The 57,671-nt window shown below is 39.9% G+C and carries 51 protein-coding genes (2 of these 51 cut by a window edge); 17 read left to right on the forward strand and 34 right to left on the reverse strand.

What is annotated here, in order from left to right; translation table 11 throughout:
• Positions 1-57: the 3' end of a cation:proton antiporter gene (locus J1N10_RS10270; RefSeq protein ID WP_262326612.1), read on the forward strand. It extends 1,134 nt beyond the left edge of the window; only the last 57 of its 1,191 coding nucleotides appear in the window; its start codon lies beyond the left edge, outside the window; its stop codon occupies positions 55-57.
• Between the two features lie 236 nt (positions 58-293).
• Entirely contained in the window at positions 294-2,081 is a 1,788-nt protein-coding gene (gene lepA / locus J1N10_RS10275) for a translation elongation factor 4 (RefSeq protein ID WP_262326613.1), read from the forward strand.
• A gap of 213 nt (positions 2,082-2,294) precedes the next feature.
• Here lepA and aspA read toward each other — a convergent pair whose 3' ends face one another.
• From aspA to J1N10_RS10305, 6 genes are all read right to left on the reverse strand, one after another.
• Positions 2,295-3,701 (reverse strand): aspartate ammonia-lyase, encoded by a 1,407-nt coding sequence (gene aspA / locus J1N10_RS10280; RefSeq protein WP_262326614.1) that lies wholly within the window; start codon positions 3,699-3,701, stop codon positions 2,295-2,297.
• A gap of 365 nt (positions 3,702-4,066) precedes the next feature.
• Positions 4,067-5,518 carry an alpha-L-fucosidase gene (locus J1N10_RS10285; RefSeq protein ID WP_262326615.1) on the reverse strand — a complete coding sequence of 484 codons (1,452 nt, stop codon included), beginning with the start codon at positions 5,516-5,518 and terminating at the stop codon, positions 4,067-4,069.
• 107 nt (positions 5,519-5,625) lie between these two features.
• On the reverse strand, positions 5,626-7,536 hold the full coding sequence (locus J1N10_RS10290) for a SusD/RagB family nutrient-binding outer membrane lipoprotein (protein WP_262326616.1): 1,911 nt from the start codon (positions 7,534-7,536) through the stop codon (positions 5,626-5,628).
• Positions 7,537-7,540: 4 nt separating this feature from the next.
• Positions 7,541-10,870 (reverse strand): SusC/RagA family TonB-linked outer membrane protein, encoded by a 3,330-nt coding sequence (locus J1N10_RS10295; RefSeq protein ID WP_262326617.1) that lies wholly within the window; start codon positions 10,868-10,870, stop codon positions 7,541-7,543.
• A 127-nt stretch (positions 10,871-10,997) separates the two neighbouring features.
• The gene (locus J1N10_RS10300) at positions 10,998-12,161 is read right to left on the reverse strand and encodes a FecR family protein (protein ID WP_262326618.1); all 1,164 of its coding nucleotides are present in this window, start codon (positions 12,159-12,161) and stop codon (positions 10,998-11,000) included.
• Positions 12,162-12,238: 77 nt separating this feature from the next.
• Entirely contained in the window at positions 12,239-12,826 is a 588-nt protein-coding gene (locus tag J1N10_RS10305) for an RNA polymerase sigma-70 factor (protein WP_262326619.1), read from the reverse strand.
• A gap of 559 nt (positions 12,827-13,385) precedes the next feature.
• Here J1N10_RS10305 and J1N10_RS10310 point away from each other — a divergent pair.
• Together J1N10_RS10310 and J1N10_RS10315 are read left to right on the forward strand one after the other, a co-directional pair.
• Positions 13,386-15,023, forward strand: coding sequence for an alkaline phosphatase (locus tag J1N10_RS10310; RefSeq protein ID WP_262326620.1), 1,638 nt, complete (start codon positions 13,386-13,388; stop codon positions 15,021-15,023).
• 84 nt (positions 15,024-15,107) lie between these two features.
• Positions 15,108-16,241 carry a YibE/F family protein gene (locus J1N10_RS10315; protein WP_262326621.1) on the forward strand — a complete coding sequence of 378 codons (1,134 nt, stop codon included), beginning with the start codon at positions 15,108-15,110 and terminating at the stop codon, positions 16,239-16,241.
• A gap of 76 nt (positions 16,242-16,317) precedes the next feature.
• On the opposite strand, the gene pdxA is transcribed toward J1N10_RS10315, so the two are convergent.
• The 9 genes from pdxA to J1N10_RS10360 all read right to left on the reverse strand — a co-directional run bounded on the left by pdxA (position 16,318) and on the right by J1N10_RS10360 (position 25,440).
• Positions 16,318-17,382, reverse strand: coding sequence for a 4-hydroxythreonine-4-phosphate dehydrogenase PdxA (pdxA, locus tag J1N10_RS10320; RefSeq protein WP_262326622.1), 1,065 nt, complete (start codon positions 17,380-17,382; stop codon positions 16,318-16,320).
• A 123-nt stretch (positions 17,383-17,505) separates the two neighbouring features.
• Positions 17,506-18,939, reverse strand: coding sequence for a leucyl aminopeptidase family protein (locus tag J1N10_RS10325; protein WP_262326623.1), 1,434 nt, complete (start codon positions 18,937-18,939; stop codon positions 17,506-17,508).
• 11 nt (positions 18,940-18,950) lie between these two features.
• A complete protein-coding gene (locus J1N10_RS10330; RefSeq protein WP_262326624.1) occupies positions 18,951-19,355 on the reverse strand; it encodes a hypothetical protein in 405 nt (134 codons plus the stop codon).
• Positions 19,356-19,358: 3 nt separating this feature from the next.
• Positions 19,359-20,345 (reverse strand): DUF4837 family protein, encoded by a 987-nt coding sequence (locus J1N10_RS10335; protein WP_262326625.1) that lies wholly within the window; start codon positions 20,343-20,345, stop codon positions 19,359-19,361.
• A 15-nt stretch (positions 20,346-20,360) separates the two neighbouring features.
• Positions 20,361-21,569 carry a lytic transglycosylase domain-containing protein gene (locus J1N10_RS10340; RefSeq protein ID WP_262326626.1) on the reverse strand — a complete coding sequence of 403 codons (1,209 nt, stop codon included), beginning with the start codon at positions 21,567-21,569 and terminating at the stop codon, positions 20,361-20,363.
• A gap of 105 nt (positions 21,570-21,674) precedes the next feature.
• Positions 21,675-21,887 carry a Sec-independent protein translocase subunit TatA/TatB gene (locus tag J1N10_RS10345; protein ID WP_262326627.1) on the reverse strand — a complete coding sequence of 71 codons (213 nt, stop codon included), beginning with the start codon at positions 21,885-21,887 and terminating at the stop codon, positions 21,675-21,677.
• Between the two features lie 39 nt (positions 21,888-21,926).
• A complete protein-coding gene (rseP, locus tag J1N10_RS10350) occupies positions 21,927-23,246 on the reverse strand; it encodes an RIP metalloprotease RseP (protein ID WP_262326628.1) in 1,320 nt (439 codons plus the stop codon).
• Positions 23,247-23,371: 125 nt separating this feature from the next.
• A complete protein-coding gene (locus J1N10_RS10355; RefSeq protein WP_262326629.1) occupies positions 23,372-24,529 on the reverse strand; it encodes a 1-deoxy-D-xylulose-5-phosphate reductoisomerase in 1,158 nt (385 codons plus the stop codon).
• Positions 24,530-24,558: 29 nt separating this feature from the next.
• A complete protein-coding gene (locus J1N10_RS10360; protein ID WP_262326630.1) occupies positions 24,559-25,440 on the reverse strand; it encodes a M23 family metallopeptidase in 882 nt (293 codons plus the stop codon).
• A gap of 236 nt (positions 25,441-25,676) precedes the next feature.
• Here J1N10_RS10360 and J1N10_RS10365 point away from each other — a divergent pair, with 236 nt between their 5' ends.
• From J1N10_RS10365 to J1N10_RS10380, 4 genes are all read left to right on the forward strand, one after another.
• Positions 25,677-25,829 carry a hypothetical protein gene (locus J1N10_RS10365; RefSeq protein WP_262326631.1) on the forward strand — a complete coding sequence of 51 codons (153 nt, stop codon included), beginning with the start codon at positions 25,677-25,679 and terminating at the stop codon, positions 25,827-25,829.
• A 12-nt stretch (positions 25,830-25,841) separates the two neighbouring features.
• On the forward strand, positions 25,842-26,057 hold the full coding sequence (locus J1N10_RS10370; protein WP_262326632.1) for a hypothetical protein: 216 nt from the start codon (positions 25,842-25,844) through the stop codon (positions 26,055-26,057).
• A gap of 301 nt (positions 26,058-26,358) precedes the next feature.
• Complete coding sequence (gene ggt / locus J1N10_RS10375; protein WP_262326633.1) at positions 26,359-28,047, forward strand: gamma-glutamyltransferase; 1,689 nt, start codon at positions 26,359-26,361, stop codon at positions 28,045-28,047.
• A gap of 151 nt (positions 28,048-28,198) precedes the next feature.
• Positions 28,199-29,584: a sensor histidine kinase gene (locus J1N10_RS10380; protein WP_262326634.1), complete on the forward strand. Its 1,386-nt coding sequence runs from the start codon at positions 28,199-28,201 to the stop codon at positions 29,582-29,584.
• 1 nt (position 29,585) lies between these two features.
• Here the strand turns inward: J1N10_RS10380 and J1N10_RS10385 are convergent, their stop codons facing one another.
• The 3 genes from J1N10_RS10385 to J1N10_RS10395 form a co-directional block, all read right to left on the reverse strand.
• Positions 29,586-30,803 (reverse strand): alanine dehydrogenase, encoded by a 1,218-nt coding sequence (locus J1N10_RS10385; protein WP_262326635.1) that lies wholly within the window; start codon positions 30,801-30,803, stop codon positions 29,586-29,588.
• A 63-nt stretch (positions 30,804-30,866) separates the two neighbouring features.
• A complete protein-coding gene (tsaE, locus tag J1N10_RS10390) occupies positions 30,867-31,295 on the reverse strand; it encodes a tRNA (adenosine(37)-N6)-threonylcarbamoyltransferase complex ATPase subunit type 1 TsaE (protein ID WP_262326636.1) in 429 nt (142 codons plus the stop codon).
• A gap of 62 nt (positions 31,296-31,357) precedes the next feature.
• Positions 31,358-31,780: a hypothetical protein gene (locus J1N10_RS10395; protein WP_262326637.1), complete on the reverse strand. Its 423-nt coding sequence runs from the start codon at positions 31,778-31,780 to the stop codon at positions 31,358-31,360.
• Positions 31,781-31,941: 161 nt separating this feature from the next.
• Between J1N10_RS10395 and J1N10_RS10400 the strand changes: the two genes are divergently transcribed.
• The 3 genes from J1N10_RS10400 (at position 31,942) to bla (ending at position 34,022) form a co-directional block, all read left to right on the forward strand.
• Positions 31,942-32,517 carry a hypothetical protein gene (locus tag J1N10_RS10400; protein ID WP_262326638.1) on the forward strand — a complete coding sequence of 192 codons (576 nt, stop codon included), beginning with the start codon at positions 31,942-31,944 and terminating at the stop codon, positions 32,515-32,517.
• A 36-nt stretch (positions 32,518-32,553) separates the two neighbouring features.
• The gene (locus J1N10_RS10405) at positions 32,554-33,150 is read left to right on the forward strand and encodes a porin family protein (protein WP_262326639.1); all 597 of its coding nucleotides are present in this window, start codon (positions 32,554-32,556) and stop codon (positions 33,148-33,150) included.
• A gap of 116 nt (positions 33,151-33,266) precedes the next feature.
• Positions 33,267-34,022: a subclass B1 metallo-beta-lactamase gene (gene bla, locus J1N10_RS10410; protein ID WP_262326640.1), complete on the forward strand. Its 756-nt coding sequence runs from the start codon at positions 33,267-33,269 to the stop codon at positions 34,020-34,022.
• A gap of 67 nt (positions 34,023-34,089) precedes the next feature.
• Here bla and J1N10_RS10415 read toward each other — a convergent pair whose 3' ends face one another.
• The 11 genes from J1N10_RS10415 to holB all read right to left on the reverse strand — a co-directional run bounded on the left by J1N10_RS10415 (position 34,090) and on the right by holB (position 47,603).
• The gene (locus J1N10_RS10415) at positions 34,090-34,332 is read right to left on the reverse strand and encodes a NifU family protein (protein WP_410053442.1); all 243 of its coding nucleotides are present in this window, start codon (positions 34,330-34,332) and stop codon (positions 34,090-34,092) included.
• 7 nt (positions 34,333-34,339) lie between these two features.
• Positions 34,340-35,446, reverse strand: a complete 1,107-nt coding sequence (locus tag J1N10_RS10420; RefSeq protein WP_262326641.1) for an Mrp/NBP35 family ATP-binding protein — start codon at positions 35,444-35,446, stop codon at positions 34,340-34,342.
• A gap of 280 nt (positions 35,447-35,726) precedes the next feature.
• A complete protein-coding gene (locus J1N10_RS10425) occupies positions 35,727-37,850 on the reverse strand; it encodes an efflux RND transporter periplasmic adaptor subunit (protein WP_262326642.1) in 2,124 nt (707 codons plus the stop codon).
• A 41-nt stretch (positions 37,851-37,891) separates the two neighbouring features.
• A complete protein-coding gene (locus tag J1N10_RS10430) occupies positions 37,892-39,124 on the reverse strand; it encodes a TolC family protein (protein WP_262326643.1) in 1,233 nt (410 codons plus the stop codon).
• Between the two features lie 3 nt (positions 39,125-39,127).
• Complete coding sequence (locus J1N10_RS10435) at positions 39,128-42,931, reverse strand: efflux RND transporter permease subunit (RefSeq protein WP_262326644.1); 3,804 nt, start codon at positions 42,929-42,931, stop codon at positions 39,128-39,130.
• A 97-nt stretch (positions 42,932-43,028) separates the two neighbouring features.
• Positions 43,029-43,409 carry an HYC_CC_PP family protein gene (locus J1N10_RS10440; RefSeq protein WP_262326645.1) on the reverse strand — a complete coding sequence of 127 codons (381 nt, stop codon included), beginning with the start codon at positions 43,407-43,409 and terminating at the stop codon, positions 43,029-43,031.
• Between the two features lie 139 nt (positions 43,410-43,548).
• A complete protein-coding gene (locus J1N10_RS10445; protein WP_262326646.1) occupies positions 43,549-43,890 on the reverse strand; it encodes an MGMT family protein in 342 nt (113 codons plus the stop codon).
• Positions 43,890-44,678 (reverse strand): tRNA (guanosine(46)-N7)-methyltransferase TrmB, encoded by a 789-nt coding sequence (gene trmB, locus J1N10_RS10450; RefSeq protein ID WP_262326647.1) that lies wholly within the window; start codon positions 44,676-44,678, stop codon positions 43,890-43,892. Before trmB ends, J1N10_RS10445 begins: the two co-directional genes overlap by 1 nt.
• Positions 44,679-44,680: 2 nt before the next feature.
• The gene (locus J1N10_RS10455; protein WP_262326648.1) at positions 44,681-45,175 is read right to left on the reverse strand and encodes a gliding motility lipoprotein GldH; all 495 of its coding nucleotides are present in this window, start codon (positions 45,173-45,175) and stop codon (positions 44,681-44,683) included.
• Entirely contained in the window at positions 45,153-46,442 is a 1,290-nt protein-coding gene (locus J1N10_RS10460) for a PSP1 domain-containing protein (RefSeq protein WP_262326649.1), read from the reverse strand. Before J1N10_RS10460 ends, J1N10_RS10455 begins: the two co-directional genes overlap by 23 nt.
• Positions 46,443-46,481: 39 nt before the next feature.
• Entirely contained in the window at positions 46,482-47,603 is a 1,122-nt protein-coding gene (gene holB / locus J1N10_RS10465) for a DNA polymerase III subunit delta' (protein ID WP_262326650.1), read from the reverse strand.
• 201 nt (positions 47,604-47,804) lie between these two features.
• Between holB and J1N10_RS10470 the strand changes: the two genes are divergently transcribed.
• The 3 genes from J1N10_RS10470 to J1N10_RS10480 all read left to right on the forward strand — a co-directional run bounded on the left by J1N10_RS10470 (position 47,805) and on the right by J1N10_RS10480 (position 50,353).
• The gene (locus tag J1N10_RS10470) at positions 47,805-48,584 is read left to right on the forward strand and encodes a radical SAM protein (RefSeq protein WP_262326651.1); all 780 of its coding nucleotides are present in this window, start codon (positions 47,805-47,807) and stop codon (positions 48,582-48,584) included.
• A 41-nt stretch (positions 48,585-48,625) separates the two neighbouring features.
• Complete coding sequence (locus tag J1N10_RS10475; RefSeq protein WP_262326652.1) at positions 48,626-49,705, forward strand: glycosyltransferase; 1,080 nt, start codon at positions 48,626-48,628, stop codon at positions 49,703-49,705.
• Between the two features lie 195 nt (positions 49,706-49,900).
• The gene (locus tag J1N10_RS10480; RefSeq protein WP_262326653.1) at positions 49,901-50,353 is read left to right on the forward strand and encodes a hypothetical protein; all 453 of its coding nucleotides are present in this window, start codon (positions 49,901-49,903) and stop codon (positions 50,351-50,353) included.
• Between the two features lie 105 nt (positions 50,354-50,458).
• On the opposite strand, the gene J1N10_RS10485 is transcribed toward J1N10_RS10480, so the two are convergent.
• Positions 50,459-51,346, reverse strand: a complete 888-nt coding sequence (locus J1N10_RS10485; protein ID WP_262326654.1) for a hypothetical protein — start codon at positions 51,344-51,346, stop codon at positions 50,459-50,461.
• Between the two features lie 272 nt (positions 51,347-51,618).
• On the opposite strand from J1N10_RS10485, the gene J1N10_RS10490 reads away from it, so the two are divergent.
• The 3 genes from J1N10_RS10490 to J1N10_RS10500 are packed head-to-tail and all read left to right on the forward strand — an operon-like array spanning position 51,619 to position 54,620.
• Entirely contained in the window at positions 51,619-53,442 is a 1,824-nt protein-coding gene (locus J1N10_RS10490; protein WP_262326655.1) for an Ig-like domain-containing protein, read from the forward strand.
• On the forward strand, positions 53,442-53,753 hold the full coding sequence (locus J1N10_RS10495; protein WP_262326656.1) for an MTH1187 family thiamine-binding protein: 312 nt from the start codon (positions 53,442-53,444) through the stop codon (positions 53,751-53,753). The genes J1N10_RS10490 and J1N10_RS10495 overlap by 1 nt, the downstream gene beginning before the upstream one ends.
• A gap of 54 nt (positions 53,754-53,807) precedes the next feature.
• Positions 53,808-54,620 (forward strand): DUF3108 domain-containing protein, encoded by an 813-nt coding sequence (locus J1N10_RS10500; protein WP_262326657.1) that lies wholly within the window; start codon positions 53,808-53,810, stop codon positions 54,618-54,620.
• Here the strand turns inward: J1N10_RS10500 and J1N10_RS10505 are convergent.
• The 4 genes from J1N10_RS10505 to rnr all read right to left on the reverse strand — a co-directional run.
• Positions 54,607-55,419, reverse strand: a complete 813-nt coding sequence (locus J1N10_RS10505; protein WP_262326658.1) for an HAD family hydrolase — start codon at positions 55,417-55,419, stop codon at positions 54,607-54,609. The two genes, J1N10_RS10500 and J1N10_RS10505, sit on opposite strands and share 14 nt — an antisense overlap.
• An 80-nt stretch (positions 55,420-55,499) precedes the next feature.
• Positions 55,500-56,417: a homoserine O-acetyltransferase MetA gene (gene metA / locus J1N10_RS10510; RefSeq protein ID WP_262326659.1), complete on the reverse strand. Its 918-nt coding sequence runs from the start codon at positions 56,415-56,417 to the stop codon at positions 55,500-55,502.
• Positions 56,418-56,456: 39 nt separating this feature from the next.
• Positions 56,457-57,068, reverse strand: a complete 612-nt coding sequence (locus J1N10_RS10515; RefSeq protein ID WP_262326660.1) for a TetR/AcrR family transcriptional regulator — start codon at positions 57,066-57,068, stop codon at positions 56,457-56,459.
• A 142-nt stretch (positions 57,069-57,210) separates the two neighbouring features.
• Positions 57,211-57,671, reverse strand: the end of a protein-coding gene (gene rnr / locus J1N10_RS10520; RefSeq protein WP_262326661.1) for a ribonuclease R. It continues 1,699 nt past the right edge of the window; only the last 461 of its 2,160 coding nucleotides appear in the window; its start codon lies off the right edge, out of view — the gene reads right to left on this strand; its stop codon occupies positions 57,211-57,213.

Below are 57,671 nucleotides of genomic sequence, written 5' to 3' on the forward strand. Positions count from 1 at the left end.
TTTGCCCACGGTATATCAGCAAACCCGATGGCTAAGGCATTTTTAAAATCGAACTAAGCCCTCAACTGTAAATATACCATTTATCTGTGTGCTGAACTCTAAGAAAAGGTCGAAAACGATGCCCTGCAAATTGGTGGATACATGAAACTTATTGAATTAGTCATAGGCAATAATTATCCCCCTCTGCATCTCAGTGTTTATCTTTCTCACCTATTCCCAGATTTTAATTAATTGAGTATCTTTGCAGTCCTTGTTAACAGATTGACAAGCTAATTGATTGAAAGTAATTGTAGATGAAGAATATACGTAATTTTTGCATTATTGCTCATATCGACCATGGAAAGAGCACCTTGGCTGACAGACTATTGGGACATACTGGAACTGTAACCGGTAAGGATGCCCAAGCCCAAGTACTCGACGATATGGATTTGGAGCGCGAGCGTGGAATTACCATTAAAAGTCACGCCATCCAGATGGATTATGAGTTTGAGGGTGAAAAATATGTCTTGAACCTGATTGACACACCTGGACACGTGGATTTCTCGTACGAAGTATCGCGTTCGATTGCAGCCTGTGAGGGCGCACTTTTAATTGTTGATGCCACACAAGGTATTCAGGCTCAAACAATCTCAAATCTATACCAGGCCATTGAAAATGACTTGACCATTATTCCGGTGTTGAATAAAATGGACCTTCCCAATGCCATGCCGGAAGAAGTAGAGGACCAGATTATTGATTTAATTGGTTGTGACCGTGAAGAAATTATCCGTGCCAGTGGCAAAACAGGCGAAGGTGTTGATGATATCTTAGCAGCTTTAATTGATCGTGTTCCTTCACCAGAAGGTGATAAAGATGCACCCCTGCAATGTCTGATTTTTGACTCGGTATTTAATTCTTTCCGTGGCATCATTGCTTACTTTAAAGTGGTGAATGGAAGTATTAAAAAAGGCGATCACGTCAAATTCTTCAATACTGAAAAAGACTATTATGCCGACGAAGTTGGTGTATTGCGCCTTGATATGGAGCCTCGAAAGGAGCTTAAGACAGGTGATGTTGGTTACATTATTTCCGGTATTAAAACCAGTAAAGAAGTTAAAGTAGGTGATACGATTACCCATGTTAAGGGTGGTTGCTCAACTGCTATTGGTGGTTTTGAGGAAGTAAAACCTATGGTATTTGCCGGTGTTTATCCGATTGATGCTGAAGATTATGAAGATTTGCGTGCTGCCATGGAAAAACTGCAGTTGAACGATGCTTCGTTAACTTACGAACCTGAGTCATCAGCTGCACTTGGCTTTGGTTTCCGATGTGGTTTTCTTGGCCTGTTACACATGGAGATTATTCAGGAACGATTGGATCGTGAGTTTGACATGGCGGTGATTACCACCGTACCTAACGTGCCTTATATAGCACACACAAAGAAGGGTGAAACCATTAACGTGCATACGCCATCTGAATTACCTGAACCAACGGTATTGGATGTTGTAGAGGAACCTTACATCCGGGCTTCGGTTATTACCAAATCGGAGTACATCGGTCAGATTATGACGCTTTGTCTTGGTAAGCGCGGCACACTAATGAAACAGCATTACCTAACGTCCGACCGTGTAGACCTGGAGTTTGAATTACCACTGGCTGAGATTGTATTTGACTTCTACGATAAGTTAAAGAGTATCTCGAAAGGTTATGCGTCGTTTGACTATCATCCTATAGAATTCAGAGCTGCAAAGTTAGTTCGATTAGATATTTTATTAAACGGTGAGAGTGTGGATGCTTTATCATCTTTAATTCACTTTGACAATGCGCAGGTATTTGGCCGCCGCATGTGTGAGAAGCTGAAAGAACTGATACCACGTCAGCAATTTGATATTGCTATTCAGGCAGCTGTTGGAGCGAAAGTTATTGCCCGCGAAACAGTAAAAGCGGTGCGTAAAGATGTAACAGCTAAATGTTATGGTGGTGATATCTCGCGTAAGCGTAAATTGTTGGAAAAACAGAAAAAAGGTAAGAAACGTATGAAACAGGTTGGTAATGTTGAAGTACCACAAAAAGCTTTCTTAGCGGTTCTTAAACTAGACTAGTATAAATTGATCCCTGTTGGGATGTTGGAAATAACTCGGGCCCGTCAGACTTTTGTTTGATGGGCTTTTTTTGACTGTTAGATATTGCTCAAACGGATGTCATCTTTTAATTACAAAATATTTATAAAGATGACATCCATCGTTAATTCACTTTAATACAAAAAAGCGGATGCTATTACTAACATCCGCTCTCAGTTAACTAATCAAATTAACCTATTGGCATGTTCGTTTGGCCGGGCCAATCATATTTTCCGGCTTTAATATTTCTTTTAACTGTTCTTCAGAAAGAATGCCTTCCTCCAACACAATCTCGTAAACACCTTTTCCTGTTTTCAACGCTTCTTTAGCAATGCGCGTGCTGTTTTTGTAACCAATATGGGGATTAAGAGCCGTTACAATACCAATACTCTTTAACACCATATTCTCGCACACATCTTCGTTGGCTGTGATACCATCCACACATTTGGTACGAAGCGTATCCATTCCGCGCATTAAAAACTGCATTGATTCCAGAATACTGTGGCACAATACCGGCTCCATCACGTTTAACTGCAACTGGCCAGCTTCGGCAGCAAAAGTCACCGTTAAATCGTTACCAATGACTTTAAAACAAATTTGGTTCATCACCTCAGGGATAACCGGATTAACTTTACCCGGCATAATAGATGAGCCAGGCTGCATCGGTGGCAAGTTTATCTCATTTAAACCGGCTCGTGGACCCGATGACAATAAGCGTAAGTCATTACAAATTTTCGAAATCTTAACAGCCATTCGCTTCAAGGCCGATGAGTAAATGACGTATGAACCTGTATCTGGTGTTGCCTCCACTAAATCGCTGGCTAAAACGATTGGATAACCAGTAATTTCGCAAAGGTGCTTCACGCATGCTTCTGAATAACCTTCAACCGAGTTAATACCAGTACCAATAGCTGTAGCTCCCATATTCACTTCGCGGAATAAATTGGCATTTTGTGTCAAACGCTCAATTTCCTCAGTAAGTGTTATAGCAAAAGCACAGAACTCCTGACCTAGAGTCATCGGCACGGCATCCTGCAATTGCGTGCGGCCCATCTTAATAACATCGGCAAACTCGGTGCCTTTCTTTTTGAATGCGTTAACAAGTAGCTGCAGGTGCTCAATTAAGATGTAGTTCTTCTTAATAAGCGACAATTTGATGGCCGTTGGATAAGCATCATTGGTTGATTGCGACAAGTTGACGATGTCGTTAGGTGAGCAATGCTCATACTGACCTTTTTCATACCCCATCAGTTCCAAGGCACGATTGGCAATCACCTCATTGGCATTCATGTTAACACTTGTGCCGGCACCGCCCTGAATCATATCAATCGGAAATTCGTTATCAAACTTACCTTCCATCACCTCTTTACAGGCTTGCACAACGGCATTTTTAACTTTGTTATCCACCAATCCCAAATCATGGTTGGCTTTAATAGCTGCCATTTTAACCACGCCAAGCGCCCAGATAAAATGACGATAATGGCTCAAACGAGCAGTAGATATATTAAAATTTTCAACCGCACGTTGAGTTTGTACACCATAGTATGCATTAACGGGTACTTGCAATTCTCCTATTAAATCGCTTTCAATACGTGTTGCCATAATTGATAGTTTTTAGTTATGTCAGTTGCAAATGTTGATGTTTTATAACTGGTAAAACATGTCATTCGTCATCAAAAAAAAGTGGGGTAAGAGTGCCAAAAATCAGTTTATCAGCACGCCTACCCCACTTTGGGGAAAGTCAATAAATAATCATTGTTTTTTGATTGAAAATTATCCAATCACGAAAATCCAATTACAATCTGTAAGTTTTGACTTTCACTGAATTTAAAAGATTTTAATCCATTTTATGTCGCACAACATAATAAATTGCTTACAAATTAATTATTCCGATAGCGTATTAGGTAGATAGTTTATTAGGATATACTTTTATTCTATATGCATTATCAATCCTTACATCGCACATCTTATAGATTTCTATTTTCAGCATCTTTAGCGGCTTGCGATTTACCATATGCTTTGCCCGCCATTTTCTCCACTTCTGAAATTTCAAAAGCAACAGCATATTGCGCCGTTCCTTTCTTCTTTGGTATATCAACCAAGGTAGCATTGCCCTGGCGACTAAAAGCAACTGTTTTGCCTGTTGCCACATCTTTAATTGTTGCCCTTTTAGCCACTAAACACCCAGGCAACATGGCCTTATCTGGCATCTCTCCATCCTCTAACAGCACAATTGCATATACTTTACTATTGTCTTTACTGCGTGTATAACGCACATTGGCCTCGGCAAATGGAGCTATAGCTCTGGTAGCATATATAGCTTCACTGTTCAACTTAATCCACTGTCCTAGATTGCGCACTGCCTCTACCTCTTTTTTATTAAACCAGCCTTGCGGCGAAGCGCCCAGATTCAATAATAGGTTACCTCCCTTTGAAACGATATCAATAAACTTATGTGTTAGCTGTCGTCCTGATTTTACATTGGTCTCATTACTATCTTCAAAACGATATGAGAAGCAACAGTTAACGGTCATACAAGTCTCCCAGGGAATTGGGTTTGACTCAGATGGAATATGTTGTTCCGGTGTACGATAATTCTCCCAGCGTCCGCCTACCCAGCGGTCAACCACCAAAATACCTGGCTGCTTCTCACGACACATCTGCCCCACTTCATCCATTTTCATATCTTGCCCCTGGTTGTTTTTATCAGCCCAGGCACCATCTAACCACAAAATATCAACATTGCCATAATCGGTCATCAGCTCTTCCACCTGGTTATAGAAAAAATCGGTAAAATTCCTCCACCAGTCGGGATGTCGTTCAATTTTATAGTTGACATTACGACCAGGTGAGTCGAACGATGGCGACCAATAGTAAGGATGATGCCAGTCTGGTTTAGAAATATAGGCTCCAATCATCATATTTTTAGCTCGCATAGCCTCAAACAATGAACCTGTGATATCGGCATATTTGGCATTGGCATATGGAAACTTCGGATTGGTGATTTTGTATTCCGTTTGTTTCGAGTCCCACATGGTGAAACCATCGTGATGCTTGGTGGTAAATACAAAATACTTAGCCCCCATTTCTTCAGCAAGTTCGGCCCATTGATCAGGGTTAAATCCGGTTGGATTGAATTGTAACGGCAACTCATTAAAATAATGCTCCCTGAATTTTCTAATATCGGCATGTGGAGTTAACCAATCCACATCTTCCGAAACCACGGGCCACGATTCACATAAACCATCAACCGAATAAGCTCCCCAATGCACAAAAAATCCCAACTTAAGATCTTGCCATTCATCCAGCTTTTCTAACACTGCCGGGTCGTTTTCTACAACATACTCTTTACCGCTCCATTGCGAAAAACCAATGGTAGCCAGTAGTGAAAATGCTGTCGTAAAGATAAATTTCTTCATATGAGTTTTATTAAACGAATTATAAAGATAAAAAAAAGGTACCCCCAACTGGCATTAAAAATACCAGGTTAAGGATACCTTTCATATTTTAAGTTACTAAACGAGTGTTAGTTTACTTTTTTAGAGTACCACTGGTAGGTTGTAACAAAGTGTACACCATTACCTACCTGACCATGTTCTTTAATCTGGTTTTGAATAGCACTTTCAACATGCTCTGTATTGTTTGAACGCTCTCTTTCAGGATAGTTGATACGGCGAGGTCTCCAACCTTCAGTGTCACCACCATTATGGAATGGCTGCTCGCTAAAATCAGCTGTTGGAATCACTTGTCCTAATACCATGTTTTCAATCTCAACATCAGCTGCATTATAAACCGGCATTTCCATCTTCTCTGTTCCAGGATAAGAACGACCAGTTGATGCATAACCAGGCTGCAGCTCAACATTTGTTCTGTTCCAGATAGCAAAAGCTTCGTAACCGCCTTGTGCTGTCATGCATGACTTCCAACGCTCTCTCCAGATAGTTTGGTAATCAATAGTACCAGACAAAATTGTGTTGATATAATCTGCTGATAAATCATCATACGAGATTTTTTCACCTTCAGTGACCGATTGCTTAGCAATGTATTCCCCTACAGAAGGAGCATCGAAGTATGTTGGATATTTCTCTAATGATAATTCAATTGCTTTTTCAAGGTTGGCATTAACTGTGCTTGGAACATTCCATCCGCGCATAGCTGCTTCTGCCAAAATATAGTATGACTCGTCGCCACTATATAAGAACAATGGAGCCGTGCGTTTACCTAAAGTCTCAGGGTTAACAATAGTCATAGTATGAAATTGGTTGTATTTAACTGATTCCTCCTCATTAATAAACCAATTACCAAATACTCTTTCTTCTTCACCAGCTTCATTTTTCTTAACCATTAAACCACGAACAGAAAAAGACTCTGTTCCTCCTCCTCTAAGCGGATTAAAAGTAACCGGCTTAAATGGTTCTCCCGGACGAGCTGCTTCTTCGAATGCATCAAAATCTTCCTGACCTGTCCAGGCACCAAAGCTACTTCCCTGATGAACAGCCTGTGAAGCCACATAGAAGATACGTGGGTCGCGGTTTTGCTGTGCCTGACGAAGCCATTCTTCACCAACAAACACATAACCACCACTTCCGCTAATTAAACTGGCAGCACCGTTAACAATCATACCCCAGTCACCACCTATATCACCAGTTGGGATAAGGGCAGCATCTGTTGTTTCGTTACTGGTAATATATCCGGCTGCATGATTAGCAGCTTCTTCAACAGTTGATTTAGCCCAAGCTTCATCACCATTAACACCACGTAAACCCATACGCAAGATTAAAGAGTTGGCTAATTTTGCCCAAGCTTCCTTACGCTCTGTATCATCGGCAATACCACCATAAATAATATCGTTAGATACTCTGAATGGCTTTGTCGAAGTTGACATTAAGGTGTTTCGTGCATCCTTTAAAACTTCAACGCCTTGCTTGTAAATATCTTCCTGGCTATCATAAGCTGGATAAAAAACTTTATTGTGGTAACCAATACCTGCCTCGTTAAATGGCACGTCACCATACAAATCTGTTACACGCTGAAATGAGAACTGCAAAGCAATATTAGCAATAGCCAGTTTTGCTTCGTTTTCGCCAGTAGCATCATCAGACAGCAACTCACGTAGGTGCACTCCATGTTTAATGGCGTCGGCATACATCTCCACCATTTTCGCTTCATTATATCCATCAGCCGTTCCGCTAAACGCCTGTCCTGTACGATAACCACACTGAAATAAACCAGAAAGTGGCCCTGCTAAAATTAATGCACCACGGTGCTCTTCGTGTGGAGAACCGTTGTAACGCATCCAAATACGTGTTAATAAGTAACCTTCTTCCATATCAGTTACCTTATTAGGATCCGTATTTATATTCTCAAAATCGTCTGTACAAGCTGTGCCAAATAAAGTCAGCACCGCTAAAAACATCCAAAATATATTATATTTCATTGTATTAGAATTTAATATTCAAGTTAAAACCAAAGTTACGTGGCAAGGATAGGCTACCGCGCTCAACACCAGCACCTCCGTTTGCAATTGAGAAAGTAGCCTGAGGATCAATGTTATCAGTTGCTTTCCAAACATATCCCAAGTTACGAGCGAAAACACCAACTGAAGCTCCGCGCATAAAATTCACTTTCTCAAACATTTTGGCTGGGAATGAATAGTTCAGATTAATTTCCTGCACTGCCAGGTACGAAGCGTCGTAAATAAACTGTTCGTTGATGCTGGCAATTTCCCCGAATAATTCCATTGGCGTAGAGGTAGTACCTAAACCTTCCAACTCAGCTGGGTACCAAACTTCTCCTTCGGTATACTGATCGCGCTGAAGCGTTGCTTTGTGCTTACCATTAGAATAAGCAGATGCTTCAGTGCTAGAATATAGTTCTCCACCAAATTTACCATCTAGCACAAAAGTCGCTCTCCAGTTTTTGTACGAGAAAGAGTTAATCCAGCCTAACATTGTTTTGTGGTAGGCATTACCCAATACATGTCTTTCGTCAGTACGTCTTGGACGGCTATTTTCATCTAAGGCGATAGTACCATCTTCATTTCTCATGTACTTATAACCCATAATCTGGCCGTATGCTTCACCCGGGCGCGCTACAATATTCACACTTGATGTTTCAAACAAGCTTAACTGAGGAACACCTTCGGTTAGGCTTAACACCTCATTTTTATTATAAGCATAATTCAGACGTGTATTCCAGCTAAAGTCAGCAGTACGAATCGGATCGGCATATAAGCTGATTTCAACACCGGCATTTTGAATAGCACCAGCGTTAATAATAGCATTGTGGAAACCAGAAGTGGCAGATGTGCTTACTTTTACAATCTGATTATTAGCTCTTGAGCGATACCATGCCGCATCCAAACCTAAACGGTTGTTAAAGAATTTCAAATCAACACCAAGTTCAACTGATTCGTTCATCGATGGTTTCAATTCTTTATTCGGAATGGTTCCGCCATCAATATGACCGTTAGCAGCATCTCCGCCATAACCCGGAATTTTGTTTGAGTTAATCTTATAGTTTAAAGCTAACATATATGGGTCGGTATCTGAACCTACCTCAGCCCATGAAGCTCTGAACTTACCAAACGTAAACCACGATGGCATGTTTATTAACTCAGAGAAAACAAACGATGAACTTACCGAAGGATAGAAATATGAGTTATTGTCCTCTGGCAAAGTTGATGACCAGTCGTTACGGGCAGAAAAGTCTAAATACAAATATGTACCATAACGGAACTGAGCGGTACCAAATACTGAATTAATTTTCTTCTTAGCGTAATTCGGCTCAATGGTACGATCGGCACCAAAACCTACACGTTGCATTGCCGGATCAGTAAAGTTCTCTTCGAACGTATTGATTTGATCAAACTCTTTAACCATAGTAGCTGCACCACCGTTAACAGTCATACCCCAGCCATCAAAGTCTTTGTTGAACGTTAATAAACCGTCAATATTGGTTTCTGTGTCGCGAGAATTACCTAACATGACACGACCTCGTGTGTAATAAGGTGTACCAATTGGCCATAACGAATTGTTCTTGAAGATGGTTAAGTCGTTACCATAACGAACCATAGCGCTTAAATTGTCGTTGAAGTTGTACTTCGCCTGCCCCATACTTAACACACGCTCTTTTTCGTATTTGTGCTTAATCTCGTTCAAGCTCCAGTAGATGTTACTGTCTCTGTTACCAAAACCAACAGGTAATCCTGTTTCAGCATCTTTATAGTCTTTTAAATCATCAAGCGGCACGTTATTAGGAACACCAACCAGGCTCACAGAAAATGGGCTGGCACCAATCATCTGATTTGATGACTCTTCATTAATGTACGATAACTTAGCTGTTAACTCTAATTTACCATCCCAGGCTTTTGTGTTTCCATTTAAGGTTATGATGTTACGATCATAACTGGTATTGGGCACCATACCTGTGTTATTCAGGTTACTGTACGACATACGCATTGTTGATGTCTCAGTATTGTGGTTCACTGCAATGTTATTACTTAACGTCACCCCTAAATCATAGAAGTTGTTTTCGTTGTCGTAAAACTTATACTCACGCTCATCACCACGGTAGTTGGTATACTTCTGTCCATTGTACTTCGCTCCCCACATAGCAGTGTTATCTTTCGCTTCCTGCTGGTTAGTAGGCATGTTGCCAAATGTACCCTGTCCGTAAACATCCTGCCAGTCGGTGTAAATACGAGCCTGGTCAATGGTTGTTGTTGATACAAAATCAATGGTTGTACCTTCGGCACCTTTACCTGATTTTGTAGTAATCATTACCACACCGTTAATCGCACGTGAACCATAAAGAGCCGTTGCAGCCGCACCTTTTAGTACAGAGATATTTTCAATATCATCGGCAGCAATACCCGACATACCGTTACCAGAGTCAATACCACCGTGGTCTTTACTATCACCGTTTGAGAATTGTGTGTTTGAGATAGGCACACCATCTACTACATATAAAGGTTCGTTTGAACCATCAGCAATGGCGGTACCACGAATAATAACAGAAGTTGAACTACCAGGTCCTTGTGCGGTAGAGCTTACCTGCACACCTGACAGACGACCAGATAATGCCGACATAGCATTCGATGGCTTAGCTGTTTCAAAAGCTTCATCACCAACCTCAGCCACTGAGTAACCCAATGCTTTCTTTTCACGTTTGATACCTAAAGCAGTCACAACAACTTCGTCCATGTTCATAACATCTTCTAACAAAGTAACATTGTAAGATGAACCTTCAGCCACAACCACTTCCTGAGTTGCAAAACCAATAAATGAATAAACAATTACACTGTTAGCTGACACCTCAAGTGAGAACTGACCATCTAAATTAGTGATAGTACCAACTGTGGTTCCTTTAACCGTAACATTTACTCCCGGTATACCCATTCCGAACTGATCAACAACCGTACCCGACACTTTAACTTTCTCTGGTTGTGCAACAGCAGTTACTTTTGCTTCTTCAGCCACAATCACTACCTGATTGTCGTACACTTTAAAATTGGCGTTTTCAAGTACCTCATTTAGCACCTCTTCAACACTCTCGTTTTTTGCATTAACCGAAACCAACTGATTGATATCCAACGTTGATTCATTGTACACAAACACCATGTTACTCTGTGCTTCAATAGCACTTAAACATTCTTTAAGAGATACCTCTTTTAATTTCAAATTAACCTTTTGTTCTTTCAATCGGCTTGATGCAAAGGCATCATTCGAACCAAGAATCATGATTAAACAAGCCAAAATGCCTGTCTTCATCAAATTTCTTGTTCTAACCGAGAAGAAGGATTTCCATTTCCCAGTGAAATTCATAAATTAGTAATTTAATTAAATGATTAAAAAAAGCTTTGAAGGGTGTGTTTTTGACCGAGCGCACCCTTTTTATTTATTCTTCTATATAAAACTCTATGTGATTATTATTCATTTTATAATTAACGCCTGTTAAATCGCATAAAGCCTGACAAACCTGTTCGATATCTTCGTCAAGCAAAAGCTTACCACTTAACTGCATTGGCATTACCTGCAACTCCTTGCAAACAGTAATCTCACAATTGTAAAATTGCTCCATTTGCTTCGCTAGCATTCTGATCGTATTTCTATCTAAACTCAAATAACCGTCTTTCCAACTGGTGTAAATGACGGTATTAACCTGCTTTACCTGAAGTGTATTGTTAATAACATGATAATTACACTTTTGACCAGGTTTTAAAATGGTTTGTTGTTTATTAAAAGTCGAGTTTCGTTCAACCTGCAATGAGCCCTCCACTAAAACTGCTGACTGAGCATTGCTATTTTTATAAGAACGAATATTAAACGATGTCCCTAAGACAGTATAAGTTATTTTATCGGTCAACACTTTAAAAGGCTTTGTCTTATTAGGAGTTACATCAAAATAGCCCTCTCCAACCAACATTACCTCACGTTTCTCGGCTGCATTAAAATGAATGGGAAAAATCAGCTGACTTCCGGCATTTAACCAAACTTGTGTACCATCGGCCAATGTCAGCTGTGCCGTTCTTCCATAAGGCACTTGTATGGTATTTAAATCCGCCTCAACCTTTTCAACCTTTTCAACACACATCTTATTGCCTTGCTTAAAACGGATACCTTGCTCATCGGCTGAAAGAGAGGCGTGCTGCTCGCTTATCGAAAAAAATTGTCCATCAGCTAACTCTAATGTTGTTTCTGTAACCTCTCCGGGATGTTCAATTTGTAAAACTGCATACTTATCTGTGCTTTTATTAAGAGACTGAAACGACAAACCAACAACTATTGAAATAGCAGCCGCAATTGAGCTTAAAGTTATTATCAGGCGTTTGTTATTCGACTGTTTATTGGTAATATTATATTTATCTACAAATCGATTCCAGTCATCATCGGCACTCGACACATTTTTAACTTCAGCCTCTTTTTTATAAGTATTAAACAAACGTTTGTTATCCTGGCTTTCATTAAGCCATTTATCCAACACCGTTATCTCATCGACCAAAGCATCTCCTGCCACATATTTCTCAATCAGCGACCTGTATTTTTGATTTATCTCTCCCATTTTTGCATCTTTCACTATTACTACACGCACTAATTCAAATCCCCACACTTTTTTTAAGAAAAAAATATCAAATGCTACTATGGAAGTAATGCCAAAACAAAAATGGCTGTTTTCAAATGCTTCAATTTTGTTTGCAAGGTCTTATTGGCCAAGGTAATGTGTCGCTCCACACCTTTAGAACTAATATTTAACTGTTGAGCAATCTCGTTGTGCGCATGTCCTTCAATTTTCGACAACTTATACACTTCTTTGCGCTTAACCGGTAGGTCTTCGATAGCTTTAAGAATCTCCGAAAAGACATAAAAATGGTCAGTATCTACATTGTGCAAATCAAAATCCAATCTGTAGACCCTATCAATGGCTTCATAATTTTTAGCAAAAGCTATGAACTTTTCGTGTACTTTATCGTGATTAAGTTGGTTTAAGCACTGGTTTCTGATGGAGCGATACAATAAACCAACAACCGACTGTTCGGTATCAATCGAACTATGTTTATCCCATAGTTTAAAAAAAGCATCCTGCACAATATCCTCAGCCACATCCGATTGACAAACAAACAAACTGGCATAATTACACAGACGTTTAAAATACGCTTTATAAAAAACCTGAAAAGCATCAATATCTCCTGCTTTAACCTTTCGGACTATTTCCTTTTCGTGGTTCATACGACTTAGATTATATGGCAAAATGTTAGCTATGGATTTACGATCGACGAAAGTAATTTTAATGCCATATTGCTACAATGGACAAATGTTCAGCTAGGTAAACAAATGTATACACCCCTTACATCAACCTGTTTATCTGCACATTACATTTAACGCCGTATTCGGGTAATTGCGCAAAAACATGAATGGTAGTATGACATACATCATGAAAACACCAAACAGTGTTACATAATACATGAATTAACTTAAGTAGGAAACGGGAAATATTATTACCAAAATGTTAATTCAAGCAAGCAATTACCATTTTACTAAAAAAGCATGCAGAATACTTTATTAAAAGCGTTTAGGTAAAGTATTGTCGTTTAAAATAGATCAAAACATTGATTACCCCATTAATTAAGTATTAATATATCTTATTTATAAGAATATCGCCTTAAATATTTGACAGTATGGTCCGTTCTACTTTGCGATTGATTAATATTAGCAACTGACATTTGCAGCACATTATTGACGATAGTCATTGAATAATGTCGATATAATCTAATCAAAAATGTTAAAAATGAAAGCTTTATCAAATTTTAAAAGTGCTGCAATTTCATTTGCAATCATGGCTTCTATTGCCATTGTTTATACCTCATGTGGTGAGGATGAAAAAATCGTTGAAGTAGAAGTAGAAAAAGAGGTGGAAAAAATTGTTGAGAAAGAAATCGACCCGAGAACAGATTACAAAACACCTAAGTATGTCTTCTTTTTCATTGGTGATGGAATGGCCAACGTACAGCTTAATGCTGCCGAAGCGGCTTTAAACAGTTCTGACTTTGGATTAAAATCAGTAGGCGTTGGTGCTTTAAACATGCAAGAGTTCAAAGTATCAGGTATGCAAACAACTCATGCCGAAGACCAGTATATAACCGATTCGGCAGCGGCTGCAACCGCTTTAGCAACAGGAAAAAAGACTACGGTTGGTACTATTTCGGTGAATGCCGATGATTCGGAAGATTTTAAGACCATGGCGGAAATGGCTAAAGAGCAAGGCATAAAAGTAGGCATTATTTCAAGTGTGAGCATTGACCATGCCACACCTGCCAGTTTCTATGCACACACATCAAGCAGAAACAATTACTACACAATTGGACAAGACCTTGCTAAAAGTAATTTCGATTATTTTGGTGGTGGCGGTGTTCGTTGGAACAAGTATGATTCTGATGGTGAGACTTCCGGTTTGGCTGAAGATGTTAACTTATTTTTAAACGCTCTGAGCTCAAATGCTTATACATATGTCGATACAAAATCAGAATTTGAGGCATTAACTTCTGAGAGCGGTAAAGTTTTTGCCACCCTTGAAACGTTTAAAACCGATGTAAGCTCCAACTCAGCAGCTCTTCCATACGAGATTGATCGTCCTGCAGACCAGCTTTCATTGGCCGACTTCACAAAAAAAGGAATCGAAGTTTTAGATAACGAAGATGGTTTCTTTATGATGGTTGAAGGTGGAAAAATTGACTGGGCTTGTCACGCCAACGACGCTGTTGCCTCTGCAATGGATGTGATTGCCTTTGACAAAGCTGTTGGCCACGCCATTGATTTCTATAACGAGCACCCTGATGAAACCTTAATTATCGTTACTGGCGACCACGAAACAGGAGGATTAACCTTAGGTTATGGTGGAACAAAGTACTCTACAGCGTTTACGTTGCTTAACTACCAAAAAATGTCGTACGATGCGTATTACAATAATATTGTTAAGAGTTGGGATCCTGCCACCATTACTTTTGATGAAGCCCTTGCTTCAGCCAAAGAATACTTTGGCCTTGGCGATGCTGACAAAACAGAGCTATTGACCAATACTCAAAATGGTGAAGTCACTGTTTCGTTGCAATTATCAACTTATGAAGAAGAAAGACTCCGCGAAGCTTTTAACTTGACAATTGACATTATGAATGGCTCAGTTAACTACTGGGAAGCCTGTGATGGATATGATATTGATGTATTTGGCGGAAACAGTTACAATCCTTTCGTGGTAACTGTTACGCATATCCTTAATGAAAAAGCAGGACTTGACTGGACCAGTTACTCACACACGGCTGTTCCGGTGCCCGTTCTAGCAATGGGACAAGGCGAGTATGTTTTTACCGGTTATTATGACAATACCGATATTGCCAAGAAAATTATTGAAGTAGCAGGTTACAATAAGTAATTTATAACACGAATAATATGCCACAAACTGCATGTAAAAAATTTACATGCAGTTTTTTCACTAATCATTTCTTATTATTAGCCAATGTCGACTCACAACAAACGCTATTCAAACATAGCCTTTACATTAATAATCCTGATTTCAACCATTCTATTATCAGTTCTTCCTACAGGTTTTGAAAACCCGATTCTTCTCAGAAATAAAGAGCATGTTAAATCAACTGTTATTAAAACAAACAATGATGACCTGAACAACTATGGTGTTGTTACTGTCGGCACCCAAGACTTACAACTCGTTCTTGAAAGTGGCGACTTTAAAGGGGATACAGTGGATGCTCACAATGTGCTTTTGGGACAAAAGAAATTAGATAAAATATTTGCCAAAGGAGACAAGGTATTAACGATTGTTCAAACAAGCGATACAGGAGATAAAGTCATCAGTGCACGAGCCGATGACCACTACCGCATTCATATAGAATGGATTTTATTGGCCTTATTCGCTTTGTTTTTAGTTGGCTTTGCCGGCATCACTGGCTTTAAAGCTCTGTTATCATTCTTGTTTACTGCCTTGGCTCTTTGGAAAATCCTTATCCCACTTTTATTAAAAGGCTTTTCTCCTATTATTGCTTCATTTGGAATTGTCATTTTAACAACAACTGTTATTATTATTCTAATAAACGGATTTTCGAAGAAAGGTATAGTAGCACTCAGTGGTTCAATTACCGGAGTTGGCATTACCACACTGCTGGCATTAGTTTTTGGTCACTTTTTTAAGATACCAGGTACCGTTCAGGAATTTTCTGAAACCTTGCTTTACACCGGAAATACCCACTTGAACCTCTCTGATATTTTTATCTCCTGCATTTTTATTGCCGCTGCAGGCGCTGTAATGGATGTAGCTATGGATATAGCAGCAGCGCAACACGAGGTATTAGACAACCATCCAACCATTAACACGAAAGAACTAATTAAATCGGGCTTTAACGTGGCTTATCCGGTAATAGGCACCATGACCACAACCCTACTTTTTGCCTACTCAGGAAGTTTCATGTTCGTATTTATGGTGTTTATGGCCAAAGGCACTCCCATGATAAGCATCTTTAATACTAATTACATTGCGGCTGAAGTATTACATACCTTGGTTGGTAGTTTTGGATTGGTATTAGTAGCACCTATTACTGCAATAATTGGTGGTGTTATGTATGTAAAAAACAGATAATTAATACTAAGTACATTAAAATAAAAATCCCCTTGAGAACTCAAGAGGATTAATCGTTTAATATTATTTGACACAATTAGTCTTTTTGCTCCAACTCATTTATATCATAGCTTTTAAGCGGATTCTTCGACAGCTCAATATTCATCTTGCGGTTGCGACAAACATCAACAGCCAGGTAAACAGCCTCTTTGAACGAATCGGCATTCGCTTTGTCTTGTCCTGCAATATCAAAAGCTGTTCCATGGTCGGGCGATGTACGTATAAAGGGTAAACCGGCTGTAAAATTCACTCCCTTTGAGAAGGTCAGTGTTTTAAAAGGAGCCAAGCCCTGGTCGTGATACATGGCCAAAATTGCATCGAAATTACGGAACTGATCGCTACCAAATAGTCCATCGGCAGGATATGGTCCCAATGCCATAATGCCTTCTTCTTTAGCTTTATTGAGCGTTGGAATTATAATTTCCTGCTCTTCATTTCCGATCACACCACCATCGCCTGCATGCGGATTTAAACCTAATACGGCAATGCGTGGCTTACGAACAGAAAAATCCTGCTGAAGCGTTTTATTTAATGTACGCAACTTCTTTAATATACTTTCTTCTGTAATATTTGCGGCTACATCTTTTATTGGTACATGACCAGCCACCACACCAACTTTCATGTGCTCTGATACCATTAGCATCAACGCTTCACCTTCACCTGCAACCTGGTGTAAATATTCGGTATGACCTGGGAAGTTAAATGACTCTGATTGAATATTTTCTTTGTTAATAGGTGCTGTTACTAACACATCAATCTTACCATCTTTCAAATCATTCACAGCTTTTTCCAAAGCTTTAAAAGCAGAATCACCTCCAATAGTGGTTGACTTACCCAGTTCAACACGAATATTGTCATCCAGACAGTTAATAATGTTAACTCGCTTATTGTGGGCATCATCAACACTATTAATACTGTTCAAACTGAAATTTGGAATATTCAATGCCTTACGATGATAAGCCGCTACTTTTGACGAACCATAGATAACCGGAATGAAAGAATCAAAAATCCTGGCATCTGATAAAGTCTTAAAAATAACCTCGTAACCAATACCGTTTATATCGCCGTGGGTGATGCCCACTTTTATTTTATTTTCGCTCATAAGTACTGTTTTTCTGATTTTACAAACTGTAAATCAGTAATTGTGCACTAAAATTAGTAATAGTTAATTAGTTTTTAGGCAGTAGACAGCAGTTTTATTGAATTAATGCTTCAACTAACTGAACTAGCACTTGCTTTTCAAAAACTCATACAACATTCGAACACCAACACCGGAAGCTCCAGCTCCCCGATAACTATCTTCTTTCTTCACAAAAGCCGGCCCTGCAATATCTAAGTGAATCCATGGACTTTCAACAAAATGACTTAAGAACTTACCAGCTGTAATAGCACCAGCTTCACGCCCACCAAGGTTTTTAATGTCAGCAATATCCGATTTAATCAGCTCACCATATTCGTCCCAGAATGGAAATTGCACAACGCGCTCATACACGCAATCACCAGCATCCTGCAGTTGTTTAAACACCTCATCTGAAGCCGATCCCATACCAACCGTTGCATATTGCCCCAAAGCCATAACAGCGCTTCCTGTCAATGTTGCTAAGTCAATGACTAACTCCGGTTCATACTTTTTCGAGTACGATAGTGCATCAGCTAAAATCAGTCGCCCTTCTGCATCAGTATTCAACACTTCAACCGTTTTTCCATTGTGCATGGTTAAAATATCACCCGGAACAATGGCATTACCTCCTGGTCGATTATCAGTTGCCGGAATTAACCCAATCACATGAACGGGTAATTTGTTAGAAGCAACAGCCACCAACGAACCAACAACAGATGCTGCACCGCCCATATCGGCTTTCATATCATCCAAACTTCCCGGAGGTGTTTTAAGGTTGATACCTCCAGTATCAAAAACAACCCCTTTACCAACTAACACGACTGGTTTTTCATTAGTGGCCTTTTCAGGTTTCCACTCCAGTATATGAAACGCAGGCGGATCAACACTTCCCTTATTGACACCAAGAAGGCCGCCGAACTTAAGTGTTTCGAGTTTTGACTTATTAAAGATTTCAACATCAAAACCATGAACAGCCCCCAGTTCGGTGATGCGGTCAGAAAGTTCTTCTACGTTTAATGTCGACACCGGTTCATTAACCAGGTTACGGCTTACGAAAACCGCATTACTCAACAAACGCAGCTCATCAAGGTTGGCTTGATTCAGCACCGATGAAGCCACCCAAATCGTTAGCTCTTGTGCTTCGTCTTTATTATCTGTCTTATACTTACCAAAGCTATAAGATGACAAAGCCAAGCCTTCTGTTAAAGCTAAAGTAAGGGCTTTATCTCCAACTAAGTCATAAATACAAACACCTGTTTGCTTGTCTTTTTTCAGTCCGCCATAAATGCTTGAACCATCTTTTCGCAAAGCTTCGTAGCCTTTGTTATTTAACTCATCATCGGCAACAATGCGCACATAATACACAATGTTGTAGTTCTGAATTGTAATTAATTTTTCTTCGGCTTCTACCTTAGCTTCCACATAGGCTAAAGCATCGTTATTAAATCCAAAATCTTTAAGTAAAGCTGTGTCTTTAACGAGGAATATATTTCTTACGCCTTCGGGGCGTTCACCCGTGTGTTTTATCGATAATTGCATAATGGTATGTATTATTCAGTCAGCTCGGGCGAATCGGTAGATTCACTTTGCCCCTGAGCTTTAAAATATTCTCTAATCATTACTTTTTTCATCTCTCGATGAATAATCAATTCAGTCAGTGCATCTTCGTAAGTAGCATCACCCATATCCTTTTGGTAAACAGCCACCTGCGACTCTGTCACATCAATGCGGTATAAAAAATTAAGAAACTGTGAATAATGTTCGCCCATAATGTGAACGATATGCACGCGCATCTGCTTAAATACCTCATCGTAAAAGTGCTCGACATTACCAGAAAAGGTCACTTCAAAACCAAACTCAGCAAAGTCTTTGGTTATCTGAGCAGCCGCTTTTCTGATTAAATCATCGCGGCTACAGGCTTGACGCAATGCCTGACTGTTTAGTTCGGGAAGCATCTGTTATTTGAAGTTTAAAGTGTACATCAAGGCTTCCATCTGACGAATTTTGTCTCGCTTATCCGGTTTCTCAGGCGAATAAACAAAACCATCAGTAATCACCACACGATTGTTCTTTTTATCATGATGTGCCTGAAGAATAAACGGACCACCCATCATATCGTTTTGAACTTTCCAAAGTCCACGTAATTCAACTACTTCCTTATTATTGATGCTTGCTTTTTTATAGATAACAGGGAAATGATGTTCGGTTGTCATAAACGAACCTGCTGATGGCCCTGGCACGTTTTTATTTAAAATAGAGTCGCGCTTATTCAGTAAATACTCTTTTGAGAAAGTACCATCGCCCACATATGGAAACTCATATACAAACATGCCCTGAAAACCCCAGTCAGCATCTTCCTGCATCCAGATAAAGGAATCCAACGATTTTTTATTGTTTAAACTTGTTGGCACATTTAAGCGAACACTAAAAGTTGAGTCAACACGCTTTACTAACTCATCACTTGGATATTTTTTATAGGAAGCAATAAAACGATCTCGCTCTGCCTTGTTAAAAAAGCTAAGAATTTTCAACTGGTGCTCATCAACCAGTCGTTTTAATGTAGCGGTATCTTTAGCAGTGATGCCCACAACTGCTTGCGGACGTGCCCACCGGTCTTTATAATATTTTACAGCATCTTCTTTAACATTGGATTTAACTGTAACCACCACCACATTACGAATTGTTTTCATAAAATTGGTAAACGAACGATGTGGTGCAACACTCATCTTAAAATGCGGCTCTTCCTGGGGCAAACCCAAATAAGTCTCTCTTAATAAATTCTGTAATTCAACACCTCCGGGCGATGTTTTAATTTTATCATCCATTACCACCAGCATTTCGCCGGCTTTACCGCCTACATTAGGTTTATGACTTGATTTTTTATCTTTACAAGCATAGCCTGCAATGACCACCATTATCAGAAGAACATATTTTGAATATCTCATATCAGATTGATTTTATTATTGATAAAGTTGTTTGATCCGATTATCGCTATAGTAGTTATTTAAATATAAAACAGCTTTATAAGTTGTTGGTTCGTGCGCCACAAAAAAGTATTTCTCCTCCTTTTTAGGTCGCCAGACTATTAAACGCTGATTAATATACAAATTTCGATTGGGAAGGTTATTCCAATAGATAATGTCACTTATACGGCACTCGTTGTCAATGGCAATTTTATGAAAAAACTCTCCTTTTCTCACCTGATGCACAAAACTTTCACGATCTGTTTTGTCCCCTATAGGCATAGCCTTACTTATTGGCGGATTTTCTGCTTCAAGTTCATGAACCGCTCTCACAAAATGGATGACCCCCTTTTTAGGCAAAAACAAACAAACCGGCTCATCATATACCGGAATATAGTTTTTGGTGTAGGATGGATTTAGCCACTCCACCACTTCAAGAGGCGTTTGGGCTGCCTGATGTATTTGCTCGAAACTTAAAGACTTATGAATATATACTGTATCAACCTCTTTAAATGTCAATGGCGCCGGATTAAGAGTCACATCATGACGCTGGTAATTATTCATCACATAATTAACCGCAATAAAAGCCGGCACATAACTCTGCACTGCTTTGGGCAGATAGGGCTGTAATTCCCAAAAATTGGTTTTACCTCCGGAACGTTCAATGGCTTTTTGCACCACACCAATACCACCATTGTAAGCCGCTAATGCCAATTGCCAGTCATTCAGGTTACGATACAAATATTTCAAATAACGACAAGCAGCTTCAGTGCTTTTAACCGGGTCGCAACGTTCATCAACATAGTTATCCACTTTTAAGTCAAACATGCGCGAAGCATGGTAAAGGAATTGCCAAAGCCCCATAGCCCCCGAACTAGACTTCGCTCTTGGCTCCAAAGCAGACTCCACTATGGCAAGGTATTTTAATTCCATTGGCAAATCATACTTTGCTAAGTACTCTTCAAACAAAGGAAAATAATAATCCGCACGCCCAATAATATTCGATAAGTGCTCGCGTCGCTTAACAGTGTATACGTCAATATAAGCCTGAACTTTGGCATTGTAATCCAACTTTACTACTGTTGCCTTATCCAACTCTTTTAATCGGTTCTCGTACATCCAATCCGGATAATGCGGATAATCACTATCTACAAGCACTGTTGCACTCAGCACGTTACACATCATTACCATGCCTAATATCAGCATTATTCGCATTTTATCTAACCGTTTTTTTTGAACACTTTGAATATACCAAAGGCCAATCCTCAATGAGGGTCGGCCTTCGTCTTACTATTTTAATTTAAGTAATACCTACTTAGAAGAGTCGTCGATGGCCTCATCTTTATCTCCATCCGACTTTTTATCTCCTTCGTTACGTGCCTTTTTAAATTCTTTCATGCCCTGACCAAGCCCTTTCATTAACTCAGGAATCTTACGTCCTCCAAAAAGAAGAACTAAAGCCAATATGATAAGAATCATTTCCGGTCCGCCCGGCAGTGCCCATAATAATACGTAACTAGTCATATCTTAATTATTTAGTATATACAAATTTAATAAACTCGCTTATTTAAAGAAAGCTTTAAAGATATCATTTCCATTGGCAAATACCAGAAGGCCAAGTAAAAGAATCATACCTGTAATCTGTGCATATTCCATAAACTTATCACCCGGCTTGCGTCCTGTAACCATCTCATATAATAAGAATAAAACGTGACCGCCGTCAAGAGCCGGAATTGGCAATATATTCATAAATGCCAAAATCATTGAAATAAGTGCTGTGTTGGACCAGAAAACATACCAGTTCCAGGTCGAAGGGAATAATTTGCCCATGGCACCAAAGCCACCAACCTGTTTAGCACCTTCTTTGGTAAAGATCAAGCGCAATTGCTTTACATAGCCTACTAAAATATCCAATCCCTTAGCTATTCCTTTCGGACAAGCTTCCCAGAAACCATATTTATGACGCTGGATATCGACATAATTATCAGCTGTCACCAAATAGAAGCCAATCTTGCCTGACTTTGGAACCGTCAAACTTAAGCTGGTTGGCGCCCCATCGCGATAAACACCCAAAGAAATTTCTTTTTCAATATTAGCCGATAAAGAAGCAGTAAACTCATTAAAGAAAGCGGCGCTCTCACCATTTATGCTTACAATACTATCACCGGGTAATAATCCGGCTTCATCAGCATTGGAGCCTTTCATGGTTTCCTGCACCACCACAGGATATCTAACATCAGCAAAACCACGTACTTCTTCTGAGATCATCCGCTGATCATAACCTTCCGGAATTGAAAGATAGATGGTTTCTGTTCCACGCTGAACCGTTAACTTTTGAGCATTTTCCAGTAAAATAAAGCGGGCAATATCACCACTTTCTTCTACCACATGCTCATCAACTTTTAATACGATATCACCATCTTGCAATCCAATTTCTTTGGCTACTTCATGATAATACAAGCCGTGTTTAGCCGATTGAACAGGAATGTAGCTTTCGCCCCAGGTATACAACACCATCCAGTAGATAAAGAAGGCTGTGATAAAATTAACCAACACACCTCCAATCATAATCATCAAACGTTGCCAGGCTGGCTTTGAACGAAATTCCCAGGGCTGTGCAGGTTGAGCCATGGCTTCTTTGTCCATCGACTCATCAATCATACCCGATATTTTCACATAGCCACCTAAAGGCAACCAACCAATACCATATTCTGTTTCGCCTTTTTTATATTTAAATAGTGTAAACCATGGGTTGAAAAACAAGTAAAATTTCTCCACCCGTGTTTTGAATAGCCGAGCAAAAAAGAAGTGACCAAATTCGTGCAATATTACCAGTATTGATAAGCTAAGCAACAACTGCACTGTTTTAATAAAAATCTCCATTAATTGTTAGTTTTCTTATTTAAGCAACAAATATATTCTTTTCGGGCTAATAAAAGATTGATATTTCATGCTATACTCATAATAACACTCAATAAACGCTTTACCCCTAAATTTGTTAAACAGTTTTATTTATTCTTAATAATTTCTTCGGCAATGGCACGTGCCTCTGCATTACTCTGTATGTAATCATCCAGCGATGGCTTTTCCATCGTTGATGCACGCATCATCGTTTTTTCAATCACATCCGACATCTCTACAAAACCAATTTTTTGTTTGAGAAAACCATCGACTGCTATTTCGTTAGCTGCATTTAATACGCAAGGCATATTTCCACCTTTTTTCATGGCCTGATAAGCTAAATCGAGATTTCGAAATACTTTCACATCGGCTTTCTCAAAGGTCAACTCCGGATAATCCATAAAGTTAAAACGAGGAAAATCCGATTTATAACGCTGTGGAAATGTCATGGCATACTGAATGGGCAAACGCATATCGGGCAAACCCAATTGCGCTTTAATAGAGCCATCTTCAAACTGAACTAATGAATGTACGATGGATTGCGGATGCACCACCACTTCAATAGCATCGGGCTGAACATTAAATAACCAGCGCGCTTCAATAGCCTCCAGTCCTTTATTCATCATCGATGCACTATCAATGGTAATCTTATCTCCCATCGACCAGTTAGGATGATTCAACGCCTGGCAACGCGTGACTTTTCTTAAGAAATCAACCTTTTTACCACGGAAGGGTCCACCGGATGCCGTTAATAAAATTTTCTCAATCGGATTGTGAAACTCACCTGCTAAACATTGAAAAATAGCTGAGTGCTCTGAATCAACAGGCAAAATACTAACCTTATTTTCTAAAGCTAATTGTGTGATTATATCACCTGCTACCACCAACGTTTCTTTATTGGCTAAAGCAATCTGTTTACCTGCTTTGATAGCATTAATAGTAGGCAACAAACCCGAAAAACCAACCATTGCTGTTAGCACCACATCAATAGTACTTATCTGCACCACTTGCGCAATGGCTTCTTCACCGGCATAGACCTTAACATCTGTATCAGCCAAGGCATCACTCAACTGTTGGTACTTCTCTTTATTACCAATAACAACAGTATTAGGATTGTATTTCTTAGCCTGTTCAATTAATAAATCGATGTTATTATTGGCGGTTAACACCTCAACTTCAAACTCCCCGGCATGAGCATCAACCACCTCCAAGGCCTGTGTACCTATCGAACCGGTTGATCCCAGTATTGCTATTCTTTTCGACATGAAATTGTTTCTGTTGTGAATTTTTATCGCTACTTAAACGACATGTATTGCTCTGCATCTAAAGGCACACCATTGTACCATAACTCGAAATGTAAATGTGGTCCGGTGGTTAACTCACCTGAATTACCAACATTCGCAATGGCCTCACCAGCCTGAACCTTATCTCCCATGCTCTTTAGTAGGCTTTCGTTGTGCTTATAAACTGATATAAGATTATTCGAATGCTGTATTTGAATAACATAACCCGTTTCAACCGTCCATCCAGCAAACACTACTGTTCCGTCAAGCACAGCACTTACACGACTTCCGGGTTTGGCAACAATATCAACACCATAATGCCCTTGCGTTTCACCAAACTTACTGACCACAACCCCTTTAAGCGGCGTGAACAGAAAGCTATGCTCCAGCTCAAACTTGGTACTTTTATCATCGAAAACAGCCAAATTAAACTTTTCTTCCTTTTCGACTTGCTCTCGAAATAGAGAATCCTCTTCCGATTTCTTAAAAACAACAGCATTGTTTGAACCTTCCCCTTCAGCGTCTTCAACATCCTCAGGCAAAGCCCCTTCTGGCACTTCCCCTGCTACTATGGCGCGTATATCACGAAAGAAACGATCGCGACGCTCTATCTCCAATATTAAGCTATCAACGCGCTGTGAATTTTGTATAATGGAACGACGCTGCTGGCCATCCGGATAACCTGGTATGTATTCGCGCAGCCCCGTAAATGCTATTAAAAATATAACCATCACTACCAACACAACCAAACCAACACCCACTATAGTAAATACGTTTAAACGTGACAAACGCATGCCAAATACTTCTTCGTACGTTTGCTCATTAAAGATGGCTAACCTGTATTTATGTCTTAGTTTTTGAACTAGTTTATTGCCTTTTTCTTCTTTCGCCATTAGCTTAAATTTCAATTGAAGCAAAGGTAAAAAAAGTCATTAGAATACCTTATAAAGAGCCACAGAAGTCCACGACTTTTTGAACTCCTGAACCTATCGAATCCCAGGTCTTATTCTTGATAAAAATCGGAACTCAAAAGCACAACACAAAACATCACCTAACTCACTCATACAACGAACTTTTGGTACAATATTAATGAAAATCAAGGCCATTCGTCAACAAAAAACAGTATTTCATGGAAGGTGTTTTTATTCATATGACCGAAAATGCATTTAAGCCTGAAAAACACACCATTAATGGAATTGACAATAAATCCTTTGGTGTCTTTCTATTACACGCCTACTTTTATACCGTCAACAACACCCGGACGACAAAGGAAAGAAACTAATAGGAAAGAGTTATGATTATTAAATTAATTACTGCATTTGGTGAGATTCGTACGCACAATAAAGTAGCCGGGATTGAATTTCCTCGTAAAAACGAACTACAAGTCGTTTTTAAAGACACATTTGCCGATTTACTGATTCCCATATCACCATCAATGGACGAACAGTTACTGGTTAGTATTTTTTACGATTATCTTAATCGGCCAGAAAGTAGACTGGCAATAGCATAATTAAATCATTAAGCTGCTTAAATTTTGTTTGGTGAGTTGTTTGGGATGAATTAGTTTCTCAGACAAAACAAAGGTGATGCGAAATGAAATTTGTGAATTCGAATAATTACAAAAACGGCATAAACAATAGCATGGCTATTTAAAGAATTTTGTAACGGCTTGCGGGACTAATTCCCAAAATTAAACCGAAGCCATCCTACAGAAGACAGAAATATAACCTAAAAACTGCAGCGACTATTCCTTTTGAATAATTTCTGCAGTTTTTTTGTACTTTTATCAATACTTATCACCAAACAACCTAATGATGAAAACATTAACTACACTAAGTTTTCTTGCTTTTTTTAGCCTATCCGTTTTATCACAAGATAGAATTACCGGTTTCAACCATGCAACACGCAGTGAGGTAATCGCTCAAAATGGTATGGCCTGTACAAGCCAGCCACTGGCTACACAAGTGGCAATTGATATTTTAAAAAATGGCGGCAATGCCATTGATGCGGCCATTGCTGCCAATGCCACACTTGGCCTAATGGAACCAACAGGTTGCGGCATTGGTGGTGACCTTTTTGCCATTGTTTGGCATGCCGAAAGCAAAAAGCTATACGGACTAAATGCCAGCGGCCGTTCACCTCAATCGCTCAACATCGACCATTTTAAGGAAAATAACTTAACCAAAATTCCATCCTACGGCCCCCTTCCTGTAAGCGTTCCTGGTTGCGTTGATGGATGGTTTGAACTACATAATCGCTTTGGTCAACTTAAAATGAAGGAGGTTTTAGAACCCGCAATTAATTATGCCGAAAACGGCTTCCCGCTTAGCGAACTGATTGCGTATTACTGGCAACGGTCGGTCCAATTCCATGGTAAATATCCAAATGTTATCGATACTTATACAACAGATAGTATAGCTCCGGCAAAAGGTGATATTTTTAAGAATCCCTATCTGGCTGAAACCTATCGGCTAATAGCCAAACATGGACGTGACTATTTCTATAAAGGTGAGATAGCACACACCATCACCCGGTTTATTGAGGAACAAGGCGGCTTCCTTAGAATGGAAGATATGGCTCAACACTATTCACAATGGGTTCAACCAGTGTCGGTAGACTACAGAGGTTACGACATATGGGAACTTCCACCAAATGGTCAAGGCATTACAGCTCTTCAAATGCTGAATATCCTGAAAGGCTATGAATTTAGCAAAGATGAATTTGGTACTGCCCGTCATCTTCACTTAGTTACAGAAACTAAAAAATTAGCCTTTGAAGATAGAGCGAAATATTATGCCGATATGGACATGCAGGATGTTCCGGTTAAAGAATTACTCTCCAATAAATATGCAGATGAAAGACGTCAACTAATCGACGAAAATAAAGCAGGTAAATACGAGGCCGGTTCAATTAGCCGTGGCGAAACGATTTATTTAACTGTTGCCGACAAATGGGGCAATATGATATCGCTTATTCAAAGTAATTATCGCGGAATGGGTTCTGGAATGGTACCACCAAAATTGGGCTTTATGTTACAAAATCGGGCCGAATTATTCTCACTAAACCCCAAAGATGCTAATGCATTAGAGCCAGGTAAGCGACCGTTTCACACCATTATTCCGGCATTTGTAACAAAGGATAATCAACCTGTAATGAGCTTTGGTGTTATGGGAGGCGACTTTCAACCTCAGGGGCACGTACAAGTTATTATGAACTTACTTGATTTTGGCATGAATCTGCAGGAAGCTGGTGACGCTCCTCGTTTCAGCCACTCCGGTTCTTCAGAACCAACTGGCGCTAAAGCAAAAGACCGAGGCCAGATAAACATTGAATCAGGCTTCACCACTCCAACCATATTACAACTTAACAGTATGGGACACAAAGTTGGCTATAGTCCGGGTGGCTACGGTGGTTATCAGGCCATATGGTTTGATAAAGAGCGTGGCATATACATTGGCGCTTCCGAGAGTCGAAAAGATGGTATGGCAGCTGGTTATTAATACTTTTGGCTCTTAAAATACTTAATTGTTTGTTATTTCTTTAATGTGGCAGAATATGGCTTCAAACTATAAAAGTCGACCATTTGTCAAAAAAAGTTTAATGCCTACTTCTTTTTAAGTATTTTAAAATTCTCATAACTACAAGGATTATATGAATTGGAAAAACCTCTTCAAAAAAAATAGCTCAATACTTAGTCGGTTCAAAAAGGTAGAACCAACTATTTATGATATTGTAACACCCGTTAATCGCCATATAGGGCAACAATATTTCGAAGCTGAGGCTCTTCAGCTTTGCAATCTTATTGAAGCCGACTATGTTATAATTGGAAGATATTCGGCCGCCGACAACACTGTTGAATCAATCGCGTTTTCTGATGGCAAAAAGAACTTACCTAACATCAGTTACAGTATTGAAAACACACCATGTGACAATGTCATCGGAAAAAACACATGTCGCATAACATCCGGAGCCTGGGAGAAATTTCCACAAGGCAGCTTTCTGTCTGAGCAAAAAATCGAAGGGTATATTGGCATACCTCTCTTCAATTCTGGCTATCAGCCCAATGGGATTTTTATTGCTCTATTTAGAAATAAAATAAAGGAAGTTGAAGTCATTGAATCTTTGGTCTATCTATTCACTCCACGCATGAGTAGCGAAATAGAGCACAAAAAAGCCAAAGAAGAACTCAACATAAGAAATAAAGAACTAGAAATAACACACTTAGAACTCAAGAAGAAAAATAAAGAGTTAGACATCTCGTTACAAAAATTGAACGAAGCCCAAAAGAAATCAGAAGAAAACGATCATTTGAAATCAACTTTCCTGGCCAACCTTAGCCACGAAATACGAACTCCAATGAATGTTATTCTAGGTTTCTCGGAGTTACTTCGCACCGAATCATTAAGCACGGAAGAAAAAGAGGAATATATCGGTATTATCAACCTTAATGGCTTACAGTTACTAAAGGTTATGGACAACCTGATTGATATTTCGAAACTTCAAACCAGGCTTATACAAGAAGGCCCAAAGCTCTTCAACCTTAACGAATTGCTTGAAAACATGCTCAAACATTACATGAGAGAGGTAAAACTGATGCAAAAACCGCTTCAACTGTACCTTGAGAAGGGATTGGAAGAGCACGACGATCAAATAGTTACAGACCAGCAAGGATTGTTAAAAGTACTTAACCATTTGCTTGACAACGCTGTTAAGTTTACGATGGAGGGCTGGATAAAATTTGGCTACACTATAGTAGATGACCGTTTACTATTCTTTGTAAAAGATACGGGTATTGGCATCCCTGAGGGAAAAGAAGAAATTATCTTTGATATGTTTAGGCAAGTCTCCACCAGACATACTCGCGAGTTTGGAGGCAATGGCCTTGGTCTTGCTATTTCTAAAAAATACATTGACACACTTGGTGGCGAAATTTGGATAGAAAAATCTTACAAAGGTGGTGCGCACTTCTGTTTCACCATTCCATTTGAGAAAACCAGAAAAATCAACAGCACAGTTCCTAAAACAAGCTTAATGTAATTTAAAAGGCTGCCATAAGTAAGCCAATATCTTTGTATGGAATATTAAATTGACGACCAATATGGCTATTGGTCAATATACCTTTGTACAAATACATACCATTGCTTAAGCCCACATCCTCTTTAATAAGATGGTGAACACCACCGGCTTCTCCAAGCCTGAGAATTATAGGTGCAAATATATTACTCAAAGCAATAGAAGACGTGCGCGAAACTCGTGAAGCAATATTAGGGATACAATGATGAATAACACCATGTCGGGCAAAAACAGGATCATCAAAATCCGTACATTTACTCGTTTCGAAACAGCCTCCCTCGTGCATGCTTAAATCAATAATAATTGAGCCTTTCTTCATCTTAGCCACCTGATCTTCCGTCACCATAAATGTACGTTTTGTTTGAAGGTAACGTAAGTTTCCCAAAACAGCATCGGCACTTTGCAAGGCTTTTGTAAGTGCATGTGGGTGTAAAACAGATGTAAATATGCGTTGTCCTACATTTCTTTCCAGTTCGCGCAAACGGTGGTACGAATTATCAAACACTTTAACAGATGCACCAAGTCCAATAGCAGCTTTAGCAGCGAACTCGGCCGCGGTACCAGCTCCTAGTATTACCAATTCGGCTGGAGAAATGCCTGTTACACCACCCAATAAAACACCTTTCCCATTATGTGCCTTACTCAGGTATTCGCTGGCGATCATTACTGAGGCAGTACCTTCAATTTCGCTCATACTACGAATGACCGGATAGCAACCATTATCATCTTTCAACAACTCAAAAGCAATGGCATTTAATCGCTTGTCAAGCATTCGTTGAATTGATTCGCGCGACTGATTATAAAGATTTAGAAGAGAAATAACCAATTGATTGGCTTCAAGAACATCCACTTCTTCATTGGTAAGAGCCGATATTTTTAAAACGATATCAGCCTTTAAAACCTGTGTGTTTCCTTTAACAATTTGAGCGCCACACTCAGCAAAATCGTGATCAAAGTAATGAGCTCTATCACCAGCTCCTGATTCAAAAAGAACGGTATGACCATTGGCTACTAACAACTCTACCCCTTGCGGTGTGAGCGCTACACGATTCTCAAATCGTGAAGTTTCTTTGGGAATACCAACCGTTAATTTTTTCTTTCGTCGTCCTGTTTCCAACATTTCTTCCTGAGGAAGCAGGTGCGTTTGTCCCAAAGGGAAATACGAAGTTTTTTCGCCCATCATAGCCAGTCATTTTCCTTAATAACGTGCTTCAAGATAGCAAAAAAAGCACAATTAATGAACTAATTAAATCTTCTGAACGGTAATCTTACGGCGTCCGTCTTCCTCTTCTTCCAGGGTAAGTTCCAATCGTCCAGGCGGCAGTAATGAAGCTATTTTCTCAGGCCATTCAATCATGCTATAATGACCCGAATACAGATAATCTTCATATCCCATATCGTATGCTTCTTCCTCTTCCTTCAAACGGTAAAAATCGAAGTGATAAACAATTTGCTCTTCAGGTGTATGATACTCATTGACAATAGCAAAACTAGGACTGTTAACTGTATCCTCAACATCCAGCTCCTCGCATAAGGCTTTTACAAAAGTTGTCTTCCCAACTCCCATCGGCCCATAAAAAGCCAGCACACGTTCATCTTTATAGTTCGACAAAAAATCGGCTGCAACAGCGCTTATATTATCGAGTGAATCAATGTAAAAAGTATCCTTCATCATCCAAAAAATTACGCTGACAAAAATAATTGAAGAGTTTGAAATAGCAATACTATTATCTGTATTTAGAGTCTTTTATATGGAGGAACGCTCATAACGATTTCCTTCAAAACTTTCTCAAAAGCAGGAATATCGTCGCTGCGAACGTTAGCCAACTCTACCGATAACTGCTGTGTAGGGCTCTTTAAGGTATAATAGCTTCCATTACAACTGGCCCAGTTAATTTCATTAATTTTAATCCGCTTGGGCTTTAAAGGAAATTCATACCTGATGATTTCACCATTTTTAATTTTAAAAAAGCCATTACGCCTGCTATAAACAGACATTAGTACATAGCCTGATGCAATGATCGCATAAAGAGCTCCAAAAACTAACTTATCTTCAGTAAAGAACACATAGTAAGCTCCAAATAAGAACCAAAATATGCCCAAAATCAAATTACCTACCGTGTACATTTTTGTTTGTCGTGCTATCATAACTTCCTCCATCAAGAATTGAAATTTACTCTATTGCTGGTTAAATAACAAAGCTTTTTAACAATTAACACTATCGAATATAAGTTTACTTTCCATTAAATCATAATTTTATATATTCGTTTGACTAAACAAGCACAGTCATTTTTTATAAAACCTAATTTAAATCAAATACCATGGCAAAAATCAAACTGGAATTTGAGAAACTAACTATTCATCGGCCAAAAGAACGCTGGAAACTCTACTTTATTATCGTGGCCGAACATCCTACAGAGGAAGATAAAATGGTAATTACCTCCCTCCCTCAAAGCGACATCATTCGCCTTAAACCATCGCAGGGTAATGTTATTAATTTCGAACCTAAAGGTGACAATGTGGATGGCCTGTTTGTGATTGAGCGTGACATGCCTGCTGACAGAAGAGTAAGTGTTCGGGTTTACCTACGTCATACGCGCAAAAGCGTACGAGATACAGGCGAACTGTTGAGTGAAATACAAAAGGAACTGGGCAGCGATGCCGTTGGTATAGTAACTGATGTATTGGGAATTACTGGTGCTCCCTGGTTGGTCGTATCGAAATATGCGCTGGGTGCGCTTGGTAAAGTTCTACGCCAAGTAAAAGATAAAGACTTTGGCTTTGTTAGCATGGATGAGGAGTTTGGCGATGAATTTGAAAACCAGACTGAATTGGATCGCGAAAACACATTCTCCACCGGCGAAGCAAGCATTGTTTGGAGCTGGTCGGTTGATTAACTATACACTAATAACTCAATTTTTAAACCTCACACAATGAAGAAAATTTTATTAGTGCTGGCTATTTGCTGCACCACTCTTTCGTATGCGCAAGAAAAAGGACAATGGATTATTGGCGGAAATGCAGGATATAATTCCGACAAAAATGAGAACGAAAACGAATCCTCAACAACAAAAACATTTACTCTATCCCCTTCAATTGGCTACATGCTCAATTCAAAAATAGCTATTGGTCTGGGATTTAATTACTCAACAGCGGATGAAGAATTAGAAAATATTTACTACGGATATTCAATGAATTACAAAACCACATCTTTTGGCATAAATCCCTATGTTAGGATTCATAAAAACATCACTGAGCGGTTTTTACTATTTGTACAACCCGGAATTTTCTATTCGACGAACAAAATTGAGTACGATGACAGTGAAGACGACGTGAAATTAAAAGGCTTTGGCCTTGATTGTAGTTTAGGTTTCTTATATTTTATTTCAGATAAATTAAGTCTTGAACTCAATGTTTTGTCAGTTGATTACTCAAGTTTAGAAGAAACAGACGGAGAATATAAAAATGAATCTTTTGGAATAAATTACAATTTAACTTCTCCAAACATGGGACTTCGATACTATTTTTAAAACACAATAAAAGCTGCCTCAACCAAAGGCAGCTTTATTTTTGTAATCAATTATTCTCCTTTTACATCCTCTAAAAAGTTAATAACTTTACAAGTAGGCAACTAAAAGTTAAGGTTATGAAACGTCTTTTGTATATTTTCATTGGGGTATTGATCGCTATTCCTTGTTTTTCACAATCTGATACAACCATTATCAATAATGATTTACAACTGATTCATTTGGGCGATTCAGTTTTTATGCATACTTCATGGGTCGAATCAGAACAGTGGGGACGTTTTTCGAACAATGGCCTGCTGATTATTAAGAATGGTGAAGCGGTGATGGTTGACACCCCCATGAGCAACAAACAAACCAAAGAATTGACTGATTATTTAAATGTTGTTCTAAAAGTTAAAATCAAAGCCTTGATTGCCAGCCATTTTCACGACGATTGCATTGGTGGATTAGAATACCTCCAAAGCATCGGTGCAAAATCTTTAGCTTGTAATTTAACCATCGAAAAATGCAAAATAGAAAACCTACCAGTACCGAGTATTGGTTTCGATAAAGAGTACGATTGTCTGTTTAATGATTTACCTATTGAATGCCGCTTTTTTGGACCGGGACATTCATTTGATAATATAACAGTTTGGTTACCTGAGCAAAAAATTCTTTTTGGCGGATGCCTAATTAAGTCAGCTAATGCCCGAGGATTAGGTAACTTATCTGATGCGGTTGTAAACGAATGGGATGTAACGGTTGAGAAGGTGCAATATGCCTACCCTGAAGTAAAAACGGTAGTTCCGGGTCATGGTGCTTTTGGTGATGCGTCGTTATTAAGCCATACCATTAAACTGGTGCGTAACTATAAAGACAAGCACGCTCCCATGTAAAAGCCATGAGATTAAAATAAAAGTAAAAGCCGAATACCTTATTGATTTCGGCTTTACTTAGCTTATTCTACACTGCAATAACTTCTATTATTTGAGGTACCGATTTTTTAACCACCATTTCAACTCCCCCTTTTAAGGTTTGAACACTCAATGGGCAGCCATCACACGAACCTTCCAGGCGAACCTTTACCACAAAATCATCGGTCACTTCCACCAAACTAATATCGCCCCCATCACCTTTTAAGTATGGACGAATCTCTTCTAAGGCAGCTTCTACCTGCTGAGTAATTTCTACTATATTCTCTCCCATAACTCTATTATTTCTTCATTTCAACAATCTTCGTCTCAGGCATTGTGGCATTGCGTTTCTCAACACATTCTACCACTTTTTGAGCTAAGTCGGCAAAAGCCAGGCCTGTCATCGAAGCATCGTTCAAGGCGGCAGGCTCTCCTGCATCACCTCCTTCACGTATGCTTTGCACCAGAGGAATCTGACCTAACAGTGGAATACCCATTTTATTGGCTAATTTGCTTCCTCCATCCTTTCCAAAGATGTAATACTTATTTTCTGGCAACTCAGCAGGCGTAAACCAAGCCATATTTTCAACCAAGCCCAATACCGGCACCTGAATATTTTTACTTTGGAACATACTCACTCCCTTTACAGCATCGGCTAATGCCACATTTTGAGGCGTTGACACAATAACAGCCCCTGTAATGCTGATGGTTTGAACAATCGTCAAGTGAATGTCGCTGGTGCCCGGAGGCAAATCAATTAATAAATAATCCAGTTCGCCCCAGTTGCCATCGTTAATCAACTGACGGATAGCATTAGTGGCCATGGCTCCGCGCCAGATAAGCGCATCATCGGGGTTCACAAAATAACCGATACTCAACATTTTTACGCCATACTTCTCAACCGGAATAATTTTATCTTTCCCGTTAATCTTCTCCAATACAGGACGTGCATCCTCTGTTTGAAACATGATTGGCACTGAAGGGCCAAATATATCAGCATCTAACAAACCCACCGAATAACCCGCTTTGGCTAACGCTACGGCTAAATTGGATGTCACAGTTGATTTTCCAACTCCACCCTTGCCTGAAGCAATTGCAATAACATTCTTAACCTGTGGTAAAGCTTTCACCTCCGCAGGTTTTTCCTTTGGTTTTACTTTTACATAAATGTTACCTTCTATCTCAGCCGCTTCATCAACATAGGTTTTAATAGCCTGCACACACGCTTTCTTAAGAGAACCAACCATTGGGTCATTAGCTCTGTCGAACAACAAGCTAAAACTGATTCGTTTACCATCAATACGCAAGTCATCCTCTACCATGCCAAGCGTTACAATATCTTTACCTTTACCCGGATGCACAACGTGTTTGAGCGCATCCATTATGAGATTAGGATAATATTCCATGCTTATCTTTATTTAAACCTTGTAAAAATTAGACTCAAAGGTAAAAAAAATTGCGGATTTGATTATTTGTCAATTTGATAAAATAGAAGATCCTAATAATTCAAAACAGAAACTTAACAATCCACAAAAATAAGGCATAAAAGACTTCACTTAAACTTAGTTTTACAAGCAACTATTGGATTACTATATGTCAGGATTTTTTTTAATAAAATCAACTACTATTATGAATTGATAGCTATAGTACCAATCCATCCGGACTAATGCCCGGATGGATTATGAATTAATTTAAGCGTTCATACTTACAGCAACTATGCAGTTCGTTATAAACAGCATCATCCGCTTTATATTTATCCGTATCATGACCAACCTTGGCGATGGCCTTTTGAATGTCATCTTCAGTAGCTGGCGAAGAATAATTAACATGTATTTGTTTTGTTTCTTTATCCCAGTCAGCATCCATAACACCCTTAACCGATAATGCAGCCGTTTCTATACGCTCTTTACACATGCCACAGTTGCCACCAACCGCGAACATAGCATGATGCCTAACTTCATTACTTGCTGCATGCTCAAGTCGAGTGTAATGACAACAGCCTGGTAAAGCATCATAAACGGCATCTTCCGCTATATACTTTTCGGTATCATGCCCCACTTTAGCAATGGCCTTTTGTATTGCATCCGTATTGGTTTTAAGTGGCTGATAACTAACATGTAAAGCTTGCTTTTCGGCACTCCAGTCTGCACTGCTTACGCCTGAAACGGATAAAGCAGCGGTTTCAATGCGTTCTTTACACATATCACAATTACCAGCAACCGTTATCTTCGCGTGGGCCTTATCATTGGAACCTGTCTTTGTGGTGTAATGCAAACGCTCATACAAGCAGCAAGCCGGCAGTTGATCATAAACCTCATCATCGGCTTTCTGCATCTCAGTATCATGGCCAGCCTTGGCGATGGCCTTATGCACATCGGGCAACCCAGCTTTTTCAGGATCAAACTGAATAGTAATGGTCTGCGATTCGGCACTCCACTTAGCTGAACTAACACCAAACACTGTAAGCGCCGCTTTCTCTATTCGAGACTGACACATTTCACAATTACCGGCAACCGTAAAGGTTTCCGTTTGAAGCTTCTTTACGTCAGGAGCATTCATCATGCTTGGCAAGCCGATTAATTGTGCCGCCGCATCAATTTTAAACACACCATTGGTAGCTATCTCCTCACCAGGCTCCAGCCCTTCCTTCACAACATAGTAGTCTCCCGCTTCGGGTCCCAAAACAATCTCACGGTATAAGAATGTGGGCGATTCACGCTCCTGAACTTTGGTGTAAACCACAGCTCTTTTGCCCGTCCACAACACGGCTGATTTAGGTATAAGAACAGCCTTTTGCCCTTCAGCAATATTAGATTCGAGCACCCCATTGGTAAACATCTCCGGTTTTAAGCGAAGCTCCTTATTACTGATTTCCGCACGAACTTTGGCCACTCTCGTTTGCGCGTCGATAAAAGGATCCACATAGGTCACGGTTGTCCTAAACTCTTCGCCGGGCAAGGCCTGCAAGGTAAAGCTCACCTTATCCCCTGTTTTTATCCAGGGCAGATCTGTTTCATAAGCATCAAAGAGCGCCCACAACTGGCTTAAATCAGTGACTTTAAATAAGGCACCCCCCTCCTTTACATAGTCGCCAAGTGCCACATGACGCATCATGACCGTACCGCTGATTGGCGATAAGACATTAAAATTCACTTCCGGCTCGCCTGATTGTTCAATTTTATTGATCTGACTATCGGCTATGTCCCAGGCTTTTAGCTTGGCCCGGACTGCCTGATACAAAGATGGATTATCGGCTTTAAACTCCGAGGCTTCAATCAATTCGCGTTGGGCACTAACCAGGTTTGGCGAATAAATGGTTGCCAGTTTTTGCCCTTTGCGCACTTGCTGCCCTGTGAAATTGACAAAGAGTTCCTCGATGCGACCACCAAAGCGGGCGGTTAATTCCGAAATACGTCGTTCGTCGACATGCAGTTTACCCTGCATATAAATTGATTTATGCGGCTCCCCCATACTCACCACTGATGTTTGAATATCTGCCAGCCTGGCAGCTGATGCACTCATTACTATCTCATCAGGATCGGCATCGTCAGCACCGCTCCCCATTGATGATAAAGGAATTAGATCCATGGCACAAATGGGACATAAGCCAGGCTTATCCTGTTTGATTTGAGGGTGCATGGAACAAGTCCAGGTGGTCGCTTCTTCTTCGTGCTTATGACCCTGATGTTCGTCTCCTAATCCATCGGCGTTTCCAGATGGTGCAATGATCCATCCGATGACTAATCCCAGTATTAGAATACTCAGAACCAGCTTATAATTGCTTTTTATATTGTTGATTGTTGTTTTCATTTCTCTGTAATTAAAAGGTTAACACTTGATGAATCCATTCGCTATTTCCCCATTAAATAATGGATAAAAGCAACGGCGGCTTGTTTATCGGTGCGTGCTTTTTCCAATTCGAGGTTGTATTTTAACAAGCGCCTTTCCATCCTTAAAATCTCCTCGAAATTTCGATTGGCATAAGCATATTCCGTCTCCAGTAATTTCAGTGATTTTCGAACGATCGTCAGCTGCTTGTCAAACAATTCCATCCGACGCCGGGCATCCCGGTAATCTTTCCACGAATTTTCAAATACTGATTCAAGAATATTTTCTTTATCTGCCCGCTCATAGTCCCTGGCCGTTTCCAGATAAATGACCTCCTGTACCATGCTCTTGTATTTGTTCCGATACAAGGGAATCGTTAATCCTACCTTTGGAAAAGCGATGGCATCCTTCCCCGATAAATTATTGTCGCCTTTACCAATGGAAACATAATCAATGCCAAGGCTAAAGGTGGGCGCTCCTTGCTTTTGAGCCGCTTGTTTTTTAAATGCCAGCGCACTTTTTTGTAAATCGATATGAAGGAGCTGATGATTTTTCAATTGAATGGAGTCCAACACTGCCTCCTTCGAATACAAAATATCGGTCGACCACAACTCATCAGGAAAAGTAATGACCTTCTTGTCATTCGCGTTCACCAGGTTAGTAAAGCTGAGCTCCAACACCTCCTGCTGATCCTTTAAAAGGGCCAGTTGATTTTCCAGATCATTAATCTCCATCTCAATCCGGTATTGGTCAACCGCCGATACCAGACCGGCTTCAACCTTAACGATGGCCAGCTTTTTAAAGGTATTGAGTATCTCAATATTCTCTAAAGTGATACTAATCGCCTTGTTATTGAAATACAGATTATACCAATTAGCCTTAACCTCATTGAACAGTTTCGATTTGTTTTCTTCAAACATCTCATACAAGGCTTTGGCCTCTGCAACACTGGCATTTTCCTTGGCCTTTAATGTTCCAAACCAGGGAAACATTTGGGTGGCCGAAATCTTAAATTCCTGCGGGCCATTACGGGTTTCAACCGGTTGAATAAAATAAGCAAACGCTATTTGAGGGTCGGGCATAGCGCCCGCCTGCGGTGCTTTTTCAAGGGCAGCCAGATATCGGTTGAACGAGGCTTTTAGTGCAGGATTATTCTCCGCAGCCTCCACCAGATAATGATTCAGTTCATCCTGTGCCATTATCGTACCTGACAAACCTAATAGCACGAATAATATATAAACTTTAATGTTTTTCATGGCTTAAGCATTTTCAGGGTTATTCTTCTTGACTTTAGCTTCCTGCCACATGCTGTAAAGCACGGGGACCACAAACATGGTTAAGACCTCAATGGTCATGCCTCCAAATAAAGGAATGGCCATGGGCACCATGATATCCGAACCTTTACCTGTTGATGTTAAAACGGGCAAAAGTGCGATGATGGTGGTGGCGGTTGTCATAATAGCCGGACGTACACGTTTGGAGCCTGCTTCCAAAACCAAGGCCCGCACTTCTTTAACTGTTTTGGGTTTTCGTTTGTCCTGAAGCTGTTTGATATAAGTACTGATTAAAACGCCATCATCCGTTGCGACACCAAACAGTGCAATAAACCCGACCCAAACGGCAACACTCAGGTTGATGGTACTCACCTGAAACAGGTTGCGCAGTCTCATTCCGGCTACCGAACCATCCATAAACCAAGGCTGACCGTACAACCACAGCATAATGAACCCGCCGGATAAGGCCACAATAATACCTGAGAAAATCAAACTCGTTGAAACAACCGACCTGAACTGAAAATACAGAATCAGGAAAATGATAATAAGCGATATGGGAATCACGATTGTCAGGCGCTTTGTGGCCCGTATCTGATTTTCATAGTTCCCCGTAAATTTATAACTCACGCCGCCAGGCAGGGTCAGCTCACCATTTGCCATTTGTTCTTTTAGATAGGCTTGGGCGTTTTCAACCACATCCACCTCAGCATACCCTTCTTTTTTATCGAATATCACATAGCCCACCAAAAAGGTATCCTCACTTTTAATCATCTGCGGACCTCTGACATAATGCAAAGTTACCAGTTCGCCAAGCGGTATCTGGGCACCTGAGGGCGTTGGTATTAAAATACGCTGTAAATCCTCCGGGTTATCTCTGAACTCTCGGGCATAACGCAGTCGTACCGGAAACCGTTCGCGCCCTTCAACGGTGGTGGTCAGTGGCATACCACCAATGGCACTGCCTATGACAGCTTGTAAGTTCTGAACGTTCAGGCCATAGCGGGCAATGGCATCGCGCTCTATCTCCATCTCCAGATAAGGCTTCCCCACCACGCGATCGGCAAATACCGACATGCCTTGCACGCCTTCAACCTGCTTTAATTGTTTCTCTAATTCAAAGCCAACTTTTTCGATGCTTGGCAGGTCGGAGCCATACACCTTAATACCCATTGGGGCACGCATACCTGTTTGCAGCATCACCAAGCGGGTTGAGATGGGCTGCAGCTTAGGAGCCGATGTCAATCCGGGAATCGTACTTTTATCAATAATCGCCTGCCAGATATCATCGGGCGTTTTAATTTCCTGGCGCCATTGCCGGAAATACTCACCATTTTTATCAACCAGCAAATCCTCCGGATCAATCAAACGAAATGCTTCTTCCATCGGATTGTAAGTCGTTCCATCTTTCAGTATAAAGGCACCTTCTTTGTTTGTTTTAAAACGTAAGCGATGTCCCTTTTCATTGAGAATATATTCCGGCTTATAGTTGATCACATTCTCATACATCGAAGTCGGCGCCGGGTCCAGAGCCGAATTAACACGCCCCCATTTACCAACCACCGTCTCTACTTCGGGTATGGAATTGACCTGCTTATCCAGTAAACGAATAACGTCCAGGTTCTCTTCGATACCAGAGTGAGGCATGGTCGTTGGCATCAACAAAAATGAACCTTCATCCAATGATGGCATAAACTCTTTACCTATACCCGGGAGTTTTTCATCCAGATAGGCATATGAATTGGTATTTTTAATAAACGATGGTAAAAAACCAAACAGTTGATTAAAACCTTGCCAGCTGGTTACTCCAAACAGCACAATAAAAACCGGGACTATCAGAAATGCGACTTTATTATCTAAACACCAGTTTAAAATACGCTTATAGAACACCACCACCAGAGACAAACCTCCCAGAACGGTGGTGACGATGACTATCACAAACAAGAAATTGGCCAACAGGCTATTTTGCGCTCCAAGGGGCATCCATGCCTTTGTCAGGAAGAAAACAACCACCACAATGGTAATAGCAATATTTACCAGGTTGTTCCATTTCTTCTGCTGCTCCTTCCATCGGTAAGCCAATAAGCCATTAATACCATAGGCCGTAATAGCCAAAGCAATATAATTTCCAGAAATGATTGACAGTACAACGCCGGCTGCAATCAGAATGAAGTTACCCAATCGCTGATACCGCTTTTTATCAATCTTAATGGAGAAGATCAAGTGTGATAAAGCAGGTATGATTATCAGCCCGATGAGTAAGGCCGAAATCATGGTGAAGGTTTTTGTGAAAGCCAATGGCTTAAACAGTTTTCCTTCGGCCGCTTCCATGGCAAACACCGGCAGGAAGCTGATGATGGTGGTTGATAGGGCTGTGATAACAGCACCGGCAACTTCGGTGGTTGCAGTATAGACAACAGTCAACAACGCTTTCCCTCTTGCGCCTTTGTTTTCGGGCAGTTCAATATGCCGGATAATATTTTCGACAAAAACGACACCCACATCCACCATGACGCCAATGGCAATTGCAATACCCGAAAGGGCAACAATATTGGCATCGACCCCAAACTGACGCATGGTGATAAAAGTGATTAAAACACCTATTGGCAGAAGGCTGGAAATCAAAAACGAAGCACGCAGATTAAAAACTAACACAATCACCACCAGGATGCTAATTAATAATTCAAGGGTAATGGCTTCTTCCAGCGTTCCTAATGTTTCTTTGATTAATCCTGTACGGTCATAAAAAGGCACTATTGTAACTTTAGAAACAGTACCGTCGGCCAATGTTTTAGAAGGCAAGCCTGGTTCAATCTCAGCTATCTTGGCCTTCATATTTTCAATCGTTATAAGCGGGTTGGCGCCATAGCGGGCCACTACTACACCCCCAACGGCCTCGGCACCACCTTTATCTAGTCCTCCCCGCCTTGTGGCAGGACCAAAGTTGATCTTCGCCACATCTTTCAAGCGTATGGGCACATTGTTGCGCACAGCAACAACGCTCTTTTCCAAATCTTCCAGGTTTTTGATATAACCCAGGGCACGCACCAAATACTCGACGCGATTAAACTCTATCGTTCTCGCTCCAATATCGAGGTTACTGTTTTTCACGGCCGACATAATTTGTGCGATCGTCACATGATGGGCTTTCATGGCGTTGGGGTCAATATCCACCTGGTACTCCTTAACAAAACCACCTATGGAAGCGACCTCTGCCACCCCTTCAGCTGCTGTTAAAGAATAACGCACATAAAAATCCTGGACAGTTCGAAGCTCATGCGGATCCCAGCCACCAGCCGGATTACCTTCAGCATCGCGCCCTTCCAGTGTGTACCAATAGATTTGCCCCAGAGCGGTGGCATCGGGCCCCAGTGCCGGAGAGACATCTGGTGGCAAAGTTCCAGCTGGTAATGAATTGAGTTTCTCAAGAATGCGGGTTCGACTCCAGTAAAACTCAACATCTTCGTCGAAAATGATATAAATACTGGATAGACCAAAAATGGAGTTACTCCGAATGGTTTTAACACCAGGAATACCCAATAGTGAAGTGGTTAATGGATAGGAGATTTGGTCTTCAATATCCTGTGGCGAACGGCCTGGCCACTCAGTATAGACTATTTGTTGATTCTCACCAATATCTGGTATCGCATCAACAGGCACTGGATCAGTTGGTAAAACACCTATATCCCAGCCAAATGGGGATGTTATAATTCCCCAGCTAAGGAAAACAAGCAAAACTATGAAGGTGACCAGCTTATTTTCCAGAAAAAAGCGAATGATAGAATTAAGCATATCAATGCGTTTATGATTTATATTCGAAATGAATAATTGCTTTTAACGACTGAATAGATCTATGCCAGTCGAGTCAATTAATAATCAAATCGAAAAATCACAAACGATACACTTGAATAACCGAAAGAAAATCAGGAACCTCTTTGGGTGGTGGCAAACTGTAACCCGATAATTCTAAATCCTGTTGTTCAACTTCCTTGATGACAAGGTGTTGAATAATCGGGATTAAAAGCTCAAATGATGCTTCCTGAAAATTTATATCAGTTGCTGTCACTAAAAAATTTTCATCCAGCTCAAAATGTTCGGATTCATCATGGCAACAGCCTGCAGAACAACCAGCCTCACAGCAGGATTTGGCTTCACTAAAAACATTCACATCAACTAAGTTACCGCCACAATAATGTTTGGATACAGTCATACCGGTTGTTGAAACCAACAACACGATTACCATTACTATATGACTGATTTTCCGAAGCATAATTTCAGTAAAGCTGTTAACAAAGAAACACAAACAAAACTGGAAAGTTTAACAGACGATGCGCTTTAACAAATCATTAACCGTAAAGTAGTCCAGCTAACAACAAGCTATCATGAATGGGCTATTAGTAATCCAAAATCTACAGCAACTCTTTTGAGGGATCCCAAAAAACATCCTTAAAATTAACGATTTGGTTATCTTCCACGATAACACCTTCATTTTCAAGCAACTCCTTCATTGTTTCACCACCGGGAAAGTGATGCTTACCCGTTAAGAGCCCTTTACTATTGACCACTCGATGCGCCGGAACAAACCGATGCCAGCTACTACATTTATTCATGGCCCACCCTACCATGCGCGCACCCCGATAACTACCAATATAGTTGGCTATAGCCCCATAACTAGTAACACGGCCATGAGGTATAAGCTCAGCAACCTGGTACACGCGTTCAAAAAAATCGGACTCTTTTTTTGCCGTCACTACTTACCTTTTTTTCGTGATAAGGGATTGCTTTTAATCGATTCTTTCTCTTTCACAACACCACGACCGCCGCTATGATATTCGTCAAAATCAATTTCAATATCCGGTTCAATCCAATTGTCCCGGTCTTCTAAATGGAATTTTAAATATTTAATAGCCAATCCGTGGGCCAGCCATTTCGATTCGTAATGCGTCTGAATCGATAAGATTTCATCGTCGTATCCAGAACCGTATAAATCACTCTCATTCACCTCAACAGCCAATTGATTCTCCTTCACCATTTCAGCGGTGTAGGTATACAAAAACTGCGAATCGGTCTTAAGATGAACCAACCCACCTGGTTTTAAAAACTGCTTGTACAATTGCAGAAATCGCGTTGAAGACAGGCGCTTATTCACTTTCTTCATCTGCGGATCGGGGAAAGTCAACCAGATTTCATCCACCTCATTTTCGGCAAAAAAGGACGTAATAAATTCAATACGCGTCCGCACAAATGCGACATTCTTTAGTCCTTTATGCATTGAGTCGGTTGCTCCACGATGCATTCGTGCCCCTTTGATATCAATACCAATAAAGTTCTTATCTGGAAATAATTCGGCTAATCCAACGGTATACTCCCCTTTACCACATCCCAATTCTAAAACTAATGGGTTGTCATTTTTAAAGAATTCTTTGTGCCATTTTCCTTTTAAAGAGAAGGACTCTCCTTGTAATGGATTAAAGTCGGCTTCAAACACATGGTCGTAAGTTGCCATTTCGGCAAACTTCTTCAACTTATTCTTTCCCACTTTTATTCTTCTTTTAAAGCGTGTGCCTTTTCTATTCTCAAACCTACGTTATGAATCCCTTTAATATCATCATCGCGCATTCCCTGCACAATTCTAAAGGTATATTGCCCGGTTTCAGCAAACTTAATATTGCTCTGATAAGGTATCTGCACATGATACAAACTTCCCCAACCAGACCCTAACCAGCGCCCGGTCTCATCAGCCAACACACAATCTACCCTATCTTGTGCTGTTTTTCCAGATGGGCTGATGACATCGACAAATAACCAAAGGTTACTGTTGGGGTAATTGGAATAATTACGCACATTCAACAAGACATTATATGTCTGTTCTGAGCTCTCGATATCCACTTTAAACACAGCCATGGAATCAATATTCCAACCGCCATTGGGGATGGTAACATATTGGTCGAACACAACATTTCGATCGCAACTACTCAATACAATAATGGCCAGCAGTAATGCACCAATAAAACTATTGCTTTTTATTTTGCCCATCGCCTCCTTGTTGTTTGCGTTGATTATTTGGTCGGTATCGTTTCTTTGATTTGTTGTACGGCTTTTTTTCACCTTGTTGCTGATTACCACTCTGCTTTCTGTCACCCGCTTTTCTATCGTGTTGCTTATTGCTACCTGAACGGTTATCTGCCTGTTGGTTACCGCCTCCACTACGACGTCTGCTTGGTCGGCGTTTTTTCTTTTTCTGTTCATCAAAGCGTGTCAGACTTTCTTGGCTAATCACATTATCGTAAGTAGGCTCAGAAACAAGCATCTTAGGCGCTTCGTTGGCCAATTTATCAACCTTCTTACCTTTACGATTTAGACGAATGACCTCTTTGGCTCTGTCCACAGAAAGAGAAACAATGCCTGCCGGAATATCTTTACTCGTGCTGTACCACATGGTACGCGAGAAAATATCCGTTTTAAAATGATAATAGCTTCCATCAACCGTCTCTAAAACAATATTTGTTTTCGGGAAATCTTGCTGAGCATCGATATAAGCATCGAGCTCGTAGTTAAGACAGCATTTCAATTTACCACATTGACCCGCCAATTTTTGAGGATTCAATGAAATCTCCTGGTAACGGGCCGCATTGGTGGTTACCGAAACAAAATTGGTCATCCAGGTTGAGCAACACAACTCTCGTCCACAGGGACCAATACCGCCAATCCGACCAGCTTCCTGGCGAGCTCCAATCTGACGCATTTCAATGCGCACCCGGAAGGTCTCGGCCAGTACCTTAATCAACTGACGAAAATCAACACGCTCATCGGCAATGTAATAGAAGATGGCCTTGGTTTTATCGCCCTGATACTCGACATCGCCAATCTTCATATTGAGGTTTAAACGCTCGGCAATACGACGCGACTCCAACATGGTCTCATGTTCTAATCCACGTGCTTCTTCCCACTTTTCAACATCGGCCGGCTTGGCCTTACGATACACACGCTTAAACTCAAATGTTTCGAGATTGATATTATGCTTTTTCATCTGCAGCAACACCAACTCGCCCGTTAAAGTTACCGTGCCAATATCATGGCCTGGCGATGCTTCAACCGCAACGATATCGCCCTTTTGTATGCGAAGTGCATTGCTATTGCGAAAGTAACCTTTACGCGTGTTTTTAAATTGTATCTCAACAATATCAGTTGTATTGATTGTATCGGGTAAATCTTCCAGCCAATCGTAAACATTGAGTTTACCGCATCGGCTCGAACAACTTTTACAACTCTTCTTTTCTGTATCTTGAATAACTTCTTCCATAAAATAATAAATAAAAGGCTCAATGACCTTGTGAACTTATTACTGCTTTAAAAGCATTATCACCTTTAGGCATAAGTCCATTAATATAATACGAGCATTCCCATTTTGTTCAAGATGAGAATGTGCCAAACTAAATTCCTCACTCAATTGCAGAATATTACCATCGTTTATAAATGGTGAAAAACGTGCCGAGAAATTTTCTTCTTCAGGTGTAAGATACAATAAATCTTGTTCCTGAATGTTCATCATAAAATTTTCGCGAATCAAACGCAGAGCAAATTCAAAGAAATTCTTCTGACGTTCTTTTGATTGACGATTCATGTCATCGCACCAATCAATTAAGTCAAAGAGCTTTCGTTGATAGGCTAAACGCATCATACCTACAAACTTATCAAAAAAGTAAGCGCGTTCTTCACCTTGCCCAACAATTTCTTTAGCCGCCACATAGTTACCAACCGATAGTTTAGCAAATCGTTCACTCTCTTCCTCAGTGATATCATACTCCAATCTGAGAGCTTTAGCTATTTCACTAATCTCCAACGCTGGAATATTTAAACGCTGTGCACGACTTTGAATGGTGCCCAATATCTCATTAGGATTATCCGACACTAATAGAAAAACCGTTCCCTCTGGTGGCTCTTCTAGTAACTTTAGTAATTTATTAGCTGCTGCTACGTGCATCTTTTCAGGCAGCCAAATAATCATCACCTTATACTTGGCTTCAAAAGTTTTAAGACTCAGTTTTTTGATTATCTCCTGACTCTCCTGACTATAAATCAGCCCTTGCTTATCAGCATCCAGAAAGGTAAACCACTGTCGAATATTAAAATAAGGCTCATTCAGTACAAACTGACGCCACTCGTTAATATAAGAATCACTAACCGGATTCTTATGCTTGGTACTTTTCACCACCGGAAACACAAAATGCAAATCGGGATGTATCAGTTTGGAATATTTGACACACGACGGACATTCTCCACACGAATCATCACCCTGACGATTTTGACAGTTTAAGTACTGTGCAAATGCCAAAGCCAGATTAATCTTCCCAACACCTTCCGGCCCTCCAAATAATTGAGCGTGGCTCACACGGTTTTCATTCACCATGTTCACCAAATGTTTCTTAATTCTCTCGTGTCCTATTACCTCGTTAAACTTCATGAAGCAGCCTAAAATTCAAGTCATCAAAGATAGCAATTTAGTTGATTGTGTAAAATGCGGATGACAGCATTGTACACTGCAGGTCATTAACAATTCCTTAAATCAACGAGTCACGATATTTGCAACCACCGATAATGACTTACATCAGTTCGTATCGTTCTTATGCGGATTCCATTACCTTTGTGCAAAAATTTGAATAGCATGTCTACTTTTTTGTTTGATGAAATTGTTTTTGGTCCGGTGAATAGCCGACGCCTTGGTGTTTCATTAGGAATGAACCTACTGCCAGTCAATCGTAAAATTTGCTCCTTCGATTGTATCTATTGCGAATGTGGATTAAATGGTGAATTGGGTGATAAAAGCGGACAAATGCCAACACGTACTGAAGTTAAAACAGCACTAAAAGTCAAACTGCAAAACATGTTGAAAGATGGTTTAAAGCCAGATGTAATAACATTTGCAGGCAATGGCGAACCAACCTTACACCCCGATTTTAGCAACGTGATTGATGACACCATTGAACTACGTGATACATTTTGTCCCGAAGCGCGCATTGCTGTTCTATCCAATGGTTCGCGACTGAACAAACCCAACGTTGTTGAGGCACTTTTGAAAATCGATGACAACATTCAAAAGCTGGATTCTGGATTAACAGAAACCATCTTACGCCTTGATCAACCAAATTATCCATTTAATCTGGAAAAAACCATCCAACAACTGAAAGCATTCAATGGTCAGTTAATTATTCAAACCATGTTTGTCGCCGGAGAAATGAATGGCGTCAATATCGACAACACCACTGAAGCTGACATCAACTCTTGGCTGGAAGCACTCAACGAGATACAGCCTGAAAAAGTAATGATTTATACCATTGAGCGCGACACTCCATACAACTCCCTCAAGAAAGTGCCACTCGAAAAGTTACACGAAATAGCCAAAATTGCCAAAGAAAAAGGCTTTGCTGTTTCGGTATCGGGCTAGGATAATGCCGTCTGCTTGGGGCATTATATTATATTTGTATAGTGGCAAAAGCAAAAATACATCGGCGCATATTGGTCAGTCCGCTTAACTGGGGCCTGGGACATGCAACCAGGTTAATTCCGATTATTGAGGAGTTAATTCTACAAGGCCACTATGTACTCTTGGCCGGTGACGGTTCTTCATTAGCCATTTTAAGAGATGCCTTTCCTCAATTAGACTGGCAAACGCTGCCTGGCTTTAACGTGTCACTTTCTCGTCGCCGAAGCCAGTGCTTACAGTTACTACTACAAGTACCTGCTTTTCTTAGTTCAATAAAAAAAGAACATACCGCTGTAAAAAATGTCATTAACCAATACGCCATCGATTTAATCATTTCGGATAATCGGTATGGCCTTTACTCAAAGCATGTTGCTTCGGTAATAATTACCCATCAAACCAATCCTTACCCCGGCAAGTATTTGGTTTGGATGAGACCTTTCACAAAACGGCTTAGCACCCGTCTTCTTAAACACTTTGACGAATGCTGGCTTCCTGACTCCGAAAGCAAACCAAAACTCTCTGGAACACTTTCCTCCCCTAGTAAAGGATTAATAACAAAATACCTTGGGTATTTATCACGAATAAATACCAACATCAAAACAAACCGTTCATCAGCGCCAGATATTCTCGTCATTTTATCCGGACCAGAACCACAACGCACTTTATTAGAAACAATCCTCATCAAGCAATTAAAAGGAAGCGGATTAAAAACCACCATGCTTTGTGCCCAACCAGAAAGAGACAAAGAACAAATTGAGAATATCACATTACTGCCACACTGTTCGCCTGATGAATACTATAAATTAATAATGAACAGTGAACATATCATCTGTCGCTCGGGCTATTCTACACTAATGGATTTGATGGTGTGCCAAAAAACAGCTTTACTCATCCCTACTCCAGGTCAGTACGAACAAGAATACCTGGCAAAACGAGCTTCTAAATTATTTGGCTTCTCAACTATCAGTCAAAATCATTTAAAGAGCAAAGAAATTACCCATTTCCTTTCGACCTGCTCAAAAACAATGAAGACAGTTACTCCAGTTAAATTCAAGCTCCCATTATTACCTCCAAAGAAGTAGTTTTCCTGTTTCAAACTTGAATTAAGTGCGTTCATCCGGTTTTAAAGTCATCTCATCAATAAAAATGTAACCTTTACGTCCTAAGACAGTATTACTAATCGGAATTGCACATCAAAGATGAATGATTAAACCATCGGAGGTTAATTCTATCTAAACCCATCTCTTACAAGTATTGTAGGATTTATTTTAAACGAAATGACAACGTTACTGATAACATTAATTTCACTTACAGCTTTCGGGCTCTGGTTTTGGAAAAAAGGTTTGGCCTTATTGGCCGAGCGCAATGCCTCCAAAGAACTGGAAAGGGTTTTATTTCCAAATGGCGATAATGAAAAAGAAGCCATATTAGATTCGTTGATTAAGATTACTAAAGGGAAATACAGCCAGGAATTATTGCTTGATTATTTTTTGAAGATAAAGGGCTTACAAGTCGTTAACATGTATGACCCAGTAAATTTCTGGACGCGTAAATTTTTAATGAGCCCAACCAAGCTCAAACTTAACTATTTTGAGCAGGTTAAGTTTTACGAAAACTTTTTAAACTATCCTGAAGCTTCGGCCAGGATAATGGCAAAGTCTACTGAGGATAACGATTATATCACATCCGAATCAAATGGGGGCTTCTACAAGAAGAAGCAGCTGGCTTAGCCAGCAAACAAATGGGTGCAAGTGGACGACAATTACCACTTGTCAGGAAAGAAGAACGGGAAGCCAATTGGCTTCCCGTTTTATTTTATCATTTTATAAAATCAGCTATTTTAATTCAAAAGTACTGGTGCCTATATTAAAACCATCCACAAATACATCTACCGTATAAACTCCACTCAATAATTCTCCATCGGCCGCTGTATAAAACACACAAATATCAACATCTTCGCCACCATATTCAAACTCGCGACTGGCCGAGTAATTGATTTCCTGCTCTTCGTAGGTAAACACATTATCCTTCGAAGTGATTAATAACACATCATCCGGACGTTGAATACGCACATAAACTGTTTTCAAACCAACAGGTGCTGTAACATTTTTCTGAATTGTACAGCACATGCGAATTTTAGCAACACTTCTGGCTTTCTTTGTCGTTTTCCCCTTAGAATTTAACCCAACTGTTTCAATATTTCGCGTTTCAAGCTGCGATGCAATTTCCACTTTTTTATCCAGTGTTTTCTTTACTTCTTCCAGCTCCTTATACGATTGTGCTATTTCATCATGCCGTTTTCGGTATTGTATGTTTTCCTGTGTCAGCTCCTCATTCCGTCTATTAAGTGAATCTATCTGAACAACAAAACTGCGCATAACACCGCGAAGTGTGGTCAGTTCTTTTTTATACTCCCTGATTTTACGGGCATTAGTGGCTTTAATGGTTTTTATCTCTTCAATTAAATGAGTAATTTTTTCACGCTCCTGCTCCAACATCAGGTTTAGTGTATCATTATTACTATGAAGCGAGTCATAATCTAAAGCCAAGGCTTGAAACTCCTCTGTTAAAAGAAATTTTTCCTCGGTCATCTCTTCCACTACTGCTCTATACTCATGTCGGTGGCTTATAAAAAAGAATAATATAACAGCAATCACAACTAATGCAACTCCACCAACTATATAGGCTAATTTGTTTGATGATGGTTTGTTTGTATTTTCCATAATTAACAGTCTACTTTTGGGTCTGAACACAAAGTTATTATTTTTTAACAGGCCTGCAATGAACGTCATTACAGTAAAACCAGTCTAACATGCCCAAAAATCATGCTAAACTTGATATTTAGAGGAAAAGCATCGTAAATCAATCCACTATTTACAAAGGAATTAAAACCAAAAAATAAGCTAACTTATCAGCGATTATTGAAAATAGAGATGACACTATATGAACTACCGAACTATTATATAAATTTGTGAAGAATTAAAAAATAGCTGTTTTGAAGAAAAAGATATTTCAACTAGCCTTAATCGCTGTTATTGCTCAACTATTTTGGTATTGTGCCAACGTGGGTATGCCTACTGGTGGATTAAAAGATGAAGACCCTCCTGTTGTTGTCAAATCAACACCCAAAGCCAATGCTTTAAATTACCAGGAGAAAACTATTTACATTGAGTTTGATGAACTAATTCAATTAAAAGACTATAGAAGCAAATTTATTGTTTCGCCTCCGGTTAATGAACAACCTATTGTAGAAGCTCGTGGCAACCGCTTAATGATAACCTTTGAAGAAGACTTGCAACCCAACACCACTTATACGCTTGATTTTGCTGATGCCATAGTTGATAACAACGAAGGAAATGTGTTAGATAATTATTCATTCTCATTTTCAACTGGAGAATATATTGATTCACTGCAAGTATCCGGTAATTTATACGACGCTGATGATTTATCGCCTTCGGAAGGTGTGTTGATTTATTTACACAATAACCTGAACGACACAGCTATTCAAACATTGGTACCCATTCGTATGGCAAAAACCAACTCACAAGGCCGATTTAACATTCGTAATGTAAGCCCTGGCAAATACCGTGTCTACGCCCTTGATGACGCTAATAGAAATAACAAGTTTGATCAACCAGGTGAAGCCATGGCCTGGTCGGATATTATTGTAGAGCCGTCTTTTGAATATCGTACTTTTGCCGATACAATTCGCATCGACTCCTTAGAAACGGACTCGCTTCACTATTACGAAAAATTAGTTTACACACCAGATAGTTTCAAGCTTTTTAAATTTCAACATGATTACAAAGAGCAGTACCTGACAAGTGAGGAACGTAACGAACGGGCAAAGTTGACCTATTACTTTAATCGTCCGCTTGAAGAAGATGCCCAAATAGCATTAACCGGCAAAGAAGACCTAAGCGATGTATTTTTGATGGACCGGTCAGTGAAGAACGACACCGTTACATTCTGGTTAAGCGATAGCACTTACTATAACCAAGACTCATTATCAGTTTCGTTGAGTTATTTGATGCGCGATTCACTGGACAAACCATACACCCGAACGGACACCATTGCCATGTACTTTTTTGAAGTGAAGGAAAAGAAGAAAAAGAAACGAAAGAAAGACGATGAGCCGGAACCAATTCCAACTATCCAGCTAAAGAATATGAAAAATAAACTGGATGTATTCGGGCAGTTTCATTTCTCATTATCAGCACCGGCAACGGAATTTAACACCAATGCCATTACGCTGTTTAATCACAAAGACACTATACCAGAAGAACAGCCCTTCGAGTTTATTCATAACGAAGAGCAAATTCTCAACTACACCATCAAAAGCAACTGGGAACCAGGCGTTAAATATGAAATGATTATTGATTCTGCGGCCATTTTCGATATCTATGGTCTGTATAACGATTCGATTAATAGTCAATTCACTATTAAAACAATTGATAGCTACGGGTTAATTCGCATTCAGGTACTAAACCCTCAAGATAATTGGTTGGTACAATTAATCAACCGAAAAGATGTTATTGTGCAACAAACATATATTAAGAACGAGTCTGGAAAAATTGGTTTCCGCTATATTAATCCAGGCGAATATATGTTGCGTATTGTTGTTGACAAAAATAAAAATGGCCAATGGGATAGCGGCAATTATTATGAACGTATTCAACCTGAAGAAATCATTTACTTCCCTAAGAAATTAAACATTCGTAAAAACTGGGAAGACAACTATGGCACTTGGGATCCAATCCAGTTTAACGTTGATAGTTTCTCCAAACAATTCCGCAAACCAAAGAAAAAAGAAGAATAATGTCAGTACTGCTTAATTTTGCTATGTTCCCAACTGATAAAGGGGACAGCGTGAGCCAATATGTGAGTCAGATTATTAATCACATTAAAGAAAGTGGTGTAAGTTACAAACTCAACCCAATGGGTACAACCATTGAAACTGACACCATGGAACAAGCACTTCAAATCGTACAAGAGAGTTACGATATTCTTGAACCTGTTTCAAACCGGGTGTATTGCTCCATAAACATTGATGCACAAAAAAACAAAAGTCAGCGAATAGCCAGCAAAATAGCTTCCATTGAAGCTAAAATTGGTGAAGTCAACAAATAAGCCCAATCATCAAAGGCACTGTTTTTGTTAGCAAACTGCCTTAAATAATTATTTATGCAGAAATTACTTTCAGCAGTGCTTTGTGTGTTTTTGAGCCTGTCCATCAGTGCCCAATGCAAGGATGTTAACACTGCATTTAAAGCAGGCGAAGTAGTAAAATACCACGCCTACTACAACTGGGGTTTTATCTGGCTCAATGCCGGTCAGGTTTCATTTACCGTAGAAAATACAAAGGTAGATAACGAACCTGCCTATCATTTAAAAGCACATGGTGCCACCTATTCTTCTTACGATATACTTTTCAAAGTGCGCGATACATTTGAAACAGTTGTTGACACGCTACACCTCGAACCTTTTGAATTTAAGCGTATCACTAACGAAGGCAGCTACCACGCCAGCTATCTTTATCAATTCGACAGAAAAACACGACAGATAAGCGCTCGCATACAAAAAGAAAAAGAAGCACAACGCGATACCATTTTACAGTGGAAAAATTGTTCGTTTGACCTGCTAACAATGGTTTATAAGGCTCGAAATATCGATTACTCTAAATACAGAGAGAATGATAAAATACCAATCAACATGGTGGTTGACGGTGAAATTCACGATATCTACATCCGTTATTTAGGGAAAGAAACCATCAAAAACAGAGATGGAAGACATTTTAACTGTTTAAAATTTTCTCCTCTATTGGTGGAAGGCACCATTTTTAAGAGTGGAGAAGACATGACTGTTTGGGTCACTGACGATGCTAATCGTATCCCGATAATTGTGGAAGCTAAAATTCTGTTTGGTTCGGTTAAGGCCGTTTTTGTCGATGCCATCAACACACGTTATCCGATAAGTGCAGAGATTAAAAAGAAGTGAATCGCATTTTCCAATCATCAAGTGGTGACTGATGCACATTAACTAAATTGGTAAATTGCTGCTTCAACTCTTGTGGTGCATTATCAACCACAAAGGCATTTTGGAACGTTGATAACATATCTAAATCGTTGTAGTCATTACCAACAACTGTTACATTTTCAGGCGCAATCTTTTCTATTCCACAAACCTCTAAAATACCATTGGCCTTAGACACTTCAGTATTAAAACATTCCATCCAAATACTGACTCCATCGATGGGCGATGTGGCACGAACAACCTTCACTCCTAATAGTTGTTTTGCTATGGCTTCATACATCTCCATATCAGGAATAAAAGCCAGTGTTTGTGTATAATCCAACTTTGGTACTGAGCCATTTATCACCTCGGCATGAGGGTGGTTAAACTCCAGATAACGTTCAAAATCTGGATGCGCATCATCGCCTTCGGGATGATAAAACAAATGATTTTCGGGAATAGGGTGATGCAAAGTATATTCGACATGGTATTGCTTAAAAACTTCAACAACCTCTTTGGTTTTTTCATAACCCAAATGACGAGTTGACAAAAGTTGTTTGGTTTTCCAGCAATACAAGCCAGCACCTGATGAAAACACCAGATAATCGATAGGAAAATCATCGGGTAAAACCCGAAAGGCCGATTGTAATGTGCGACCAGTTGCTACAACACGAATATAACCCATCGTCCCAAGCTGCCTCAACACGCCAAGGTCTTGCTTATTAAAATCTTTATCGCGGGCTAAAATGGTACCATCAAGGTCAGTGGCAAACAGTTGAGACATATCCTCTATTTTTACAATCAAAGCTACTAACTTAATTATAGTTGAGCGTATAATCTGTCACAAAATATGACTCATCATTTTTAGTGAATTTTCTCCAGCTCAAATGGGGTAGCCTGATACACATAGTAGTTCAACCAGTTAGAATACAACAAACTGGCATGACTTCGCCATAGCACCATCGGTTCATTTTCCGGATTGTCATCAGGAAAATAATTGGCTGGAATAGCAATATCCAAACCTTTTGCAACATCACGGTCGTATTCCTCTTTCAATGTCGATGCATCATACTCAGAATGCCCCGTTACAAATATCTGACGACGGTCTTTAGACATCACCATGTAAACACCAGCTTTTTCTGATTTCGAAAGCAAAACCAAATCAGGATGTGCTACTATCTCACTCTCCAACACCTCGGTATAACGCGAATGTGGTGCATGGTATAAATCATTAAAACCACGCATTAAGGGTTCTTCACGTTTTTCAACTGTGTGTTTAAAAATGCCAAACATCTTTTTATTGAGCTGGTATTTTTTGATGCCATAATGGTGAAACAAACCAGCCTGAGCCCCCCAGCAAATATGGAAAGTACTCGTCACATTTACTTTACTCCAGTCCATTATCGTCTGCAATTCGGGCCAGTAGTTCACATCCTCAAACTCCAACAATTCAACGGGCGCACCGGTAATAATCATACCATCGTATTTGTTAGCCCGCACTTCGTCAAATACTTTATAAAAAGCAAACAGGTGTTCGCGTGGTGTATTCTTCGATACATGACTTGAGGTCATTAAAAAATCGACCTCAACCTGCAATGGACTGTTTGACAAGGCTCTGAGCAGGTGTGTTTCTGTCGCAATCTTCAGCGGCATCAGATTAAGAATCAAAATCTTCAGCGGTCGTATATCTTGATGCAAAGCGCGTGTTTCACCAATAACGAAAACATTTTCGTTTTCCAGCACATGGCGAGCAGGCAGGGCATCTGGTATTTTAATTGGCATATGGTGGTTGTGTTGTGTGGTGGTTAATGTTTTGCAAAACTATCGTTTTACAATTCCGAAAAACAGAATATTTAAGATATTATCAATTTGCACCTTAAAGTCTTCGAAATTATCTAAAGCCTTAAATAGTGGCCCTTCTAATCCTTTCAAGGCAATAGCAATAGCAACAGCCGCCATATTCACATTTTTCACCAGGAAGCTATCGTCTTTTTGCCCTTCTTCCAACATCTGGGTCAATAGCCGGGCTTCTTCAGCCTCACCTTTCCCTCTGAGTTTATCAAAGAAATCGTATGCACCTAAAGCATCATCTTTGAGTACCTTCATATAATTTTCCAACATATGAATGGTTTTCATGCGTGTGATTACATACTCTTTAAATTTCTCTTTTGGTGGCAACTCCGAATCAACCACTTTATTTAATTCTGTGAACAAGATGTCTTTTTCAAGCTCAATAACAGCCTGAAAAATCTCTTCCTTGTTTTTAAAGTAGTAATACAGTGAGCTTTTTCCTTTTCGCAACGCATGGGCAATATCTTCCATGGTTGTTTTTTTGTAGCCAAATTTTGCAAATAGCTCTCTGGCTGCCTCAATAATTGCAACGCGCATTCCGTCACTTGTCGTTTCTGACGGATAAGCAACTCCTATAGTCATCCCGGTGTTTTTAATAAGTATTTAGTACAAAAATAAAAATACTTTTTTCGAAATCAAAAGCACAGACCAAATGATTCTAAAATTAAAACTCATATTTACCTGATTATAAATAACCTAAAATCAACTGAACCATTCGGTCGAATTACTTTTTATCATCAACCAGAGCAAAATCCAATTGCTTTTTCTCCAGGTTGGCATTCGCTATCGATATCTTAAGTTTATCTCCAAGCTGATATTTCCGATTATATTTTCTACCGACTATGCAATAATTATCTTCGTCAAAAGTATAGAAGTCATCGTCCAAATCGCGAATTGGAATCATGCCTTCACACTTATTTTCAATGATTTCAACATACAAGCCCCATTCGGTTACACCTGAAATCACTCCATCAAACTCTTCTCCCAGGTGGTCCTTCATAAATTCGACCTGCTTGTATTTGATAGAAGCGCGCTCGGCATCGGCAGCTCTTTGTTCCATGTCGGAGCTATGCTCACACATTTCTTCATAAGTTTCTTCATTAACTGAGCGACCACCATCAAGGTAACGTTGCAGCAAACGATGCACCATCATATCAGGATAACGACGAATAGGCGATGTAAAAT

Source organism: Carboxylicivirga litoralis, assembly GCF_025499605.1.
GTDB lineage: Bacteria > Bacteroidota > Bacteroidia > Bacteroidales > Marinilabiliaceae > Carboxylicivirga > Carboxylicivirga litoralis.

What these genes read in the sequence shown, in the direction of transcription:
- J1N10_RS10365 (WP_262326631.1), top strand. Translation starts at nt 25,677, where the DNA reads ATGGAAGGTGTTTTTATTCATATGACCGAAAATGCATTTAAGCCTGAA.
- J1N10_RS10355 (WP_262326629.1), bottom strand. Translation starts at nt 24,529, where the DNA reads ATGTCGAAAAGAATAGCAATACTGGGATCAACCGGTTCGATAGGTACA.
- J1N10_RS10300 (WP_262326618.1), bottom strand. Translation starts at nt 12,161, where the DNA reads ATGGGAGAGATAAATCAAAAATACAGGTCGCTGATTGAGAAATATGTG.
- J1N10_RS10420 (WP_262326641.1), bottom strand. Translation starts at nt 35,446, where the DNA reads ATGGAATATTATCCTAATCTCATAATGGATGCGCTCAAACACGTTGTG.
- J1N10_RS10515 (WP_262326660.1), bottom strand. Translation starts at nt 57,068, where the DNA reads ATGACTATAGGAGTTGCTTATCCGTCAGAAACGACAAGTGACGGAATG.
- J1N10_RS10395 (WP_262326637.1), bottom strand. Translation starts at nt 31,780, where the DNA reads ATGGAGGAAGTTATGATAGCACGACAAACAAAAATGTACACGGTAGGT.
- J1N10_RS10455 (WP_262326648.1), bottom strand. Translation starts at nt 45,175, where the DNA reads ATGGGCAAAATAAAAAGCAATAGTTTTATTGGTGCATTACTGCTGGCC.
- J1N10_RS10345 (WP_262326627.1), bottom strand. Translation starts at nt 21,887, where the DNA reads ATGACTAGTTACGTATTATTATGGGCACTGCCGGGCGGACCGGAAATG.
- J1N10_RS10495 (WP_262326656.1), top strand. Translation starts at nt 53,442, where the DNA reads ATGTCAGTACTGCTTAATTTTGCTATGTTCCCAACTGATAAAGGGGAC.
- ggt (WP_262326633.1), top strand. Translation starts at nt 26,359, where the DNA reads ATGATGAAAACATTAACTACACTAAGTTTTCTTGCTTTTTTTAGCCTA.
- J1N10_RS10330 (WP_262326624.1), bottom strand. Translation starts at nt 19,355, where the DNA reads ATGCTTCCCGAACTAAACAGTCAGGCATTGCGTCAAGCCTGTAGCCGC.
- J1N10_RS10335 (WP_262326625.1), bottom strand. Translation starts at nt 20,345, where the DNA reads ATGAGATATTCAAAATATGTTCTTCTGATAATGGTGGTCATTGCAGGC.
- aspA (WP_262326614.1), bottom strand. Translation starts at nt 3,701, where the DNA reads ATGGCAACACGTATTGAAAGCGATTTAATAGGAGAATTGCAAGTACCC.
- J1N10_RS10440 (WP_262326645.1), bottom strand. Translation starts at nt 43,409, where the DNA reads ATGCTTCGGAAAATCAGTCATATAGTAATGGTAATCGTGTTGTTGGTT.
- J1N10_RS10315 (WP_262326621.1), top strand. Translation starts at nt 15,108, where the DNA reads ATGTCGACTCACAACAAACGCTATTCAAACATAGCCTTTACATTAATA.
- J1N10_RS10400 (WP_262326638.1), top strand. Translation starts at nt 31,942, where the DNA reads ATGGCAAAAATCAAACTGGAATTTGAGAAACTAACTATTCATCGGCCA.
- J1N10_RS10480 (WP_262326653.1), top strand. Translation starts at nt 49,901, where the DNA reads ATGACAACGTTACTGATAACATTAATTTCACTTACAGCTTTCGGGCTC.
- J1N10_RS10485 (WP_262326654.1), bottom strand. Translation starts at nt 51,346, where the DNA reads ATGGAAAATACAAACAAACCATCATCAAACAAATTAGCCTATATAGTT.
- J1N10_RS10505 (WP_262326658.1), bottom strand. Translation starts at nt 55,419, where the DNA reads ATGTCTCAACTGTTTGCCACTGACCTTGATGGTACCATTTTAGCCCGC.
- J1N10_RS10310 (WP_262326620.1), top strand. Translation starts at nt 13,386, where the DNA reads ATGAAAGCTTTATCAAATTTTAAAAGTGCTGCAATTTCATTTGCAATC.
- J1N10_RS10500 (WP_262326657.1), top strand. Translation starts at nt 53,808, where the DNA reads ATGCAGAAATTACTTTCAGCAGTGCTTTGTGTGTTTTTGAGCCTGTCC.
- J1N10_RS10430 (WP_262326643.1), bottom strand. Translation starts at nt 39,124, where the DNA reads ATGAAAAACATTAAAGTTTATATATTATTCGTGCTATTAGGTTTGTCA.
- J1N10_RS10295 (WP_262326617.1), bottom strand. Translation starts at nt 10,870, where the DNA reads ATGAAGACAGGCATTTTGGCTTGTTTAATCATGATTCTTGGTTCGAAT.
- J1N10_RS10415 (WP_410053442.1), bottom strand. Translation starts at nt 34,332, where the DNA reads ATGGGAGAGAATATAGTAGAAATTACTCAGCAGGTAGAAGCTGCCTTA.
- tsaE (WP_262326636.1), bottom strand. Translation starts at nt 31,295, where the DNA reads ATGATGAAGGATACTTTTTACATTGATTCACTCGATAATATAAGCGCT.
- lepA (WP_262326613.1), top strand. Translation starts at nt 294, where the DNA reads ATGAAGAATATACGTAATTTTTGCATTATTGCTCATATCGACCATGGA.
- J1N10_RS10285 (WP_262326615.1), bottom strand. Translation starts at nt 5,518, where the DNA reads ATGAAGAAATTTATCTTTACGACAGCATTTTCACTACTGGCTACCATT.
- pdxA (WP_262326622.1), bottom strand. Translation starts at nt 17,382, where the DNA reads ATGAGCGAAAATAAAATAAAAGTGGGCATCACCCACGGCGATATAAAC.
- J1N10_RS10290 (WP_262326616.1), bottom strand. Translation starts at nt 7,536, where the DNA reads ATGAAATATAATATATTTTGGATGTTTTTAGCGGTGCTGACTTTATTT.
- J1N10_RS10460 (WP_262326649.1), bottom strand. Translation starts at nt 46,442, where the DNA reads ATGGAAGAAGTTATTCAAGATACAGAAAAGAAGAGTTGTAAAAGTTGT.
- J1N10_RS10380 (WP_262326634.1), top strand. Translation starts at nt 28,199, where the DNA reads ATGAATTGGAAAAACCTCTTCAAAAAAAATAGCTCAATACTTAGTCGG.
- metA (WP_262326659.1), bottom strand. Translation starts at nt 56,417, where the DNA reads ATGCCAATTAAAATACCAGATGCCCTGCCTGCTCGCCATGTGCTGGAA.
- J1N10_RS10325 (WP_262326623.1), bottom strand. Translation starts at nt 18,939, where the DNA reads ATGCAATTATCGATAAAACACACGGGTGAACGCCCCGAAGGCGTAAGA.
- J1N10_RS10435 (WP_262326644.1), bottom strand. Translation starts at nt 42,931, where the DNA reads ATGCTTAATTCTATCATTCGCTTTTTTCTGGAAAATAAGCTGGTCACC.
- bla (WP_262326640.1), top strand. Translation starts at nt 33,267, where the DNA reads ATGAAACGTCTTTTGTATATTTTCATTGGGGTATTGATCGCTATTCCT.
- J1N10_RS10385 (WP_262326635.1), bottom strand. Translation starts at nt 30,803, where the DNA reads ATGATGGGCGAAAAAACTTCGTATTTCCCTTTGGGACAAACGCACCTG.
- holB (WP_262326650.1), bottom strand. Translation starts at nt 47,603, where the DNA reads ATGAAGTTTAACGAGGTAATAGGACACGAGAGAATTAAGAAACATTTG.
- J1N10_RS10305 (WP_262326619.1), bottom strand. Translation starts at nt 12,826, where the DNA reads ATGAACCACGAAAAGGAAATAGTCCGAAAGGTTAAAGCAGGAGATATT.
- J1N10_RS10405 (WP_262326639.1), top strand. Translation starts at nt 32,554, where the DNA reads ATGAAGAAAATTTTATTAGTGCTGGCTATTTGCTGCACCACTCTTTCG.
- rseP (WP_262326628.1), bottom strand. Translation starts at nt 23,246, where the DNA reads ATGGAGATTTTTATTAAAACAGTGCAGTTGTTGCTTAGCTTATCAATA.
- J1N10_RS10470 (WP_262326651.1), top strand. Translation starts at nt 47,805, where the DNA reads ATGTCTACTTTTTTGTTTGATGAAATTGTTTTTGGTCCGGTGAATAGC.
- J1N10_RS10360 (WP_262326630.1), bottom strand. Translation starts at nt 25,440, where the DNA reads ATGGCGAAAGAAGAAAAAGGCAATAAACTAGTTCAAAAACTAAGACAT.
- J1N10_RS10425 (WP_262326642.1), bottom strand. Translation starts at nt 37,850, where the DNA reads ATGAAAACAACAATCAACAATATAAAAAGCAATTATAAGCTGGTTCTG.
- J1N10_RS10340 (WP_262326626.1), bottom strand. Translation starts at nt 21,569, where the DNA reads ATGCTGATATTAGGCATGGTAATGATGTGTAACGTGCTGAGTGCAACA.
- J1N10_RS10370 (WP_262326632.1), top strand. Translation starts at nt 25,842, where the DNA reads ATGATTATTAAATTAATTACTGCATTTGGTGAGATTCGTACGCACAAT.